Annotated in this window: 49 protein-coding genes (1 of these 49 only partly in view); 26 read left to right on the top strand and 23 right to left on the bottom strand. The window is 60.6% G+C overall.

All coding sequences use genetic code 11. The features are described from left to right. On the bottom strand, positions 1 to 991 hold the 5' portion of the coding sequence (locus tag ACVWXC_RS02060; protein WP_457390811.1) for an AAA family ATPase. It extends 359 nt beyond the left edge of the window; 991 of the gene's 1,350 nt are visible here — the first part of the coding sequence; its start codon is at positions 989 to 991; its stop codon lies beyond the left edge, outside the window. Positions 992 to 1,037: 46 nt separating this feature from the next. Next, positions 1,038 to 3,245, bottom strand: coding sequence for a phosphoketolase family protein (locus ACVWXC_RS02055; RefSeq protein WP_457390809.1), 2,208 nt, complete (start codon positions 3,243 to 3,245; stop codon positions 1,038 to 1,040). Between the two features lie 724 nt (positions 3,246 to 3,969). Between ACVWXC_RS02055 and ACVWXC_RS02050 the strand changes: the two genes are divergently transcribed. The 7 genes from ACVWXC_RS02050 to ACVWXC_RS02020 all read left to right on the top strand — a co-directional run bounded on the left by ACVWXC_RS02050 (position 3,970) and on the right by ACVWXC_RS02020 (position 10,077). After that, positions 3,970 to 4,395: a hypothetical protein gene (locus ACVWXC_RS02050; RefSeq protein ID WP_228375410.1), complete on the top strand. Its 426-nt coding sequence runs from the start codon at positions 3,970 to 3,972 to the stop codon at positions 4,393 to 4,395. Positions 4,396 to 4,929: 534 nt separating this feature from the next. After that, the gene (locus tag ACVWXC_RS02045) at positions 4,930 to 5,985 is read left to right on the top strand and encodes a leishmanolysin (protein ID WP_240527744.1); all 1,056 of its coding nucleotides are present in this window, start codon (positions 4,930 to 4,932) and stop codon (positions 5,983 to 5,985) included. Positions 5,986 to 6,080: 95 nt separating this feature from the next. Continuing rightward, positions 6,081 to 6,368 (top strand): hypothetical protein, encoded by a 288-nt coding sequence (locus tag ACVWXC_RS02040; protein ID WP_099834676.1) that lies wholly within the window; start codon positions 6,081 to 6,083, stop codon positions 6,366 to 6,368. Positions 6,369 to 6,432: 64 nt separating this feature from the next. Then, positions 6,433 to 6,771, top strand: coding sequence for a hypothetical protein (locus tag ACVWXC_RS02035; RefSeq protein WP_011429350.1), 339 nt, complete (start codon positions 6,433 to 6,435; stop codon positions 6,769 to 6,771). Then, positions 6,771 to 7,664, top strand: a complete 894-nt coding sequence (locus tag ACVWXC_RS02030) for a DMT family transporter (protein WP_011429349.1) — start codon at positions 6,771 to 6,773, stop codon at positions 7,662 to 7,664. The genes ACVWXC_RS02035 and ACVWXC_RS02030 overlap by 1 nt, the downstream gene beginning before the upstream one ends. Before the next feature lie 4 nt (positions 7,665 to 7,668). Then, positions 7,669 to 8,751 carry a glycosyl transferase gene (locus ACVWXC_RS02025; RefSeq protein WP_457390806.1) on the top strand — a complete coding sequence of 361 codons (1,083 nt, stop codon included), beginning with the start codon at positions 7,669 to 7,671 and terminating at the stop codon, positions 8,749 to 8,751. Positions 8,752 to 8,781: 30 nt separating this feature from the next. Beyond that, a complete protein-coding gene (locus ACVWXC_RS02020; RefSeq protein WP_457390804.1) occupies positions 8,782 to 10,077 on the top strand; it encodes a class I SAM-dependent methyltransferase in 1,296 nt (431 codons plus the stop codon). 48 nt (positions 10,078 to 10,125) lie between these two features. Here ACVWXC_RS02020 and ACVWXC_RS02015 read toward each other — a convergent pair whose 3' ends face one another. Together ACVWXC_RS02015 and tnpA are read right to left on the bottom strand one after the other, a co-directional pair. Then, positions 10,126 to 10,905: a hypothetical protein gene (locus ACVWXC_RS02015; RefSeq protein ID WP_041438081.1), complete on the bottom strand. Its 780-nt coding sequence runs from the start codon at positions 10,903 to 10,905 to the stop codon at positions 10,126 to 10,128. Positions 10,906 to 11,127: 222 nt separating this feature from the next. Then, complete coding sequence (gene tnpA / locus ACVWXC_RS02010; protein WP_011429345.1) at positions 11,128 to 11,532, bottom strand: IS200/IS605-like element ISSoc6 family transposase; 405 nt, start codon at positions 11,530 to 11,532, stop codon at positions 11,128 to 11,130. A gap of 50 nt (positions 11,533 to 11,582) precedes the next feature. Between tnpA and ACVWXC_RS02005 the strand changes: the two genes are divergently transcribed. From ACVWXC_RS02005 to ACVWXC_RS01995, 3 genes are all read left to right on the top strand, one after another. Further along, positions 11,583 to 12,833, top strand: coding sequence for an RNA-guided endonuclease InsQ/TnpB family protein (locus ACVWXC_RS02005; RefSeq protein ID WP_457390802.1), 1,251 nt, complete (start codon positions 11,583 to 11,585; stop codon positions 12,831 to 12,833). Between the two features lie 170 nt (positions 12,834 to 13,003). Then, a complete protein-coding gene (locus ACVWXC_RS02000; protein WP_099812481.1) occupies positions 13,004 to 14,311 on the top strand; it encodes an efflux RND transporter periplasmic adaptor subunit in 1,308 nt (435 codons plus the stop codon). Positions 14,312 to 14,378: 67 nt separating this feature from the next. Then, positions 14,379 to 17,579 (top strand): efflux RND transporter permease subunit, encoded by a 3,201-nt coding sequence (locus ACVWXC_RS01995; RefSeq protein WP_099812482.1) that lies wholly within the window; start codon positions 14,379 to 14,381, stop codon positions 17,577 to 17,579. A gap of 340 nt (positions 17,580 to 17,919) precedes the next feature. Here the strand turns inward: ACVWXC_RS01995 and ACVWXC_RS01990 are convergent, their stop codons facing one another. From ACVWXC_RS01990 to ACVWXC_RS01975, 4 genes are all read right to left on the bottom strand, one after another. After that, positions 17,920 to 18,174, bottom strand: coding sequence for a DUF2949 domain-containing protein (locus tag ACVWXC_RS01990; protein WP_041438079.1), 255 nt, complete (start codon positions 18,172 to 18,174; stop codon positions 17,920 to 17,922). Between the two features lie 152 nt (positions 18,175 to 18,326). Beyond that, the gene (locus tag ACVWXC_RS01985) at positions 18,327 to 19,127 is read right to left on the bottom strand and encodes a hypothetical protein (RefSeq protein ID WP_011429340.1); all 801 of its coding nucleotides are present in this window, start codon (positions 19,125 to 19,127) and stop codon (positions 18,327 to 18,329) included. A 121-nt stretch (positions 19,128 to 19,248) separates the two neighbouring features. Then, the gene (locus ACVWXC_RS01980; protein WP_011429339.1) at positions 19,249 to 19,983 is read right to left on the bottom strand and encodes a low-complexity tail membrane protein; all 735 of its coding nucleotides are present in this window, start codon (positions 19,981 to 19,983) and stop codon (positions 19,249 to 19,251) included. Positions 19,984 to 20,013: 30 nt separating this feature from the next. After that, positions 20,014 to 20,232 (bottom strand): NAD(P)H dehydrogenase subunit NdhS, encoded by a 219-nt coding sequence (locus ACVWXC_RS01975; protein WP_011429338.1) that lies wholly within the window; start codon positions 20,230 to 20,232, stop codon positions 20,014 to 20,016. A 105-nt stretch (positions 20,233 to 20,337) separates the two neighbouring features. On the opposite strand from ACVWXC_RS01975, the gene ACVWXC_RS01970 reads away from it, so the two are divergent. Next, entirely contained in the window at positions 20,338 to 20,928 is a 591-nt protein-coding gene (locus ACVWXC_RS01970) for an FHA domain-containing protein (protein ID WP_011429337.1), read from the top strand. A gap of 1 nt (position 20,929) precedes the next feature. On the opposite strand, the gene ACVWXC_RS01965 is transcribed toward ACVWXC_RS01970, so the two are convergent. Further along, positions 20,930 to 22,387, bottom strand: coding sequence for a cation:proton antiporter (locus ACVWXC_RS01965; RefSeq protein WP_457390901.1), 1,458 nt, complete (start codon positions 22,385 to 22,387; stop codon positions 20,930 to 20,932). Positions 22,388 to 22,720: 333 nt separating this feature from the next. Between ACVWXC_RS01965 and ACVWXC_RS01960 the strand changes: the two genes are divergently transcribed. The 3 genes from ACVWXC_RS01960 to ACVWXC_RS01950 all read left to right on the top strand — a co-directional run bounded on the left by ACVWXC_RS01960 (position 22,721) and on the right by ACVWXC_RS01950 (position 24,867). Then, positions 22,721 to 23,944, top strand: coding sequence for a ribulose bisphosphate carboxylase small subunit (locus ACVWXC_RS01960; protein WP_011429335.1), 1,224 nt, complete (start codon positions 22,721 to 22,723; stop codon positions 23,942 to 23,944). A gap of 126 nt (positions 23,945 to 24,070) precedes the next feature. Next, positions 24,071 to 24,586, top strand: coding sequence for a thylakoid membrane photosystem I accumulation factor (locus ACVWXC_RS01955; protein WP_228375408.1), 516 nt, complete (start codon positions 24,071 to 24,073; stop codon positions 24,584 to 24,586). Beyond that, positions 24,583 to 24,867: a hypothetical protein gene (locus ACVWXC_RS01950; protein WP_011429333.1), complete on the top strand. Its 285-nt coding sequence runs from the start codon at positions 24,583 to 24,585 to the stop codon at positions 24,865 to 24,867. The genes ACVWXC_RS01955 and ACVWXC_RS01950 overlap by 4 nt, the downstream gene beginning before the upstream one ends. Positions 24,868 to 25,149: 282 nt before the next feature. Here ACVWXC_RS01950 and cbiB read toward each other — a convergent pair whose 3' ends face one another. Next, complete coding sequence (gene cbiB, locus ACVWXC_RS01945) at positions 25,150 to 26,139, bottom strand: adenosylcobinamide-phosphate synthase CbiB (protein WP_099812485.1); 990 nt, start codon at positions 26,137 to 26,139, stop codon at positions 25,150 to 25,152. Positions 26,140 to 26,161: 22 nt separating this feature from the next. Then, positions 26,162 to 26,614 carry an Rrf2 family transcriptional regulator gene (locus tag ACVWXC_RS01940; RefSeq protein WP_011429331.1) on the bottom strand — a complete coding sequence of 151 codons (453 nt, stop codon included), beginning with the start codon at positions 26,612 to 26,614 and terminating at the stop codon, positions 26,162 to 26,164. A gap of 88 nt (positions 26,615 to 26,702) precedes the next feature. On the opposite strand from ACVWXC_RS01940, the gene rsmI reads away from it, so the two are divergent. Continuing rightward, the gene (gene rsmI, locus ACVWXC_RS01935) at positions 26,703 to 27,614 is read left to right on the top strand and encodes a 16S rRNA (cytidine(1402)-2'-O)-methyltransferase (protein WP_099812486.1); all 912 of its coding nucleotides are present in this window, start codon (positions 26,703 to 26,705) and stop codon (positions 27,612 to 27,614) included. A 3-nt stretch (positions 27,615 to 27,617) separates the two neighbouring features. Further along, positions 27,618 to 28,358, top strand: a complete 741-nt coding sequence (gene rppA, locus ACVWXC_RS01930) for a two-component system response regulator RppA (RefSeq protein WP_011429329.1) — start codon at positions 27,618 to 27,620, stop codon at positions 28,356 to 28,358. Positions 28,359 to 28,368: 10 nt separating this feature from the next. Here rppA and atpD read toward each other — a convergent pair whose 3' ends face one another. Further along, on the bottom strand, positions 28,369 to 29,802 hold the full coding sequence (gene atpD, locus ACVWXC_RS01925; protein WP_011429328.1) for a F0F1 ATP synthase subunit beta: 1,434 nt from the start codon (positions 29,800 to 29,802) through the stop codon (positions 28,369 to 28,371). A 374-nt stretch (positions 29,803 to 30,176) separates the two neighbouring features. Further along, positions 30,177 to 30,527, bottom strand: a complete 351-nt coding sequence (locus ACVWXC_RS01920) for a gas vesicle protein GvpV (RefSeq protein ID WP_228375407.1) — start codon at positions 30,525 to 30,527, stop codon at positions 30,177 to 30,179. Between the two features lie 152 nt (positions 30,528 to 30,679). On the opposite strand from ACVWXC_RS01920, the gene ACVWXC_RS01915 reads away from it, so the two are divergent. Then, positions 30,680 to 31,174 (top strand): pentapeptide repeat-containing protein, encoded by a 495-nt coding sequence (locus ACVWXC_RS01915; RefSeq protein ID WP_099812487.1) that lies wholly within the window; start codon positions 30,680 to 30,682, stop codon positions 31,172 to 31,174. 7 nt (positions 31,175 to 31,181) lie between these two features. Here ACVWXC_RS01915 and ACVWXC_RS01910 read toward each other — a convergent pair whose 3' ends face one another. Beyond that, on the bottom strand, positions 31,182 to 31,493 hold the full coding sequence (locus ACVWXC_RS01910; RefSeq protein ID WP_457390795.1) for a hypothetical protein: 312 nt from the start codon (positions 31,491 to 31,493) through the stop codon (positions 31,182 to 31,184). Between the two features lie 195 nt (positions 31,494 to 31,688). On the opposite strand from ACVWXC_RS01910, the gene ACVWXC_RS01905 reads away from it, so the two are divergent. From ACVWXC_RS01905 to tenA, 3 genes are all read left to right on the top strand, one after another. Further along, positions 31,689 to 32,420, top strand: coding sequence for an aldehyde oxygenase (deformylating) (locus tag ACVWXC_RS01905; protein WP_457390793.1), 732 nt, complete (start codon positions 31,689 to 31,691; stop codon positions 32,418 to 32,420). Between the two features lie 138 nt (positions 32,421 to 32,558). Beyond that, positions 32,559 to 33,584 carry a long-chain acyl-[acyl-carrier-protein] reductase gene (locus ACVWXC_RS01900; RefSeq protein WP_011429322.1) on the top strand — a complete coding sequence of 342 codons (1,026 nt, stop codon included), beginning with the start codon at positions 32,559 to 32,561 and terminating at the stop codon, positions 33,582 to 33,584. A gap of 207 nt (positions 33,585 to 33,791) precedes the next feature. Next, positions 33,792 to 34,451: a thiaminase II gene (gene tenA / locus ACVWXC_RS01895; protein WP_011429321.1), complete on the top strand. Its 660-nt coding sequence runs from the start codon at positions 33,792 to 33,794 to the stop codon at positions 34,449 to 34,451. A gap of 32 nt (positions 34,452 to 34,483) precedes the next feature. On the opposite strand, the gene ACVWXC_RS01890 is transcribed toward tenA, so the two are convergent. The 4 genes from ACVWXC_RS01890 to rpoB form a co-directional block, all read right to left on the bottom strand. Next, the gene (locus ACVWXC_RS01890) at positions 34,484 to 35,002 is read right to left on the bottom strand and encodes a uracil-DNA glycosylase (RefSeq protein WP_414388773.1); all 519 of its coding nucleotides are present in this window, start codon (positions 35,000 to 35,002) and stop codon (positions 34,484 to 34,486) included. Next, positions 34,983 to 38,891 carry a DNA-directed RNA polymerase subunit beta' gene (locus ACVWXC_RS01885; RefSeq protein ID WP_457390790.1) on the bottom strand — a complete coding sequence of 1,303 codons (3,909 nt, stop codon included), beginning with the start codon at positions 38,889 to 38,891 and terminating at the stop codon, positions 34,983 to 34,985. The genes ACVWXC_RS01890 and ACVWXC_RS01885 overlap by 20 nt, the downstream gene beginning before the upstream one ends. Before the next feature lie 89 nt (positions 38,892 to 38,980). Continuing rightward, positions 38,981 to 40,864, bottom strand: coding sequence for a DNA-directed RNA polymerase subunit gamma (locus tag ACVWXC_RS01880; RefSeq protein WP_011429318.1), 1,884 nt, complete (start codon positions 40,862 to 40,864; stop codon positions 38,981 to 38,983). 99 nt (positions 40,865 to 40,963) lie between these two features. After that, positions 40,964 to 44,365, bottom strand: coding sequence for a DNA-directed RNA polymerase subunit beta (gene rpoB, locus ACVWXC_RS01875; protein WP_099812488.1), 3,402 nt, complete (start codon positions 44,363 to 44,365; stop codon positions 40,964 to 40,966). Between the two features lie 488 nt (positions 44,366 to 44,853). On the opposite strand from rpoB, the gene ACVWXC_RS01870 reads away from it, so the two are divergent. After that, positions 44,854 to 45,606 (top strand): biliverdin-producing heme oxygenase, encoded by a 753-nt coding sequence (locus ACVWXC_RS01870; RefSeq protein ID WP_276307359.1) that lies wholly within the window; start codon positions 44,854 to 44,856, stop codon positions 45,604 to 45,606. Positions 45,607 to 45,691: 85 nt separating this feature from the next. Here ACVWXC_RS01870 and ACVWXC_RS01865 read toward each other — a convergent pair whose 3' ends face one another. Further along, entirely contained in the window at positions 45,692 to 46,222 is a 531-nt protein-coding gene (locus tag ACVWXC_RS01865; RefSeq protein ID WP_099812490.1) for a pentapeptide repeat-containing protein, read from the bottom strand. A gap of 140 nt (positions 46,223 to 46,362) precedes the next feature. On the opposite strand from ACVWXC_RS01865, the gene pyrR reads away from it, so the two are divergent. From pyrR to ACVWXC_RS01845, 4 genes are all read left to right on the top strand, one after another. Next, entirely contained in the window at positions 46,363 to 46,917 is a 555-nt protein-coding gene (gene pyrR, locus ACVWXC_RS01860) for a bifunctional pyr operon transcriptional regulator/uracil phosphoribosyltransferase PyrR (protein ID WP_011429314.1), read from the top strand. A 57-nt stretch (positions 46,918 to 46,974) separates the two neighbouring features. Continuing rightward, positions 46,975 to 47,934 carry a putative 2-dehydropantoate 2-reductase gene (locus ACVWXC_RS01855; RefSeq protein WP_011429313.1) on the top strand — a complete coding sequence of 320 codons (960 nt, stop codon included), beginning with the start codon at positions 46,975 to 46,977 and terminating at the stop codon, positions 47,932 to 47,934. A gap of 62 nt (positions 47,935 to 47,996) precedes the next feature. Continuing rightward, positions 47,997 to 48,551: a metal-binding protein gene (locus ACVWXC_RS01850; RefSeq protein ID WP_011429312.1), complete on the top strand. Its 555-nt coding sequence runs from the start codon at positions 47,997 to 47,999 to the stop codon at positions 48,549 to 48,551. Positions 48,552 to 48,655: 104 nt separating this feature from the next. Further along, the gene (locus tag ACVWXC_RS01845; RefSeq protein ID WP_011429311.1) at positions 48,656 to 50,380 is read left to right on the top strand and encodes an ABC transporter ATP-binding protein; all 1,725 of its coding nucleotides are present in this window, start codon (positions 48,656 to 48,658) and stop codon (positions 50,378 to 50,380) included. A gap of 3 nt (positions 50,381 to 50,383) precedes the next feature. Here ACVWXC_RS01845 and ACVWXC_RS01840 read toward each other — a convergent pair whose 3' ends face one another. From ACVWXC_RS01840 to ACVWXC_RS01830, 3 genes are all read right to left on the bottom strand, one after another. Next, positions 50,384 to 51,295: a PfkB family carbohydrate kinase gene (locus tag ACVWXC_RS01840; RefSeq protein WP_041438075.1), complete on the bottom strand. Its 912-nt coding sequence runs from the start codon at positions 51,293 to 51,295 to the stop codon at positions 50,384 to 50,386. Between the two features lie 9 nt (positions 51,296 to 51,304). Further along, on the bottom strand, positions 51,305 to 52,168 hold the full coding sequence (locus tag ACVWXC_RS01835) for a M48 family metallopeptidase (RefSeq protein ID WP_011429309.1): 864 nt from the start codon (positions 52,166 to 52,168) through the stop codon (positions 51,305 to 51,307). 198 nt (positions 52,169 to 52,366) lie between these two features. Continuing rightward, a complete protein-coding gene (locus ACVWXC_RS01830; protein WP_099812491.1) occupies positions 52,367 to 52,780 on the bottom strand; it encodes a hypothetical protein in 414 nt (137 codons plus the stop codon). Between the two features lie 150 nt (positions 52,781 to 52,930). On the opposite strand from ACVWXC_RS01830, the gene treY reads away from it, so the two are divergent. Beyond that, a complete protein-coding gene (gene treY / locus ACVWXC_RS01825; protein ID WP_099812492.1) occupies positions 52,931 to 55,732 on the top strand; it encodes a malto-oligosyltrehalose synthase in 2,802 nt (933 codons plus the stop codon). A gap of 5 nt (positions 55,733 to 55,737) precedes the next feature. Here the strand turns inward: treY and tpiA are convergent, their stop codons facing one another. Next, positions 55,738 to 56,505: a triose-phosphate isomerase gene (gene tpiA, locus ACVWXC_RS01820; protein ID WP_011429306.1), complete on the bottom strand. Its 768-nt coding sequence runs from the start codon at positions 56,503 to 56,505 to the stop codon at positions 55,738 to 55,740. Between the last annotated feature and the right edge of the window lie 216 nt (positions 56,506 to 56,721).

Below are 56,721 nucleotides of genomic sequence, written 5' to 3'. Positions count from 1 at the left end.
GGGAAGACAGATCGTCGGGGCGGGTAGGTATCAAAATAACGTCGGCAGCAAAAACACCACTCTGGCTAAAGTAAAGCCATTGAGTTGGGCAGTCAATTAGGATGTAGTCATACTCATTGCGAAGAGGAGCAATGAGATCGCGAAGGCGCCGAGTTCCCTTCTGGATATATGCTACCGCCTGGCTATCAGTTAACGTTTCCAGTTCAGGGTCTCTTGGGATGATGTCAAAGATGGAAACTATACTCTGTTTGCCTTGTCTAACTGTCTTGAGTCTGTATGTTTGGACAACGGAATGAACATCTATTTTGGGATCCTTTAAGCACTGCGTCAGTGTAATTTTTCCAGGAGTAACTCCCAAGTTTCTTGTCAGATCTCCTTGGGAATCAAAGTCAACAACTAAGACCTTTTTTCTCTTGGCTGCTAGTGTTGCCGCAAGGTTAATGACCGTCGTTGTTTTGCCTACGCCCCCTTTATTGTTATACACGCAGATAGTCAAAGCCCGCTCGTAGTTTTCTATCTTGTCTCGCAAGTTGCGAACTATGCCCTCAATGTTATTTGAGCTAATATCAAGGTTTGCTGTAGCAGGGTGAACAACTTTTCCGTGCCTCCTCCAGAGCTGGATGTTATTTGCATTGGTGATAATTCCCCATTTTGCAGATTTGCAGTTCTCGCCGAGCAGGTAGCTTTCTATTTGACAAACTGTATCCCTATAGCAAGATCCTTCTTTGAGGTTGACTACTCTGGATTTTGCCTCCAAAAGCAAGTAGGGGTTCCTTTGGGAGTTAAAGAAAGTATCTTCAGGATCTTCGTTCTTTCTTGCGGCGAGGTCGACCTGGCCACAACCTGTCTCGAATTCATATCTAATTTCCAAGTCGTGAAAGCCAAGCGCATGCAGGAGGGGAACAGCAAAGTGTTGGACAACAACTCGCTCTACACTCTCGGTGGGAGATATCCTCTCAAGCTTCTCTCGGAGATAGCTAGCCTCAGTCATAGGAAAAAATAAGGTGGACAATGCTAACCAAGCTAAAAGCTCGCCCTCAGCCTAGCAGTTGCTTTGCCCTCTCTGCCAGCGCCTGGGCTGTCAGGCTGTTGTAGTCCATGAGTTCCGTAGGGGTGGCGGTGGTTTCGCCACGTTTCCAGGCAAAGATGTCGCGCGGGCCAGTGTAGCGCAGCAACAGGGGCTCCAACATCAGGCTGGAGCCGCCGGTCACGCCGATAAGGGCTTCGCCGGCAAACCAGGCAGCAAACTCCTGGTCAGACATGAACTCCCCATCGGGTTGGGCACAGGTAGACCAGGCTATATCGCCGGGGCGATAGAGACGGCGGGGGTTGACCACGGAAACAATTTTGCTGCCGATCCCCTGGGCTTGGAGCTGCTCAGCCGCGGCAAACACCGGCAGGAGGATCATATCCCCCACCACGGCAAAGACCACTGTGCGGGATCCGGGCACTTCCTGCAGCACGGTGCAGCCCTGCTCTACTGCTTGGCGAGCCTGTTCCAGGGTGGTGCGGATGGGCAGGGGGGTTTTGCTGGCAAAGATCGGGATCCCTTTGTTGTAGGTAGACAAGGCCCACTCGTAGGCGGCTTGGGCGCAGTTGGCGTCGGGGGGAAAGAGGGGGAAGATGTTGCCGTTGCGCATCATGGCCGCCAGGTAGGCTTCAATTTCCGGGCGTTGGTGGGTCCAGCCGTTGCGGCCTTGTTCCAGGGCTCCGGCGGTGTAGAGAGCAATGGCGGAAGGGGTGGGGCGGCGCAGCTCGGCCATCGCCTGGGTCACCGTCTGCCAGATGGGCAGGCCGTTGACGGCAAAGGATTCGTAAGAACACCACAGGGAGCGCCCGCCAAAGAGCGCCAGGCCCCCTGTCAAGCCAGCGCAGGCATCTTCGCTCAGGGGTTCGTAGACCCGCCCTTGGGGCTGTTGGTTGTAGAGAGGATCCACTGTGGGGTGGATGACTTTCAGGCCCTGGTTGACATTGGCAAGACCAGAGGCTTCGTTGCCATCGGCATTGGCTACCAGAAAGTCAGGGTCTTTCTGCCCCACCTGCACCACCAAGGCGCCGATGGCAGTGGTGGAGACTTGCTTATCGCCGAGGGGGAACTCGGTTAAGTTCAGGGATCCCAAGGGCGGCAGAGGGCGGACGAATTCGGTTACCACCACCTTGGCTGCCGGCCCGCCAGCAGCCCGTTCACAATTTTGGCGCACCAGAGCCCAAGCGGCTGGGTGCAGGGCCCGTGCCTGCAGAGCGGCCACGATGTCGGGGTGATCCAAGGTGTGGTGGGCGTAGAGGTTGTGGGATTTGGATCCCTTGGCGTGCACGCCTGCCCCCTTCAGTTGCTTGAGGATGAAAACCGTCAGGTGGCCGCCTAGAGCGCACTGGATGGCCCGTTCCATCTCTACCAGCACTCTTTGGACAAAGGCCAAGCGGGCTTCCAGGGAAAATTGGGTGCTATCCACGTAGGGGCCAGGCTGTTGGGCATCGTCGAAGTCTTTGGCATCCACCAGCACCACTTCCTCAAAGCCGTTGCCCCGCCAGTACTCGGCCATCTGAGCGTTGGTGAAGGTAGAGATCATGCTGTGGTGCTCTTGGCTGTAGCCGTTCCAGACCAGCACCGGCAGGAAGTTGGTGCGCTGCGGGAAGGCGGTGTGAAAGTGGATCATGGAGCTCATCACGTAGGGCTCCCCCAAGCCCCCATCGCCGATGGTGACGGGGAAGAGACGGTCTGGGTAAAGCAGAGCGGCGGCCATAGCAAAGTGCTGCCCCTGCCCCAGCGGCCCTGCTGGCGCCAGCAGGCCGGGGATGTAGCCCGACAGGTGCCCCAGCAGCCCTTCTCGTTCCCGAAAGCGGGCCTGCAAGTCGGCGACGGTGTGGATGCCCATCTCCGCCAGCGATCCATCCAAGAACATGGCGGCATAGAAGCCGGGCGCGTGGTGGCCCACCTCGGTAGGGATGTTCTTTTGGCCCAGGTACACCAAAGCGGCGTAGGCTTCCGCTTGGCTGGCAAAGCCGCCCGGGTGGCCCGAGGCTTTGCTGGCGGTCATCTGCAGCGTGAGATAGCGCAGCGCATCGGCATAGAGCAGGGTTTGGTAGGCGGCCATACGGCTGCCGGGATCCCGCAGCTTGCCTGTGGCAGCATTCACTGCAGGTTCCTGGCCCAGGCGGTCGAATTCCGGCCAGGGATCGCCAAAGTAGCGGATCCCTTCGCAAAAGGCGGGGATTTGGGCGGTTGCCTCCTGAGCCAGCGTCATGGTCGAGCCTCACTCTTTGTCGGGTTACTCCTCACTTTAAACCTAATAGAGCCTCTTGGATGTTCTAAGCAGAACTCGTCTAACTGAGGCTACCCCTCTCGGCCCCCAAGTTGGTCAAGCGGTGGGTGGTGCGGCCCAACAGGCTGTTGGCAAGCTTTCGTCATCGATGACAGACGATCTGGACAAGTAAATCAAAAGGGTAGCCAAGATCCATCCTAGGGCAGAGGTTCGGTCGCGATGGCCCGTCCTCACCCTTACCTACGATATCTAGTGTCTCAAACCCTTTAATCACCTATTTTCCCACAATATACAGATGAAAATCTGCTGGCTATTGACCAGTTTCCCTTGTCCTTTACCTGGGAGGGATCGGTGCCCCTTTTTGGAAAGCTGTGGTACATTCGAGGGAGGCCAGAACTGAGCCTTTCCGAGAAGCAGGCTAGAGGCTTTTTGGAGCAAAGCAAAGGGCTGTACTGCAATGGCTTAAGTTTGTAGGACTGTTGACTTTTTCTCGTCTTGATTGCCTGAGGTTCTCTGGTTTTGTTTGCCCAAGTCTTAGACTTGTGGGGGGTTGCTATTTTCTAGAGGATTTGCGATGGTTGCTAGCTGTTGTTGAGCATTACTTCTAATTGCTTCTTGCCTGTTGTCGATCCGCTTGCTCCCCAAGACCGACTGCTCCATGACAGACACTCGTCCTTGTGCCCCCTGTATCGTAGATAGCGGAATTTTGGTTAATAAGCGGGATATTTACCGTCTTCTGGCGGATCTGGGGCGGGTTCGCTACTTCGATATTGTCGATGGTCGGGTACGAAAGCAGGGGGAGGGCTATGTGATGGAGGTGTTTCAGGATGCAACGGCGGCTACCTTGGTGGCCAATCGCAGCCTTTATCTCAACCTAAACAGCTTTGACTACGCCTGCTTGCGGGATCCCTCCCCCTCGGAGGTGGCAGGCCTGGAGGGGGAACGGCCCAGTGTGGTGATCGATCTGGTTCAGGAGAGCCGCATCTTGCGTTTGGTGCCTTTGTCGGATCCGCTATCGGATCCTGCGCAGTTGTGGGCGGACACTCAGGCGTTGCGGGCGGCAGCAGCGGACGCTTTGGGGGCGGGTTGGAGCCTAGAAGAGGAAGACGGTTCTTCCGACCTGCTGGATTGAAAGGGCTCAAAAAAACGTGCCGCCAGGCCCATCTTCGCTCACTCTTGAGGTGACTGTTATTATTCACACTCCCACTGCCTAAAGGCAGGGGATTCTTACGCAGTCCAGGAACGGACTCGCAAGGGGGCTGTCAAGACGCTTCTAGACAGTTCCTTGGGGCAAAGCCCCAAAGTTCTGCCTACTTAGCAAGTTAGCTGAGACACCTCCTGGGCGCTTGCCCCTACTCGGGTTTTTCACCGTTTTGGGTGCTTGCCTAGGAAGGGCACGCCTCATCAACAATCACACCATTGGCGAGCAACTTGCTTACGGGCTTTTCCTCGCCGCACTAAAATACGGGGCTACCAAGCTATCCTTGCTGTGTCATTCAGGCCCCAGTTTTTGTTCATGAGGATCCACAGAGGTTTCCCCAGCCTCCTAGACATCGCCCATTGAGAATGGGTATGGGTGGCAGAGCCCAGGGCCAATCCTGCTCGGCAAATGGAGGCAACCGGTATGATCTGTCTGGGCTGTGGGGCTTTTGGGTTGGGAGGCAGTGTGAAGGATTTTCGGAAGCTTGGCGGCAGAACGTGGAGCTTGCGCCCGATCGGATCCCTGGTGGCGATGCTCTTGCTGCTGGCGCTCAAGGCTTGCGGGGGAAGTGGTGGTTCCTCTTCGGTAAGTGTCATTCCTACTCCCATTCCAACCATCGTTCCCACCTCTACTCCAGCTGTCGTCCTCACCCCTACCCCGACTGTTCTGCCTTCGCTGACGCCTACCTCTGTTCCCCAGTTCACGATCGACCTTCGCTTTCCCGACAACAGCCTCACTCCCAGTCAGCAAGCCATTGTCCGCAGCGCGGCCTTGAGATGGCAGCAGATCATTGTCGGGGACCAGCCAGATTTGCCCCCCACCTCTATTCAGGCCGACGCATGCAATCGGGGATTTCCCAGCACGCCGCTCAATTTCCCCATTGACGATCTGTTGGTAGAGGTGAGGGCGAGAGACCTAGGCAACGAGCGGGTTTTGGGGGGGGCGGCTCCTTGCTTTGTGCGGGCCTCGAATGGCTTGCCGTTCTATTCAATTGTGCTCTTCAACAGCCAAAACCTCTCGGCTTTGGAAGAGCGGGGGGATCTGCCCATTACTGCCCTGCACGAGTTGGGCCATGCGCTTGGCTTTTTGCCCAGCGTCTGGGATCCCAAGGGGCTGACGGTAGGGTTGGTGAGGCGGGATCAGCCGACGCCGCCGGGCTATGACCCCCGCTTTATCGGCCCGCGGGCAGTTGACGCTTTTATCACATTGGGGGGGAACGCCCCTTCTGTTCCTTTAGAGAATCAGTTTGGGGAGGGATCCCGCGATGCCCATTGGCGGGAGAGCGTCTTGGGCCGCGAGCTGATGACCAGCCGCCTCGACCGGGGGGTGCCCAACCCCTTGAGCATCCTCACGGTGGGAGCCATGGCGGATATCGGCTACGCGGTGAATCCGGCGGCAGCGGATGGCTTTGAGCTGGGGCGCAGCCGGCGCTTCTCGGAGCCGCTGGAGCTGCAGGAGCTGGAGTTGGCCCTGCCGCTGCGGCGGTTTGATGCCACCGGCAGGCAGGTATGGGATCCCTGAGTCGAAAAAAGCATATCTACCTATAGCCAAGCTGCCCGTTCTTAACAATAATGAATGGCCAGTTGCAGAACTTTACGACATCGGCAAACTCTTATATGGGCATCCTCAAAAAGCTGTTCGGCGGTCTTTTTTCCTTCTTTGGCATTCTCTTCGGCGGCCTCGTGGATTTTGTTACCGGCCCTTTTCGTCCGGCGCCTGCCCAATCCGCTCCAACCCAGTCCTCTAGCCCTGCGGCAACGGCTACGCCTGCCAAGCCCAAGGTGGTGGTTGAGAAGCCGTTTGTGCCCAACGAGATCCCGGCTCCGCGTCCTAACCGTCGCCCTGGGCCGGCTCTGGATCTGTTCCGCGCCATGGCCCAAGAGATCCCGTCGGCGCGGGCCTAGCCTGCCGGGTTTGGGGAGCAGCCCGTAAGATGGAGATGGCGCTGGATTCTGGAGACTGCTCCCTATGTCGGATCTTTCTTTCTCAGAACAAGAACGGCTAAGACAGCTTGAGCTTGAACTGGAGCAGGCAACTGGGGCCTCTGGGGAGCTGAGCTCGTCTCAGGGGAGAAATGCCATTCGCGCTTGGGCTGAGACGTGGGGGCGTCCGCTGCTGACGGTTTTGGCCATTTTGGGCTGTATCCTGCTGGTGGGGCTGATCTTCCGGGTTTTCGGCACCGTTCTCAAGTGGACGGTGGTGGCGGGGCTGGGCTATCTGCTCTACGTTTGGGTGGTGGCGCCGCGGCTGGGCCTTTCCACCGGAGCTAGGCCAAAGGCGGACGACAGGGATCTGGACCGCTTTTGATGGGCAGGGATCCCTGGCGGGCTTATGCCTACCTGGCGGCAGCTATCTTGGGCTGGGCCACGGCGGCCAGCGCCTTTAAGTTTGGCCTGCAACACCTTGCGCCAACGCTTTTGCTAATTTTTTCCGCGTGCAGCTCCTGCCTGATCTTGGGGATGGTTCTGGTGGCTACAGGGCGGGCGCATCTTGTCCGCCAGCAGAAGCGATCCCAGATTGCCTTGTCGGCGCTGCAGGGGCTACTTAACCCGCTTGGCTACTACGGGGTGCTGTTCCAGGCCTATGATCGCCTCTCGGCCCAGGCGGCGCTGGCTTTGAATTACACCTGGCCGCTGCTGCTGGCTCTCTTGGCGGCGCCGCTGTTGGGGGAGCGCCTGCGCGGGCGGCTGCTGCTGGCTTTGGGCATGAGCCTAGTGGGGGCGGTGCTGGTGGCCACGGGGGGATCCTGGGACACCTGGCAGGTGGAGGATCCCTGGGGGGTGGGGCTGGCGGTGGGCAGCGCTGCCATTTGGGCCCTCTACTGGCTGCTCAATGTGCGGGATGGACGGGACGCGGTGCTGAAGCTGTTCATGGGGTTTGTCTTCGGCAGCTTCTACTGCCTGCTGCTCTTGCCGTTTCAGGAGCTGAGGTGGACAATGGCGGGGCTGGCCTGGGCAGCCTACATCGGCTTGGCGGAGATGGGGTTGACTTTTGTGTTTTGGCTGCGGGCCCTGGAGCTGGCCCACGAGCGCGGATCCCTGGCCAATTGGGTCTATGTAACGCCATTCTTGTCGCTGGGGCTGATTGGGGTGCTGTTGCGGGAGCCGATCGCGCCGGGATCGGTGCTGGGCCTGGGACTTATCTTGGCCGGCAACCTCTGGGGATCCCGGCGGGAAAAACCTCAGCCTGTTCTTTCTTAAGGCTATGGCGGTGAATCCCATTCCTCTCTATGTAGCGGCAACGGCCCACGGGTTTGGGCACGTCACCCGGCTGGCGGCGGTGGTGAACACTTTGCGGCGGCAGGATGCGCAGATCCTGCCCATTTGGGTGACGCCGGCCCCCGCCTGGCTGCTGCAGCGCTACGGGGAAGGGGAGTTTGTGCACCGGCCGCGGGGTTTGGATGTGGGGGTGGTGCAGCCGGATGGCTTGCAGGCGGATCTGCCGGCCACGCTGGCTGCTCTCAAGGCGTTTCAAGCGGGGGCTGCCGACCTCATCCGGGAGGAGGCCGAGTTCATTCGCAGCCAGGGGGTGCCGTTGATCCTGGCGGATGTGCCCCCCATCGCCACCGCCATTGCCGAGGCCGCCGGGATCCCCTGCTGGATGGCCAGCAACTTCGGCTGGGATTTTATCTACCAAGACTACGGCCCCCAGTTTCAGCCCTTGGTGGCCTGGATCCGCGAGCTGTACGGGCGCTGCCAGCGGCTGTTTCGCCTGCCCTTTGCCGAGCCTATGGCCGCCTTCCCTCACCAAGAGGCAGTGGGGCTGACGGGGTCGGATCCGCGCTACTCAGGAGAGGAGGTGGCCCGGCGCCTGGGGCTGGAGCGGGAGCGGCCCACGGTTTTGTTAACCTTTGGCGGGCTGGGGTTGCAGGGCTTGCCTTACGAGCGGCTGGCGGATTTTCCCGACTGGCAGTTTCTCACCTTCGACCCAAAGGCTCCTGCTCTGCCCAACTTGCAGATTCTAGACGGCCAGGTGTGGCGGCCGGTGGATGTCATGCCCCTCTGCCGTTGGGTGGTGTCCAAGCCGGGCTATGGCACCTTGGCAGAGGCGCTGCGCTGTGGCACGCCCATGGCCTGTGTCAACCGGTCGGGGTTTGCCGAGTCGCCCCTGTTGGTGGAGGGATTGCGGCGCTACGGATGGCACCGCATCCTCTCGCCGGAAGAGTTCTTTGCGGGATCCTGGGACTTCCTGCGGGATCCCCCCTACCCACCCCAGGCGTCGGAGAAGTTGGATCGGGGGGGCAATGAGGCCATTGCCGCTGCCATCGCGGCCTTCCTGAGGCAGTAGCATAGGGAGCAGCTTCTTGGAGCGGATCCCATGGCCGGCAGCACGACCGAGTCTTTGCGGCAACTCTACGAGGAACTGCCCTATCCCAACGTGCCCCTCGAGGCGTCGGGCCGCAACGCCATCGACAGCCTATACCGCTCAAGCTGGACGACGGCCCAATACGCCCGCACCCGCGCCATCCTGCCCAGCGAGGGGATCGCCATCCTCAATGTCGGCTGTGGCTCCGGCTGGGAGACCTTGATCTTGGCGGAGGCCAACCCGGGGGCACGGCTGGTGGCCTGCGACCTCTCGCCGGAGTCGGTGCGGGCGACGGAGCGACGCCTGCGCTACCACGGCTTCGGAGAGGTGGAGCTGTACGCCCTCGACCTGCTGGAAATTGAACAACTGGGGCAGCAGTTTGACTTCATCAGCCTCAACGACGTGCTCTATTTGCTCGAGGATCCGGTGGCGGGCTTGAAGGCGCTCAAGCGGGTGCTCAAGCCGGACGGCATCCTGCGGGCCAACCTGCACCACGCCTACCAGCGGCAGGTGATCTTGCGCATGCAGGAGGCGTTCCGGCTGCTGGGGTTGTTTGATCTGCCCACGCCCGAAGCCTGCCAGCGGGTGCGGGAGTTTATGGCCAGCCTGGCCTCTGACGAGCTGCGGGTCTCCCTGCACTGGGATCCCCAGATCTACAGCGACGACGGCAACATCCGGGCCAACTACCTCTTGCCCGGCGACAAGGGGTTTTTAATCCCAGACTTGATGCGTATGCTCCAGGAGGCGGAGCTGGGCTTGGTTTGCCTGGTGGACTACGCCGACTGGGATCCGGCGCTGCTGTTCAAAGACAGGGCGATGCCGGCCTGGCTGCAGGTGGAGCTGGACAAGCTCTCTCCCGCCGAGCAAAACCACTTCTACGAGCTGATCTACCCCGACCACCGCCTGATCGACTTTTGGGCCGAGCACCCCGGCTCTTCCCTGGTCTTGCCCTGGAGCGACGCCGACTGGCTGGAGGGCAGGGTGCAGCTCAACCCCATCCTGATGGACAATGCCGAATTTCGCCGCAACTTCGCCCAGGCCTACGAAAAGAAGCTGGAGTTTACTATGAACTGGCCGGGGGCCAGCCGCGGCCGCCTCGCCATTCCGGCTCCCCAGATGGCCTGGCTGGGATCCCTCTTGCAGGGGCCAGTGGCGGTGGCCAGCTTGATCGAGCAGGCGGCCCAAGCCCATCAGATAGAACCGGAAGCGGCCCAGGAGCAGGTGCTCACCTACCTGGCGGGGCTGGAGTCGTTTCTGTTTGTGATGTTGGATCCCAGCCCAGCTTCTCTTGGCGCAGAAGGGGCTTGAAATGGCGGCAATCTGGGCCCCGCCTTGGGCGCGCAGGGGAGCGGATCCCTAGCGATCCACCAGGCGCAGCTCAAAGGTGAGGATGTTGGCGGCCAAAATTTCCAAGGCTCCCCCCTCGATGAGCTCGCGGCTGAGGGCAGCCCCGGAGCCACTTTGTTGGATCAATTCTCGGCTGCGGCGCATCGTCTCCTGGCGCTGGGGATCGTCCACGACCACCTGCCGCTGGTTGGAGAGGCTGAGGCGGTAGTAGTGGGGCAGCTCGCCGCGGGTGGCGTCAATGGCCAAGTTGGTTTCCTCGGGGGCGACGCGGAAGGGGGCGCGGGCGGTGAGGAGAGCCACCTGGATATCCTGATCCCGCCCGTCGAGGCCCTCTAGCTCGGAGATGTCGATCTGCAAGCGGAGGGTGTCGCGGTCGCGGCTGAGGCGCTCCACCCGCACCTGGTTGAAGCCGACGGCAAACTCCCGCTCCGGCTCGCCAAACCGCTGGATGGTGGACTGCAAGACCGACTCTTCGTTGAGGGGGGTAACCCGGATCAGGTAGTCCCAGTTCTGGACAAAAGCATACTCATTGGGCCCGACGCGGACATTGGGATCCACCAGATTGGCGGTGGGGCCGGGGCTGCCGGCCCGGCTGAGGGCCACCAGGTACCAGTAGTTGGGGCTGATGGGCAAGCCCATGGTCATGCGCACTTCCAACACCGGCCGCGCCCAAGCGGCAGCCGCCGTGAGGGCTGTGATGGCTGCTGCCCCGAGGCAGCTCCACAGCCAGTGCTGAGGACGAAGCTGAAGCTGCGGTGGGCGAAACCAGGTTACGGCCACAGTTCTCATGTCAGCTTTTTTAACCCCGGCAACTCGCCTTCGCGCCAGGCAACAAAAGACCCGCTGCTTGCGCGACAACTTTGGAACAGTCTAGCCGAAGATGGCCGTTGTCCGGCCAGTTGGGGCTCTGGATCCCGAAGCTGGGCTTTTGGCTAAGCCTACACAGAGGGATAGCTTGGTAGCCTCGCACTTTAGCGCGGGGCGGAAAAACCCGAGAGCGACTTTAGTCGCTTACCAATGATGTGGGTCATTGATATAGTTTTGAATTACCTCAGCGCTAGCATTCCCCGCAGTACAGAAAAAATAACTTCTGCTCCAAAGGCTAGGTAGTTTTCGCAGGTTAGGAAACTTCTGCCTTAAATATTTGGAAGCTCTACCTTTGAATGCTTTTACCACAAGATGAATTGGGTCGGTAGGCTTAATCTCAAGAAACAGGTGGACATGGTCTGGAGCTATTTCAATCGCTCTCACATGCCAACCCTTCTCGCTAGACAGCTCCTGCCATAGCTCAAACAACCTGTTCCTGACTTCTCCTACCAAGACCTTTTTCCTTCTCTTTGGGCAAAAAACGAGGCGAACAACCGCTAGCCCCACAGCATGGTTGTAGTGATTGTACCGTTGGCTTCCCTCTCGCATTGTTGCTTACTTATGTTAGACTGCAGTTATCATGCCACTTACCAACAAGTATGGGGTACGGCTGTCAGCAGGTTCTCGTCAGGGACAGGGAGCTACTCCCCCTATTAGAGTACTTGTGTCAACAGTCTAATAAGGTGTACAACTGCGCTTTGTACTATGCGCGACAAGTCTATTTCAAAACAAAGCGATTGGCAAGCTATGGTGAGCTTTGCGCTGAAATGGTGAGAACCAAAAACAAGCACTTTATCGCAATGTATGTTTCCGCCGCACAACAGACGTGTAAGTCTGTAGCTGAGGCACTAAGTAGTTTTAAGACAAAGCTGAAACTTTTCTTGCAAGAAGAGATTAGCTTAAGACCAAACCTACCGCGCTACCGTAAGAAGGGAATGTTCACGGTAGCATACCCGAAGAAGTGGCTTAAGTTCCAAGAAGGAAGAGTCAGAGTGCCGCTCGGCAACCGGGTCAAAGCTTGGTTTGGGATAGACGCTTTCTGGATACGATTTCCTACCAACTTAGATTGGAAAAATATTAAGGAGCTAAGAATTCTGCCCAGGCATGGGGTGTTCTACTTGGAGTGGATCTATGCTAAGCCCGCTCAACCGCAATCGCTGGATCCAAAAAAGGTACTAGCAATTGACCACGGAGTAAACAACTGGCTTACGTGCGTTAGCAACTTAGGGCATAGCTTCATCATTGACGGACGCAAAGTCAAATCCTTTAACCAGTGGTACAACAAGGAGGTGGCTAGGCTTAAGACTGACAAGCCGCAGGGGTTTTGGTCGCAGAAACTTGAGCGAATTACGGAAAAAAGAAGCCGGAGGATGCGAGATGCAATTCACAAAGCTGCGCGCAAGGTCATTGACTTCTGTTTGCACCACTCGATTGGGAGAATCATCTTTGGTTGGAACAAAGAACAAAAGCAAGAATGCGGTTTAGGGAAGGTCAATAACCAAAACTTTGTTTTAATTCCAACAGGTTGGTTAAAGGAGCGTATTGCGGAATTATGTCAGCACTATGGCATTGAGTTTATCGAGGCGGAGGAGGCGTACAGTTCGCAGGCGAGCTTCCTAGATGGAGATGAGCTACCTAATTATGGTGAAAAACCCGACGGGTGGAGACCCTCTGGGAAGCGTGTCAAGCGGGGCCTGTACCAAACGGCAAAGGGGTGGTTGGTCAACGCTGATGCTAATGCTGCCGCCAACCTGCTTAAGAAAGTCAGCAGAACCTTGGGGCTTTGCCTTAAGGAACTGTCTAGAGGCGCTTTGACAACGCCGTTACGGGTCCTTCTGTGGACTGCGTAAGAATCCCCCGCCTTCAGGCGGCGGGAGTGTCAACTTAGTTCTGGATTGGGAAGGATGGCCAGCGCTTTTGCACAGGCACAGGAAGGCACAGGCTCATTACCTTGGTTGGTTGAGCCAATGCAGATGGGGGATCCCTCTGTTTGGGTGCTCGTTGGGGGAGCAGGTTGAGGATGCGATTGCGAACAGTTCTGCCGCTGTTGGGTTTTTCTTTGCTCCTGGCTGCCTGTCGGCCCGGCGGGCCCCCTCGCGGCATGGAGAGTGGAGAAGGCCAGCCGACACCGGTGGCCATCGGCGCCGTGGAAGAACGGCTCATTCAGGAGACGTCGGAGTTCATCGCCAGCCTCGGATCCCAGCAGGTGGCCAGTATTCGGCCCCAGGTGAGCGGCCAGGTGACCCAGGTGTTCGTGCGGCTGGGATCCCAGGTTTCTGCCGGGGCGCCTCTGTTTGCCATCGACAGCCGGCAACAACAGGCGGCGGTGGCCGGCCAAGCGGCCGGGATCGCGGCGGCTCAGGCCAACCTGGAGAGCAGCCGAGCCGTGCTCAGCCAATTGCGGGCGGATCGCCTGCGGCTGGAGGCAGCGGCGGAGTTCGCCCGGGATCAACACCAGCGCAACCTGCGCCTCTTGGCCGAGGGGGCCATCAGCCAGGCGCAAGTGGATCAGTCCAGCCGCGATCTGCGCCAGGCGGAGGCGGCCTTGGCGGCGCAACAGGAGCAGATCCGGGCCCAAGAGGCGGCCATTGTGCGGGCAGAGCGGGAGGTGGAGCGGGCCCGGGCCGAGGCGGAGCGGCAGCAGGTGCAATTGCAGTTTTTCCAGGTCACGGCTCCCTTTGCCGGTATTGTCGGGGAAGTGTTGGTGCGGCAGGGGGACTATGTGACGCCCCAGACGGTTTTGACCACCCTGACCCAAACCCAGGCGCTGGAGCTGAACCTGAATATCCCGCTGCAGCAGGCCCCCCGCCTGCGCATCGGCACACCGGTGCAGATCTTGGACAGCCGCGGCGAGGTGATCGGCACCAGCCAAATCTCTTTCATCGCGCCTGAAGCCGATGCCAGCACGCAATCGGTGCTGGCCAAGGCCCTGCTGGAGAACCCCGCCGGCCAGTTGCGCAAGGCCTACGGCCCGCTGGTGCGACCAGCCCAGTTTGTGCGAACCCGCATCCTCTGGGAGGAGCGGCCAGCTTTGCTGGTGCCGGCAACGGCGGTAGCCCGTCTGGGCGCCCAAACCTTTGTCTACACGGTGCAGACGACAGAGCCACCTGAGGAGGGCAAGCCCCCCGGGGCGGTGGCGGTGCAAAGGCCGGTGCGGCTGGGATCCCTCTACGGCAACAGCTACGAGGTGCTGGAGGGGCTGAAGGCCAACGAGCCGATTGTGCTGAGCGGCCTGCAAAAAATCCGCGATGGCGCCCCGATTGTCGATGAGGTGCTTTTGCAGCAGAGGATGCAAGGGGAGGGGAGACCGCCTGGATCCCCGCCCTAGATTTCTCCTCTTGAGCGGTTTCCCAACTTGGTCATCCCCTTCTACTCCTTACGCGGATCCCTGGCCTATGTTTGTCGACTTTTTCATTCGCCGTCCTGTTTTTGCCAGCGTCTGCTCCATCATCATTGTGCTGGTGGGAGCGGTGAGCATTCCCCTATTGCCGGTGGACTACTACCCGCAGGTGGCGCCGCCGGCGGTGAGGGTGACCGCCGTTTACCCTGGAGCCGATGCCGAGACGGTGGAGACGGCGGTAACCAATGTGCTGGAGCAGGAGATCAACGGCGTCGAGGGCATCCGCTACATCTCTTCGGTGAGCAGCAGCAACGGCACCAGCCAGATCACCGTCACTTTCAGCCCGGATCGGGATCTGGACACGGCGGCTGTGGATGTGCAAAACCGGGTGGCACGGGTGCAGGCGCGGCTGCCGGCAGAGGTGATCCAAAACGGCCTTAGTGTAGAAAAGGCCGGCGATAGCGCTTTTGTGCAGGTGGTGGCGCTGCGCTCAGAGGCAGGGGAATACGACGAGCTGTTTGTGAGCAACTACGCCGAGCTGTTCGTGCGCGATGCCCTGCGGCGCATTCGCGGCGTCAGCGATGTCATCGTCTTCGGGGAGCGCACCTATGCCATGCGCATCTGGCTGGATCCGACGCGGCTGGCCGGCTATGGGCTGACGGCGCTGGATGTGGTGAACGCCGTGCGCCAGCAAAACATCCAGGTGCCTGCCGGACAGATCGGCAGCCAGCCCAGCCCCCCGGATCAGGAGGTTCAGATCAGCGTCCAGGCCACGGGGCGGCTGTCGCAGCCGGAGGAGTTTGCCCAAATTGTGCTCAAAGCCAGCCCCGACGGCAGCTTGGTGCGCATTGCCGACGTGGGTCGGGTGGAGCTGGGGGCCCAAAGTTACGATACGTTCTTCCGCATCGGCGGCCAGGAGGCGGTGGGGATCGCCATCACCAAGCAGCCGGATGCCAACGCCTTGGAGGTGTCGCGGCAGGTGCGGCAGACGTTGGCGGAGCTCTCCCGTAGCTTCCCGCCCGGCTTGATCTACGAGATCGCCTTCGACGCCACGCTGTTTATTACGGAGTCGGTGCAGGAGGTGATCTTCACCCTGCTGCAGGCTATTGTCCTGGTGGTGCTGGTGCTGTTTATCTTTTTGCAGGATTGGCGCATCACTTTCATCCCCACTGTCACGATCCCGGTGGCGCTGCTGGGGACGTTTGCGTTTGTGCGCCTGTTCGGCTTTTCCATCAACACCCTGACCATGTTCGGCCTCACCTTGGCCACCGGCCTGGTGGTGGACGACACCATCGTGGTGGTGGAGAACATCTCCCGCTACATCCGCGACCGCGGCATGCGGCCTCTGCAGGGGGCCTCGGCGGGGATGAACGAGGTCCTGGGGGCGGTGATCGCCACGACGCTGGTGCTGTTGGGCCTGTTTGTGCCAATCGCGTTCTTTCCCGGCACCAGTGGCCGCATCTACCGGCAGTTTGCCGTCACCATTGCCGTATCGGTTTCGCTGTCTACCTTCAATGCCATTACCCTGGCTCCGGCGTTGTCGGCGCTGCTGATCCGCCCCCGTTCGGAGCAGATGTTTTGGCTGTTGCGCTGGTTTGACCGGGCCGTGGAAGGGATCCGCGCCGCCTATCGTCGGTTCCTGGAGCTGGTGGTGAAGCTGCGGCTGCTGGTGGTGGCGGGGTTTGTCGCCTGTCTGGGCCTCACCTACTGGCTGTTCCAGGTCGTGCCGACCGGGTTTGTGCCGGATGAGGATCAGGGCTTTTTCATCACCATCATCCAGGGGCCGCCGGGGGTTTCTCTCAATTACACCGACCGGGTCATCCGGCAGGCCAGCGCCATTTTGGACGGGATCCCGGAAATCGAAAACCAGGTGATCGTGGGGGGGTTCAGCTTTACCGGGCCCTCGCCGGGGAACGGGTTAATCTTCGCCACCCTCAAGCCCTGGGACGAGCGGCGGCGACCGGAACAATCGGCGCAGGCGATTGTCAACCGGCTGTTCGGGCCCTTTTTGGGCGGGATCAGCCGCTCGTTGGTGATCCCGATTTTGCCGCCAGCCATTCCCGATTTGGGGGTTACGGGCGGGTTCACCTTCCAGCTCCAGGATCGGGGGGTGAACGATTTCAACCTGCTGCAGCAGACGGCCAACACGCTTTTCTTCGTGGGCAACGCGCCGCCCCCGCCGGGCCAACCCCCCCTGGGCGTGCGGATTAACCCGCCCACCTTCAACGCCAACTCCCCCCGGTTGCAGGTCAAGGTGGATCGGGACATGGCCCAGGTGCTGGGGATCCCGCTGGCCGAGGTCTTCGGCACGCTGCAGACCCTGTTGGGGGGCACCTATGTCAACGATTTCGACCTGTTCAACCGCAACTACCGGGTCTATGTGCAGGCGGATCAGGCTTTCCGGGGCAGCCCCGAACGTATCGGCCAGTTCTACGTGCGCAGTGGGCAGGGGCAGCTTTTGCCCTTGAGCACCCTGGTTCAGGTGGAGGAGACCACCGGCCCTGCAATCATCAACCACTTCAACCTCTTCCGCTCGGCGGAGATCCAGGGCAGCCCGCTGCCGGGCTTCAGCTCAGGGCAAGCCATTCGGGCTATGGAAAGTCTGGCTGCCCGCTTGCTGCCGCAGGGGTTTGGCTTCGAGTGGTCGGGCCTGTCCTTGGAAGAGATCGAGTCGGGGGGACAGGCGCCGCTGATCTTCGCTTTGGGGTCGGTGTTCGTCTTCCTGGTGCTGGCGGCCCAATTTGAGAGCTATGTGGATCCCTTGATCATTCTGCTGGCGGTGCCGCTGGCGGTTCTGGGGGCGCTCTCGGCCCAACTGCTGCGGGGCCTGGCCAACGACATCTTTTGCCAGGTGGGGCTGGTGATGTTGATCGGTCTGGCCAGCAAGAACTCGATCTTGATCGTGGAGTTTGCCAACCAACTGGTTGCCCAGGGGATCCCGCTGGTCAAGGCCGCGATCCAGGCGGCGGAGACCCGTTTCCGCGCCATCCTCATGACGGCCCTGAGCACGATCCTGGGGATTTTCCCGCTGGCCGTGGCCAGTGGCGCCGGGGCTGCCAGCCGCCAGTCTCTGGGCACGGCTGTTATCGGCGGTATGTTCGTCTCGACCCTGCTCAGCCTGCTGGTGGTGCCGGTGCTCTATGTCGTGATCAAGAGAATCCAGGCGCGAGTTTTGGGGAGCGAATCCCGTGGGGATCTGGCCCATCTGCCGCCGCCGGAGGATCCCAAGGGTCTGTTGCCGGAAGAATCGACTTGATTGCAGGGCAAAACCTATGGCTGTGGATTCCAGCTTTTTCCAGCGACAGGGTTGGTAGGCCAACCACGCTGAAAGAGCGCCCAGCCACCCTCTTGCAGGAGCGGTGCAGAGTGCTGTCTTTCCCTCTTCTGCTTACGCAAGCGGCAGTCGGCCAAGTACAACAGGTCAGCTAACCAGAAGATTCACCCGATGGTGGCTGGGGGGCGGGCGGCGCTGCAGGAAGGGAGCCGCAGCTCACCGCTACAGGACTTTCAGGATGAGTGACGGTGGAGTCCGAAAAGGCCATACTGCAGTCTCGCTCCTCGGCCAGGAAAACAGACGGCAGCAGTCACCCTTTTTGTCAGCCGAAGGCCTTGTCTTGGAGCAGCTCCGGGTCAGCGTCGCCAGATACTCTCTCCCAAAACTGCGCCAAGTGCTGCAGGCCCACAAACCCCAACTGCCAGAGGATCAAGGCCAGGGGGCCGTGCTGCTGCCGCTGGATCTTCAGGGCCAAGGCCAGTTGTTTGGGCTTGAGGAGCTGTTGCTGCTCGGCAAAGCGGCAGAACTGCCGATCCCATTGGCTGAGGGCTTGCAAATCCGGCACAGTCAGTTCCATAGGTCTGGCTTGGGTGTAACTGGACGCTGGATCCCCTACTGTGGATCTCTTCTTTAGGGTACGCGTCTCCCTCAGCTCTCCCAAGGCGGCTCAGGGCAGAGGGCACTGAGCTTTGCCGCAGAGCTGACTTACAAGCGCTGTTGGGATAGCCCCTAGCTCCAGGGATCGTCATCGAAGGGGCTGTCCGACCAGTAGCCGCCCGACTGGGGTGGAGGAGGCTGTTGGGGTGGTGGGTAGCCGATGGGAGTAGAGGGCGGCGGCGTGGGGATGGGAGTTGGCTTTTCCATATCCTCAAGCCGCGGCAGGTCGGCGGGTTTGGGCTCAACACCGAGGCTCCTCAGCTTGGCCTGAGCTTCCTGTATCTGGGCGTTCAGCTCTTCCAAGTACGCCCGGTAGTGGTTGGCGGCTTCTAGGTATTGCTTGGCTTTGCGCTCGTTATCTTTGATGACGGCCTCTAGCTCTTTGTTGCGAACGGTGTAATCGGCCTCTTGGTTGGTGAGGTTTTCGATGGCCTGGTTGAGCACAGCCCGCCGGCGCTCCAGTTGGGCCACGATCTCCGACAGTTGCCGTTCCCGCTCGCTGAGGCTGCGCTCGCGGTTTTGCGTTTGCTCCAGTTGAAAGGCGGCCTGGCTCAGTTGTTCACGTAGGTACATCACTTGGGGTTCAGTCTCGTTGCGCTCCTGCTGCAACTCGAAGACCCGCGCTTCTAAGTTGTCTTTTTCCTGCTGCAGCACTTCCCGCTCGTTCAAAAGACGGGTGTAGAGCTGGTTGAGGAAGTCCACCTCCATCACCACCTGGCTGAGCTGGGTGGCGTATTCCCCAACCAATGCCAACTCCCGCGCGAGGTTTTGGGTTTCGCTGGTGGCTTGCTCGGTGAAAAACTGGGGAAGCTGGGTGGTTTCTCTGAGGCGTTGGGTGAACTGTTTAAAGCGGAAGGAAAAGTTGCTCGCCATTGCCGGTGCGGTAGCCTCGAAGATCAGGAGAACGCCGATGGTCAGACAACAGTCTGGATCCCGTCCACTCTAGCATCCAGCTGCAGTTTCTTTGGGGTAGAAATCCGTCCCAGCAACCTGTCTAAGTGAAGTCAGGGGTCGTTTCCGGTGTGGCAGCCTCCCGTCCTTCGGATTCGGCATCTGAGCCGGCAGCTTCGGCTACTTCTACTTTACAGTCGAGTCTCTGATTTCCATCTTTTTGTGCCTGCGATGGGACTGCGGCAATCCGGCGCAGCAGCCGTTGCAATAGCGGGGTGTGGCGATCGCCAACAACGGAGAAGCGGCTCTCGATCTCCTCAGCAGGGATGGGATCCAGTTGGGCCAGCTCCGGCTCGCTGAGGAGAAGTACCCGTATTGCAGCAAGGGGGATCTGCAAGAACAGGTTGGCCCCCCAAAACCCGAAGGCGGCTATGGCCAGGCCGGCCAGACGGGTGCCGTTGCCAGGGGTGAGGGGGGCAAAGAGGGGGGCGAAGTCGTAGAGGCGCTCAAAGACTTCCAGCAGCAGGAGTGCCGCCAATAGCGTCAAGATCTTGTGTTCGGGGCTGAGGAAGGCAGCCAAGATGCGGCGTTGGTCGGGGGTGAGTTCCTCGGGAGGAACGGCGGCCACCCACAGGCTGAAGACATCGAAGGGCTTGCGCCACTGCATGGCAAAGACTGGCCCAATGCCCGCCACGGCCACTGCGGCCTGCTCTACTCCCACCGACAGGAGAGGATCCCCGGTGGCCAACCCAATGACGGTTAGCCCAATCCACAAGGGGAAGAGGAGGATCCCGGCGGCATGGATCCAAAGGAAAGGTTCCTGCCAATGGCTGCGCATGGGGAAGTTCTAGAGGAAAGCGGAGCGGAGCTAGCGGCGGGACTTGTCCACCACTTCCAATTCCGAAAGGCGGAAGGTAACCAATTTATCCCAGTTGCCCCCCTCGAAGAGGACAGCGGCATGGTCGTCGGTAACCCGCTGTACTTGTCCTTCAAAGAGGTAGTAGGTATCGTTGGGATTGATGACCCGCACGGCCACGCCAGGGTAGATGGGGGGAAGTTCCTGAAGAAGGGAGGGAGTTGCAGTCATGGCGGCTGTTTACGATTCCTCGCGGGTGGCTAAGCCCTATCCTATCATTATGAAGGAAGGCCCTTCTTCTGCCGAACCTTTCTCTGGCAAAGCCAACCCCAAACGATGCCTGCTGACCCAGCGTCTTCCCCCTCCCAGACTTGGCATGTGCTGGTGATCGATGACGAGCAGGGACGGCGGGCTGTGGCCCTCAGTGCCGCCACCTATTCCATCGGCAGGGATCCCAGCAACGCCATTGTCGTCCATTCGGCGGCGGTTTCTCGGCAGCACGCGCTGCTCTTGCGGCTGCCGCAAAAGGGCGGTGGCTACACCTACCGGCTGTTGGACGGCAATATCGAAGGCAAGCGCAGCACCAATGGCATCTCAGTAAACGGGCAGAAATGTCTGAGCTGGGATCTCAAGGATGGGGATCAGATCCAGTTGGGGGATCAGGTGCGGATGCAGTATTGCATTCGCCAGTTGTCGAACGAAGAGTTTCAGCGGTATCTCCAGTCTGTCAGCTTTCGCAGCCTAAAGGCGGAGGTGGTGGATCGGCGCTCCACAACGATGCAGCGGTTTGACCCGCCCTCGATGCGGGTGATTTTGCCCCAACAGGAGAGGGCGGAGAAGGTTGAAGACGTGGGATCCCGCCGTCGCAACCCGCTGTGGCTGCTGTTCCAGACGCTCTGGGGACGTTTGGGGAGAAAGTCGAGGTGATTCAACTCTCAGGAATGCCCACCTGCTCTGAGTCTGAGCGAGCTGATGGGGTTTCGACGCGGTCTTGCTCTGATGCTTCTGCCTGCAGATCCAGGAGAGAAGGAGGAGAGTCTACTTCCCCGATCAATACTCCCCGCAGCCAGAGGGGGGCGATAAAGGTGGTGGCGATCACCATGACGATGATGCTGACGTCGAGAGCCTCGGAGAGAACCCCGCTGGCCGCTCCCACGCCGGCAAACACCAGGCCCACCTCGCCGCGCGGGATCATGCCCACGCCGATGGCATAGCGGTTGATGCCCGGCTTGCCGAACGCCCCCAGGCCGGCGGCCAGCTTGCCCACAATCGCAACGCTAACCAAGAAGACGGCAATGATCAGCCCCTCGCGGTTGGCGGGGAGGGTGGGGTTGAGCACGGCGAGGTTGGTTTTGGCCCCGACGCAGACGAAGAAGATGGGCACCAGCAGGTCGGAAACGGGCTTGATCTGTTCTTCTAGCTCCTGGCGCTTGTCGGTTTCCCCTAGAATTAGGCCGGCGGCAAAAGCGCCCAAAATCGCCTCCAGGTGGATCACCTGCCCTACGTAGGCCAACAAGAAAGCCAAGACCAGAGCGGGCAAAAGGGGGTTGCCGCGGGCTTTCAGGTTGTTGAGGAGAGCCACAAAGTAGGGGCTGAGGAGTCGCCCCAAGACGATAGAGCCGACGAGAAAGACGACAGCGCTGACGACGATGAGGCCAACATCGGCGACGTCAACCTCTCCGGTTTTGGCCAAGCTGGCCACCACCGCCAAGATGATGATGCCCAACACGTCGTCCAGGACGGCGGCGCCGATGATCACCTGCCCTTCGAGGGAGGTGAGTTTTTGCAGCTCGGCCAAGACGCGGGCGGTGATGCCAATGCTGGTTGCCGTCAGAGCCGCCCCGGCGAAGATGGCAGGGATGACAGGCACGTGAAAGAGGTAGAGCAGGCCCAGTGTTCCCGCCGCAAAGGGCACAGCAACCCCAATAACGGCCACGGCCGCCGCCTGCGGGCCAACCCGCAACAGTTCCCCCAGATCCGACTCAAGACCAATTTCAAAGAGAAGGATAACCACCCCCATCTCCGAGAGGATGTCGATGATCTGGCTTTGGGAGGAGAACACCTGCACCAGGGATCCCTTGTCAAGACCCGCGGTGGCCTGCAGAATCTGCATCAGAGCTGAGGACTGGGCCAAGGTAGGCAACGCCTCGGCAGAAAGCGGCCCTTCGGGAAAAACCAGTAACCCCAGGCCAGAACCGCCCACCAACACTCCTCCCAGCAACTCTCCCAGCACGGGGGGAAAACTCAGGCGAACGGCCATTTCTCCGCCAACGCGGCTGGCCAAGTAGATGACCACCAAGGCCAGCAGCACCGCCACCAAGATCAAGGGAGAGAGGTTGTCTCCCCCTGGCGCCTCGACGGGAGCGGCGGCTTCGACAGCCAGCAACACAGAGCTTAGGCAATTCAACAGCAAGATCTCACCCTTAGATGGACAGCTTTTCGTCTAAGCCGGCCTGACCAGAGCGCCAGAAAAGCTTGTGTTGCCATCTCTGGGGTCGCCCTGCCGGAAGACTGTTACAAAAACTAACCTCCCGCGTAATCCCATGGCAACGCCCATGTGGGCACTCTTTCCCCTTGCCGATAGTCCAGATAATTAGCACTTATCTGGAGTATTGTCCCTGCTGCCCGCCGAGAATTGGGCCGAGGAGGGGCAGGGGCCAACTTCCCAGAACGACAATGGAGGAAATAGAAACTCTCGCAACCAAGCTAAGGCCCACCGATGAGCTACTACATCCCCCCCACCTTTCTTAAAGTTGTCGCCCTGCACCTGACCAAAAATCATCTTCCTCTGCCCGACGTGCCCGTTCCGCTCATCTTGGGCATCCACGGGCGCAAGGGGGAGGGCAAGACCTTCCAATGCAACCTCATCTTTGAGCGCATGAAGGTCTATGCCGTCCACATCTCGGGGGGCGAGCTGGAAAGTCCCGACGCCGGGGATCCCGCCCGTATGATTCGCCTGCGCTACCGTGAAGCTGCCGAGCACATCCGCAAATTTGGCCAGATGGCCGTGCTGATGATCAACGACCTGGATGCCGGCGCCGGTCGCCTGAACAGCATGACCCAGTACACCGTCAACACCCAACTGGTGAGCGCCACCCTGATGAACATCGCCGACAACCCCACCAACGTGCAGCTTCCCGGCAGCTACGATCCCAAGCCCCTGCCGCGGGTGCCCATCATCGCCACCGGCAACGACTTTTCCACCCTCTATGCCCCCCTCATCCGCGATGGGCGCATGCGCAAGTTCTACTGGGAGCCCAGCCGCACCGACCGCATCCACATCGTTCACGGCATTTTTCAAGCCGACGGGCTGTCTCTTGAGGAGATTGAGCGCCTGGTGGACGCCTTTCCCGAGCAGGCCATCGACTTTTTCGGCGCCCTGCGCGCCCAGCTCTACGACGAGCAGGTATGGCAATTTATCCAAGAAGTCGGCCTGGAAGGGATTGCCTTTCGCCTGCTCAAAAGCAAAGAGGGCGCCCCCCAGTTTCCGCCACCGCGATTTTCTCTGGAGCAGTTGATCCAGGCCGGCCACCAGCTCAAAGCCGAGCAACACCAAGTAGAAGCCCGTCGCCTCTCCGAGGAATACCTTGGCCTCCGGCGCTCCGCTCCTCAAGAGCCGCCCCCCGCTTCCCCGCCATCCCCTCCTCCTGTGGCTGCCAACTCGGCCGATCCTGCCCCAGTTTCCCTCAACCCAGACGTGCAGGCCCAGCTTCGCCAGATCCTGGCCCAAGGCTATGAGATCCTGGTGGAGCATGCGGATCCGCGCCGCTACCGCGTTCATTCCTGGCAGGAGTGTGGAGTTGCCCACCTGAGAGAATGGGCCGCTGCCTGTCAGGCTGTCGAGCAGTGCCTCAGCCGTTTTCCCAAGGACTACATCCGGCTGGTGGGCGTAGATCCGGTGAAAAAACAACGGCGGGTCGAGGCCATCATCCACCGCCCCTGAGACTGAACCGGGGCAAAATGGCACAATGAGAGAGCCTCCCCTCTGCCCGACAATCCTCCCTGGATCATGCTGTTTTGAATCATGCTGTGGCTGCGTCTTCTCCTGGTAGCTTTGTGCGTCGTGTTAATGGGCTGGTTGTCTCCGCCTGCCCATGCTCTCCTCAACGACGACCGCTACGACGGCAACATCTTTGCCCTCTATGGCTCCAACGGCGGCATGATCCCCCCTCGTGTCTCCCTGAAACAGGCCAAAGAACAAGGGATCCCGGCCCTGCTGGTGTACTACATCGACGACAGCAGCGACTGCAAAAAATACGCAGCCACCCTGGCCAACCTGCAAGTTCGCTATGGCTGGGGAGTCTATTTCATTCCTTATTCTGTCGATTCCCTCCTGCCTGGGGATGAGCGTGGCCAATACTACAGCGGCCAAGTCCCCCAGACCCTGCTTTTTGACTCCCAGGGCAACCTCGTCTACCAATCCATTGGCAACCGCCCCATCACCGAAGTGGAAAACGCCATTCGCGCCCTCTTCCAGTTGGATCCCGTCCCCCCAGGGGTGATCCAAGCCAAACCCTTCAACGAGATCCAAACCGGGTTTGCCGGATCCCGTTCCCCCGCCCCCCCAGCCGAGGCGCAGCCGTGACCGCTCCTCCCGATTCCCCCGATTCCCTTGAGGCTCTGCAAGCCAAGCTCGAGATCTTGCAAGCGCGGCTGGCCGACCTGCGCGAGCTGGAGCGCCTATCCCAGCTCTCCCCCGAACACTGGGCTGAAATCCAGGCGGAAGTCAGCCAATTGGAACAACGTCTGCAAGCCTACCTGTTGGAAGTGTTTAACCCCGTTCCTGCCACCTTTTGGCAGGTGCTGCGTTTTGGCGGCCTGGGCCTGCTCCTCGGCATTGCCCTGCAGCGCTGGGCGCTGAGCTAGCACCCGTTAAGATTAAAAGCCCTTGGATCCCGGAGCTCCTTCCCATGCGCATGCGACGCTCCAGACCGTTCAGTTTTGACTGCAAGACCTCGCCTTTTCTGCCTCTGTTCGGCTTAGGCAGCTTTAGCTGCTTCTGAATTATCCTAGTGTTGCGGGCACCAGAAACGGCTTTTAAGGCACTGGGAACGGTCGATTGGGGCTGCTGTAAACCAGCCCAGAGGTCCGCGGTCGGTTTGCCGACTGCAGGGCTACTAAAAGCTCCTGACTTTAGTCTGGAGTAGTTTACAACCCCTCTCCTAGAGGGAGAGGAGAGTTGAGAACTAGAGTTACTCCCACCATCCAACTTCCCCACACCCCCAGAACCTGCCTCAGCAGCCCCAGACTCTCCCGCACCACCTGGGGGCTCAAGGGACGAGCCGGGATCCCCACCTTGGGCTTCTCTTTGGGGATGCCGCGATAGAAATTGGTGCCTCCCAACTGGATCTGCAGCCGCCAGGCAAAGGCCGCCTCGCTCCACCCCGAATTGGGGCTGGGATCCGCCCGCCCGTCGCGGCGACAGCGCTGCCAAAATCCCCAGGGATCCCCGCTGAGCAGGGCCAGGGTCAGCACCGTCAGGCGACAGGGCAGCCAGGTCAGCCCATCCTCACAGCGGGCCGGCACCGTGCCCAGGTAGGTGAAGGGGGCATGGCGGTAGCCCACCATCGAATCAAGCGTGCTGCTGGCCTTGTAGGCCAAAGCCAAGGGCGCCCCTCCCAAAAAGGCATAGAACAAAGGGGCCGTCGCCCCGTCGGGGGTATTCTCGGCTACCGTCTCGACCACCGCTCGCAAGATCTCCGCCTCCGTCAGGTGCTCCGTATCCCGGCCCACGTAGCGGCTTAGGCGCTGGCGGGCCTGCGGCAGATCCCCCTTTTCCAAGGGATCCAACACCTCCAAGGCGGCAAAGCGCAGGCTGCGCCCCCCTAGGCAACTGGCCATCAGGATGATCTGCATCAGGATCCCTGCCCAGGGATGGAGAGCCTGGGCAACGGCGATCAGCCCCCAGCCTGCCGCGTAGGATCCCGCCAGCAGCGCCAGGGTGAGAGCTGCCCCGCCCCAGCGCTGGGCCGCCGGCGTTGGGCAGCGCCTGAGAATGCAACTCTGGCCCCAGGCGATGACCGCCCCCATCACCCGCACCGGATGGGGCCACCCCCAGGGATCTGCCAACCAGTAATCCAGACCCAAAGCCGCCGCCAGCACCAGGGGAGCGGCTGGCTGACTCGGAAAAAACAGCAAGGTCTCCCTCCCGCAGGCGCGATCAGACCACAAACCCTCCCCCCTGACTTTGGGCTGCCTGCCAACTGCGGGCGTCGAAGTAGAGATCTTCCAGAGTTGTTTCCTCCAACACCTGCTCCACCCGCTGGGCGATCCGCCGCCAGAGGGCCTCCGTTACCCAGTCCAGCCCATCCGCAGAGCCTTCCTGCTGAGCCCCTGCCCTCTCAGCCGGGAGAGGATCCAGAGATTCTCCCACCGCCGCCAAAATGGCGCTAATTGGGATCCGCCGCGGTGCCCGTGCCAGCCGGTAGCCCCCCTGCGCCCCGCGCTGCGAACAGACCAAGCCAGCCTGGCGCAGCTCGATCAACAGCTTTTCCAGATAGGGGGCCGGGATCTGCTGTCGCTCGGCAATGGCCCGCACCGAGGCCACCTGGCCAAGCATCGCCAGATCCAGCAAAGCCCGGATGCTATAGGTAGCTCGCGTGGTCAGGCGCACCTGCTTTCTCCCGCCAATCTTCCCCGATCCTGCCACAGGGATCCCTTAACCTGGAAAGCAGTACCCGCTTAGCTCTGGCCTTGTCGAGATGGAGCGCCCCACCGCCAGCCTCTACTTGGTGGCCACCCCTATCGGCAACCGCGAAGACATTACCCTGCGGGCGCTGCGAGTCCTACGGGAAGTGGACTGGGTGGCGGCAGAAGACACCCGCCACTCCGGCCAGCTTCTTAAACACTTTCAGATCTCCGCCCGCCTCATCAGCTACCACGAGCACAACGCCGCCCAGCGCATCCCGCAAATCCTCAAGTATCTGGCGGCAGGGCAGTCGGTGGCCCTAATCAGCGATGCCGGCACACCCGCCATCTCCGATCCAGGAGAGGAACTGGTGCGCGCCTGTATCCAAGCTGGGATCCCGGTGATCCCGGTGCCTGGCCCGGTAGCGGCAGTGGCCGCTTTGGCTGCTTCTGGGCTGGCCACAGGGCGGTTTGTCTTCGAGGGGTTTTTGCCGCTCAAAGCCAGCCAACGACAAGCCCGTCTGCAACAACTGGCCCAAGAAGAGCGCACCGTCGTTCTCTACGAAGCCCCCCATCGCCTGCAGCAAACCCTGCAAGATCTCCTGGCTCACTGCGGCCCCCGGCGGCAGATCGTGCTGGCCCGCGAGCTGACCAAGCTGCACGAGTCCTTCTGGCGGGGATCCCTGGCCGCCGCTCTGGAGCACTGCGCCGCCCAGCCGCCGCGGGGGGAGTTCACCCTTGTTCTAGAGGGGCGGCCTGCCTCCGAAAAGGGCGAAGAAACCTCCCCCTCGGAAGCGGAAGTTCGCCAGGAGCTGGCCCGCCTGCTGGCCGAGGGCCTTCCCCGCTCCGCTGCCAGCCGCCAACTGGCCCGGCGCTTCCAGGGATCCCCCCTGTGGACGCGGCGCCGCCTTTACGATCTCTGCTTACAACTGGAGCCCCCTCCCTCCCTGGCCCCTCCGGCAAGCGACGACGAGACAGAATCCTAGAGCATGGCGCGCATCTTGTTGGTGGACGACGAAGTGGAGCTGGCCGATTCCCTGGCCCAGCACCTGCGGCGAGAGGGCCACAGCGTGGACGTGGCCTACGAGGGAAACAGCGCCTGGGAGCTGCTGCAGAAGCCCCCAGCCCCACCCTACGACTTGCTAGTACTGGACTGGATGTTGCCGGGCCTGTCCGGCCTCTCCCTCTGCCAACAGGTGCGACAGGTAGATCGCGCCACCCCCATCCTCTTCCTGACCGCCAAAGATACTCTCGACGACCGGGTGGAAGGGCTGGACGCCGGCGCCGACGACTACCTGGTCAAGCCCTTCGAGCTGCGGGAGCTGCTGGCGCGGGTGCGAGCCCTCTTGCGGCGGGCTGCCGGCCCCGGCGAAGGGATCCCTCGCCTGCAAATTGGAGACCTAGAGCTGGATCGGGAGAACCAAGTGGCCTACCGCCAAGGACGGATGATCCACCTCTCCCAAAAAGAGTTCCGCCTGCTGGAGTACTTCATGGCCCACCCCGGCCAGTTGCTCACCCACGAGCAGATCTACGAGCGGGTGTGGGCCGGCGAGGATCCCCCCAGCAGCAACGTCCTGGCTGCTCAGGTGCGCCTGCTGCGGCGCCGCCTCCGTCTGCCCGGCTCCCCCGAGTTGATCCACGCCGTCTATGGCAAAGGCTACCGCTTCGGGCCTGTGGCCGAGGATCCTCAGCAGCCGCCAACCCCCCTCTCCCCCTGGGAGAGGGGCTGAGGGTGAGGGATTACTTGGACTTGAGCTTCTCCGCCTTCTCGATGGCCTCCTCGATGGTGCCCACCAGATAGAAAGCCTGCTCCGGCAGATGATCCAGTTCTCCGGAGAGAATGCGCTGGAAGCCTTTGATGGTGTCCTCCAACTTCACGTACTTGCCAGGCGAGCCAGTGAAGACCTCGGCCACAAAGAACGGCTGCGACAGGAAGCGCTCGATGCGGCGGGCGCGGGCCACCACCAGCTTGTCCTCTTCCGACAGCTCGTCCAACCCCAGAATGGCGATAATATCCTGCAACTCTTTGTAGCGCTGCAGCGTTTGCTTCACCGCCTGAGCGGTGTTGTAGTGCTCCTCGCCCACAATGTCTGCCTGCAAGATGGTGGACGAAGAATCCAGGGGATCCACCGCCGGGTAGATGCCCTTGGCCGCCAGGCTGCGCGACAGCACCACCGTCGAATCCAGGTGGGCAAACGTCGTCGCCGGCGCCGGGTCCGTCAGGTCGTCGGCGGGCACGTACACCGCTTGCACCGACGTGATGGATCCCTGCTTGGTGGAGGTGATCCGCTCCTGCAGGTTGCCCATTTCCGTGGCCAAGGTGGGCTGGTAGCCTACCGCCGAGGGCATGCGGCCCAACAGCGCCGACACTTCCGAGCCAGCTTGCACAAAGCGAAAGATGTTATCGATAAACAGCAGCACATCCTGCTTGTTGACGTCGCGGAAGTACTCCGCCATCGTCAAGGCGGTCAGGCCCACCCGCATACGAGCGCCCGGCGGCTCGTTCATCTGGCCGTACACCAGCGCTACTTTGTCCAGCACCCCCGATTCTTTCATCTCGTTGTAGAGGTCGTTCCCCTCGCGGGTGCGCTCTCCCACGCCGGCAAACACCGATAGGCCGGAGTGCTCCTCGGCAATGTTGTGGATCAGCTCCTGGATGAGCACCGTCTTGCCGACGCCGGCGCCGCCAAACAGGCCCACCTTGCCACCTCTCTTGAAGGGGGCCAGCAGGTCGATCACCTTAATGCCGGTTTCAAAGGGCTCCGGTTTGACGGTCAGCTCCACAAAGGGCGGCGCGCTGCGGTGGATGGGGGCAAACTCCTTGGCTTGCACCGGCTCTCCTTGATCCACTGGCTCCCCCAGCACGTTGAAAATGCGACCCAGGGTAGCCTCGCCCACCGGCACGGTAATCGGGGCACCTGTATCCACCACTGGCATGCCCCGCACCAAGCCATCGGTAGAAGACATGGCCACGGCCCGCACGCGGTTATCCCCCAAAAGCTGCTGCACCTCAAAGGTGACTTTGACCTTCAATCCGCTTTCGGTCGTCGCCTCCACCTTGAGAGCGTTGTAGATTTCAGGCAGCTTGCCGCTGGGAAACTCGGCGTCGATCACAGGTCCAATGACCTGAGTGATGTAGCCAACGTTGGTCGCAGTAGCGGTGGCAGTAACCATGGTCGAGGCTCAGCTCCTTGTGTACTCAGTTGCAGTTATGGACTCAGCGATGCCGGATGGGAGTTTCAGAATGGGCCATGAGAAGATCTCGGACTGGGCGGCTGGATCCCGGTAGCAAAAGCCAACAGGTCTACCCCTGGACTTCGGTCTCGCGGCTCGGTTCTCTTCTGCCCAAGGGTACCGCTTCAAGGCCAATACAAAACCCTAGCTAATGTCTTAGGGGTTAGACTACTGGGTTTTTGAAGCGGTTGACTACCCATGCCGCCATACAAAAGGTACCACAAGGCCGTCCCAAAGGACAGAACGGGGCTCTAAACCCAGTTTTTTGCTCCTTTGGCAATGGCTTTGGCTTCCCCACTCGGCAGGGAACTGGCTCAGTACTCAAAGGTCATCGGCGGGAAACGGGAGGAGGAGAAGCGGCCAGTGCCCGGTTCTCGAGCAGCGGCGGGATCCCGAAAGCTCTCTGCCTCCTGCTGAAAACGCTGTAGCGCTTGTTCGATTTCCCGGAGCCTTGCTTGAATTTGCCCTTGCCGTTCCTGAATGAACTCCAATTCCTGGTTGAGCCGCTGCTTTTCCACAGTGAGCTGCTGCATCTCGGCATAGAGAGCCGATTCGGTTTTGCGGCGAGGGATCGAGCGTAACTTTGGGCGGGGCCGGGAGCGGGGCACGCGGGGCAAGCTCATAACAGAACAAATGGGATCCAGAGAAAAGGGCGTTGCGCCCATCCTAGCGCGCTCTCGCAGGCAAGAGGGCTGATGGCCTTGGCAGATGTTCGGATCTGGAGGCATGGCTGATAGGCGCCGCCTGGAGGATGTGCGCCCTTGGCGGCAACCCTGTTCCTCGGTAGGATCCGACTTGTCTAGGATGGGGAAAAGCAATGGTCGAAACCGCAGCGGAACTGTTGCAGCGCTATGGCAGCGGCGAGCGGGACTTCAGCAACAGCCAATTGGCCGAAGCTGACCTGGCCGGTGCCGACTTGGCCGGGATCGACCTGGGCGGAGCAACCCTCCAGCAGGCCAAACTGGCCGCTGCCAACCTGGAGCGGGCCTACTTGAGCGGCGCCGACCTCAGCCAAGCCGATCTGCAGGGATCCAACCTGCGCCTGGCCAATCTAGAAAAGGCCAAATTGCAGGGATCTCGATTGCAAGGGGCCAACCTGCGCGGCGCCAACCTGACCGCAGCCGACCTGAGTGGTGCCGATCTCAGCCAGGCAGACCTGGCGGGGGCCAACCTCAGCGGCGCCAACCTGAAAGGGGCCAACCTCAGCGGCTGTAAACTCAAGCTTGCCAACCTGCGGGGAGCCTGTTACGACACGGCCACTCACCTAGAAGCAGATGTCGCTCCCGCCGAGTTGGGCATGGTTTCCGCCTAGCCTGCGGCTAGTTGTCCTGAGGCTCCAGATCCAAGATCTCCTGGATCTCGGCATCGGTATAGCCCACCGCCCGCAGCTTCTCTGCCACCGCCTCGATCTCCTGCGCCGACAGATCGTGCTGGCGTACCCGATCCCAGAGATTGGCCACAATCTGCAGCAGCAAACGGCTGCTTTCCGCCTCGAACAGCTCAAAAGACGTCGCCATCTCGATTGCCTGCAACACCTCCTCGGCGCTGCCAATCGGCTGATCGAGGGATTGTTCCTCCAGATCCACCAGCAACTGGCGCAGCTGATTCAGGCCCTCCCCAAGAGCAGACATACCCCCGGCTCCTCAACGGCACCTGAGCACTCACCCTAACAGGCTTGCCTCCCTGGGCAAAAGGGATCCGATGAATTCCGCACCACCTGAGGCTATTCTGAGTAGAGGAACAATTTAGTGGCAAGCGCCAGGATTGTTGAAGGGCCGGCGAAGCGGTTCACAACAATCTACAACTACAAAAGGAGATGCACGAGTATGGCCCCAGCGAACGTCCTGCCCAACACCCCCCCGTCCCCCACTGATGGGGGCGGCACTGCCCTAGACTACAGCAGGCCAAGGTATCGGCAGGCCTACTCCCGCATCAACGGTATTGTTATCGAAGGCGAACAAGAAGCCCACGACAACTACCTCAAGCTGGCCGAAATGCTGCCGGAAGCTGCAGAGGAGCTGCGCAAGCTGGCCAAGATGGAATTGCGCCACATGAAAGGCTTCCAGGCCTGCGGCAAAAACCTGCAGGTGGAACCCGATGTGGAGTTTGCCCGCGCCTTTTTCGCGCCCTTGCGGGACAATTTCCAAAGCGCCGCAGCGGCAGGGGATCTGGTCTCCTGTTTTGTCATTCAGTCTTTGATCATCGAGTGCTTTGCCATTGCCGCCTACAACATCTACATCCCGGTTGCCGATGACTTTGCCCGCAAGATCACCGAGGGGGTAGTTAAGGACGAGTATCTGCACCTCAATTTTGGGGAGCGCTGGCTGGGCGAGCACTTTGCCGAGGTTAAAGCCCAGATCGAAGCAGCCAACGCCCAAAATCTGCCTCTAGTTCGGCAGATGCTGCAGCAGGTAGAGGCGGATGTGGAAGCCATTTACATGGATCGCGAGGCCATTGTAGAAGACTTCATGATCGCCTACGGCGAGGCCCTGGCCAGCATCGGCTTCAACACCCGCGAGGTAATGCGCCTCTCGGCCCAGGGTCTGCGGGCCGCCTGACGCAACTCAACTCTGCCTGCCGATTGGTTTTCCGGCCTGGCTGGAACGCTCCCTACCCTCTCTGGGTGCGGACATGTTTTGATGGGATCCGGATGGAGCTCATAAAGTTAAGTTAAGTATCGAAGTGAGTGAGCATCTATGTTCGGCCTGATCGGGCACCTGACCAGCCTGGCCCACGCAAAACGGGTGGCAGATAAGCTGGGGTATTCCGAATATGCGGAGAGCGACCTGGAATTTTGGTGCATGGCTCCGCCTCAGGTGGTGGACGAGATCGTGGTGACCAGCATCACGGGCCAAAAAATCTATGGCCAGTACGTCGAATCCTGTTTCCTGCCGGAAATGCTGGCGGGGGGACGGGTGAAGGCGGCCTGTCGCAAGATTTTGAATGCGATGGCCTTGGCGCAGCGGCGCGGCTTGAACATCACCACCCTGGGAGGATTTAGCAGCATTATTTTCGAGAATTTTCGCCTCGACACCCTCAGGCGGGTGCGCAACATCGACCTGGAAATTCGGCGTTTTACCACCGGCAACACCCACACGGCCTATATCATCTGTCAGCAATTGCAGGCGGCGGCCCAGCGCTACGCCATGGATTTGGCAGCTGCCACAGTTGCCGTGGTGGGGGCCACCGGCGATATCGGTAGTGCCATCTGCCAGTGGTTGGTAGCCCACACTTCCCCGGCCAAATTGCTGTTGATAGCCCGCGAGCGGCGACGCCTGGAAGAGCTGCAGGCCAAACTTAAAAAAGGGGAGGTCTGTTCCTTGGAAGAGGCCTTGCCCCGCGCCGATTTCATCGTCTGGGTGGCCAGCATGAGCCAAGGAGTGACCCTCGATCCTCAGGTGCTTCCGGATCCCTGCGTGATCATCGACGGTGGCTACCCGAAAAACATCGCCTCCAAGTTGCAGCGCAAGGGGCTGTACGTGATCGACGGCGGCATGGTGGAACACTCTCTCGATATCGAGTGGAATATTATGCAATTTTTGAATGTGGCCAACCCGGCCCGCCAGCTCTTCGCCTGCTTTGCCGAGGCGATGCTCCTGGAGTTCGAGGGCCTGTACACCAATTTTAGTTGGGGCCGCAACTTGATCACCCTAGAAAAGCTGGATTTAATCGGGCAACTGTCCCGCAAGCACGGCTTCCGTCCCCTTATGCCCGAAGCCTAGGTTTAGCTGGGCTGACCCCCTGAAAAGCGGTAACTGAGAGGAGGGGCAATCTGAGACAAGGAGATCCCCGCCCTAGCGGGGGTAGGGATCTGGAATCGAGATACTCACGTCCAACTTTCCGGCCACAGGGCACCCAAAGAGTTTCCCCCACACCCAGAGATCTCAATCAGTTGAAAAGAACCCCAGAAACGCCGCGAGAGAGCCACCATGTCTCAATCTTTTACCGCCCACCTCTGGCAGACGATCGAGCCCATCTACCAACAGATCTTGGATCACCCCTTTAACCAAGAGCTGGCCGCAGGCAGCCTCTCGCGGCAGCGCTTTCAGTTCTATCTGCAGCAGGATGCTCTTTATCTCACCGATTTTGCCCGCGCCCTTGCCTTGATCGGGGCCCGTTCCGAGGGGGCTGAGCGGGTGGTGAGTTTCTTGAACTTTGCCCTGGGGGCCATTGTGGCCGAGCGCAGCCTGCACGAGAGTTACTTTCGCCTCTACGACATCCAGCCGGAGACAACCTACGCTCCTGCCTGCTTCGCCTACACCCGTTTTCTATTGGCTGCGGCTGCCTTGGATCCCTACGAGGTGGCCATGGCCGCTGTGCTGCCCTGCTTCTGGATTTACCGTGAGGTGGGATCCGCCATTTACCGCACCGCCAAGCCCAACAATCCTTATCAACAATGGATCGACACCTATGCCGGGGAAGAATTTGCCCAGGTGGTGCAACAGGCCCTGGACATCACCGACTCCTTGGCTACGCAGACCACAGCGGCGACGCGGGAGAAGATGACGGCTGCTTTTGTCACCGCCTCTCGCCTGGAATGGCTGTTCTGGGACAGCGCCTACCGCCTGGAAACCTGGCAGCCCGCCTGATCCCCGCCGGGCCTGGCGGCTCAGCAAGGTCGTCATGGCCATGGCATGTGGTTATGGTCCAACGCCAAGATGACCCGCACCTGGGTCAACAGCTCCAGCTCTTGTCTCAGATAGCCCAGGCAGGTCTTGGCTTCTGCGGCGGTGGGGCGGTTCTGCGGCGGCGCGCAGCGCATCACGGCTGAGATGGAGCAATCCCGCAATTGCAGGCCATCTTCCCGGTGCAGAGAGATGGGTTGATTGGCAAACCTGGCCCGGCGCAGAGCGCGAAATAGCCAATCCCCGCTGGGATCCCCCGTAAACACCCGCCCGGTGCGGTTGCCCCCATGGGCTGCCGGCGCCAAGCCGATCACCCACAGCCGCGCCTGCACATCCCCAAACCCCGGCACCGGTCGGCCCCAGTAGAGCTGGTCACAAAAACGGGCCACCTTTTGCTGGGCAACCGCCTCTCGCCAAGCCACCAGGCGGGGACAGCGGCGGCAAGCGACGATCTCAGCCTGTAGCGCCGCCCAGGGCTGGTGATCCGCCAACGCCTCACTCTTCTTCTCCCTCATCCTCCGTCGGCTCGTCAACGGGGGTGGAGTCGTCGATGAGCTGGTCGTCATCCAAGATCAGGCGAGGCGGCAGCTCTGGCAGCACAACAGGCTCCTCCTCTTCCTCCGGCTCCGGTTCTGGCGCCATCTCCTCGTAGGTGCTGAAGCCCGTGCCCGCCGGGATCAAGCGCCCGATGATCACGTTCTCCTTCAGGCCCCGCAGCCAGTCGGACTTGCCTTCGATAGCCGCCTCCGTCAGCACCCGCGTGGTCTCCTGGAAGCTGGCCGCCGAGATGAAGCTGTCGGTGTTCAAGCTGGCCTTGGTGATCCCCAGCAGAACGGGCGTGTACTTAGCCGGCGCCCCGCCGGTGATGGCCATGGTAGCGTTGGTCTGCTGGATTTCCCGCAGCTCCACCAGCTCGCCGGGCAACAGGACGGTGTCGCCGCTGTCGTCCACCCGCACCTTGGAGGTCATCTGGCGCACCACAATCTCGATGTGCTTGTCGGCAATCTCCACCCCTTGCGAGCGATAGACGTTCTGCACCTCGTTGACCAGGAAGCGCTGCACCTCCCGCAAGGCTAGCCGTGCCGCTTGGTCGTCGCCCAAGGTTTGGCGATGGTACTCAAAGTAGATCTCCAAGAGGTCGTGGGGGTTGGCCGGGCCGTCGGTCAGCGGATCCCCCACCTGTACCGGCTGGCCATCGACCACGATCAGGTTTTGCCCCGGCATCACCGAATACTCGGTAACCGTACCATCGGCTTCGATGACCCGCAGATCCGGCTCTTCTCCTCGCCAGCTCAGTTGCACCGTGCCGGGCCGCTTGGCCAGAACACACATTTCCTTGGGCTTGCGGGCCTCCAACAGCTCCTCGATCCGCGGCAGACCCTGGATGATGTCCCCCGTCTTGGCCCGCTCAAACACCAGGAGGGCCAAAGAATCCCCCCGCTGCACCAGATCCCCATCCCGCACCTGCAGAATGGCACCCGCCGACACCAAATAAGGCCGCGCCAACCGCAACACCACTTGGCCATCGGCGATCTGCATCACTTGCCCCGACTCGGGGGCAGGGATCCCCGGCGCCAGCTCGTCGCCGGCCCGCACCAGCGCTCCCACCTCGACGCTGGCTTGGCCCGTCAGAGGCACCGTCAGCAGGTCGTCGTCGGTAACCACCAGAACCCGTCGCACCACCTCCGCGCCCTGGCGGATCCCCTGCACGATCCCGGCTTTTTTGGCCTGAATCTCGGTGCGGGCGATAACACCCCCCCTGCCGATACTGTCTCCTTCGCTCACCAACAGCCGCGTGTGGGTACTCCCCTGGGTTAGATCCGCCTCCACGTCTCGGCGCAGGAGCAGGGTTTCCAAGATCACCAGTTGCAGGCGACGGATACTGGGATCCTTCTCATCTTGGATCAGTTCAATATCGGCCTTCAGTTGCGGGGCGTCGGTATCGATCTCCAGCACCAGTTGTGTGCGCAGCAGTTCTACCGGCCCCACCGACTTCACCCGCTCCCCATCCTTGAAGGGAACGCGCTGCACCGCCCGCAGGCGAATGGAGCGGCCAGACTCGCTGGTAGACTCTTGGCTGGGCACCACCGGCCGGTCGGGGATCTCGTACTCGTACACCGGGCGCAGCAGCAGGCCTGGCCCTTCAGGCGTCTCCACCTGCTCCAGATAGACCAATCGGTCAGGGACGATGCTGCTGAGCAGCTTCTGGCCCGGCTGGATTAGCGTGCCGGTGGGTATTTCCAGGTCGGCGGGGTCGTCCACCAGATGCAGGGATCCGGGCTTGATGACGATCTCCCGCAGGATGTCGTTTTTCTGGATAACCTCGACGACGCCAGCATTTTGGCAGAAGATGTCCTTCACCACCTCGGTGCCGGCTTCTACGTACTGGCCATCCTCCACGTTCAACAGGGAGATGTCCTTGTTCACCTCGTGGGTCTCCTCCGGGATCCACAGCAAGGTGCCGCCCCGGATGACCTCATAGCCCTGCTTCGCCTTGCCCCGCCGGGCCACCTCGACACCGGCAAACTTCACCAGGCCGCCCGTCTGGGTGCGGAAATTGTTCTCGATCAGCTCCGCCACTACCTCGTCGTTGCCCACTTTGGTGCCCGGCGTGGCCTTGAGGACAAAGGTCTGGCCGCTGGCCGTATCCAGCAAAAATTGCTCCCGGCCCTGGTGGGATTCCACCCGCACCCGCGCCTCGTGCAACACCACCGCGGCGTTGATGATCTCCACTTCGCGCCCACTTTTGGTGTCGCTGCGCTCCGGCAGCCGCACGATGCCGCCGTGCTCGGTTACCAGCGAGGTCTCAGCGATCACATCCCCCGCCTGCACCCGATCCCCGTTTTTCACCGCCGGCTCGGCCCCCGGCGGCAGGTTGTATACCTGGCCGGACATCACCCAGATCAACCCTTGCCGCTGCGCGGTGCAGGTGGTGTTGCCCTGGCGGTCGGTTTTCTCCTCTATGGGCAGATCGGCAAAGCGGATTTCCCCCGCCAAGTCGGCCACCACCTCCTTCTGGGCTTTCTCGGTGCTCTTGCGCACGGCCTTGGCTACAGTCACTTCCGCAATCAACTGATCCCGCTGCACCTGGACCCCGTCCCGCACCAGCAGAGTGGATCCCTGCGTCATGTCGAAGACTTCCCGTTGTCCGTCTGGCCCTTCCAGGACAATTTGGTTGTTCGCTTCTAGCTGCAGGGCATCGTCGCCGTGGCGGGTGCGGAAGGGGCGGGTGCGCAGATTTTTCGGGAACCGCACCACGCCAGCAAAGGGGGCGCGAATTTGGCGGGCCACCTCCCCGGTAAACACACCTCCCGTGTGGAAGGTGCGCATGGTTAACTGGGTGCCCGGCTCCCCAATCGATTGAGCGGCGATGATCCCGACCGCCTCCCCCAGATCCACCAGCCGGGAGTGGGCCAGGCTCCAGCCATAGCACATCCGGCACACCGATCGGTTGGCCTCGCAGGTGAGGGGAGAACGCACCATCACCTGCCGGATGCCGGCCTCCACAATGGCCTTGGCCAAGTCGTGATCCACCTCTTGGTTGCGGCGGGCAAGGATCTCCTGGGTTTGCGGGTGCACCACATCCCGCGCCAGCACCCGGCCCACCAGGCGCTCCTCCAGCGACACCACCACCTTGTCCGCATCCATCAGGGGTTCCAGCAGGATCCCTTGGTCGGTGCCGCAGTCGGATTCCCGCACGATCACATCCTGAGACACGTCCACCAAACGGCGGGTCAGGTAGCCAGAGTCGGCAGTGCGCAAAGCCGTGTCCACCAAGCCCTTGCGCGCCCCGTAGGAAGAGATGATGTATTCGGTAACCGTCAGGCCCTCGCGGAAATTGGTTTTAATCGGCAAGTCGATGATCTCCCCCTGCGGGTTGGCCATCAGGCCGCGCATGCCCACCAACTGCCGCACCTGCGAGACGTTCCCCCTCGCCCCCGAGTTGGCCATCATGTACACGGAGTTGAGGGGATCGTTCTGGCGGAAGTTGCTGAGCATCTCCTCCTTAATCTGGTCGTTGGTCTGGTTCCAGGTATCGATCACCTTTTGATAGCGCTCCACCTCGGTGATCTCGCCGCGGGTGTAGCGCTCCGTGGCCGCCTCGATCTCCGCTTCTGCCTGGGCCAACAACTGCCGCTTGCTGGGTGGAATGCGCAGATCCTCGATGCTGATGGAAACGGCAGCCTGGGTGGCGTATTTGAAGCCCAGGGCCTTCAGAGCATCCGCCATCTGAGCGGTGCGGGCGGTGCCGTAGCGAGCAAACGACCAGGCAATCAGATTGCGCAGCTCTTTTTTGCCGATTTGATAGTTGCGAAAGGGTACAGGGGGCGGCGGGGTCTTGGCCTTGGCGCCATCGGCGGCCTGCCGGACTAGACCGGCGGAAAAGCGTCCTTTTTCGCTCATAATGCCTCGGTGATAACTCTGACAGTTCTGGACAAGGGGGCAGGGATCCCAGCTACCCATCGACAAGGGCAACGTCCACAGGGGCAGCCTCAAGCAGACAAAATATCTTGCACCGTTTTGTTGAAGATGATCCGGCCCGCCGTGGTGCGAATGTATTGGCTGATCACGTTGCCGTCCCGATCCTCGCGGATGCGGCGGTAGTTGGTGATCTTGAGGCGGGTGCCGCCCGGCTCCTCGATAATCTGAGGCTCCGACTCTTTTTCCTCTTTGCCCAACTCCATCGGGCCGCTGTAGCGCACCCAGATTTTGCTGTGCAGGCCGATGACGCCGCGGTCGTAGGCGATGAGGGCGTCCTCCAGGCTGGCAAAATAACGATCGCCAAGGTCGGGGGCGTGGGGATTGTCCGCCGTCAGATAGTAGCACCCCAACACCATGTCTTGGCTGGGAGTAATAATCGGAGCGCCTGTGGCCGGGGAGAGGATGTTGTTGGTGGCCAACATCAGCAAGCGTGCCTCCGCCTGGGCTTCCAAGGAGAGAGGCACATGCACCGCCATCTGGTCGCCGTCGAAGTCGGCGTTGAAAGCCGGGCAGACCAAGGGGTGGAGCTGAATCGCCCTCCCCTCCACCAGGATCGGCTCAAAAGCCTGGATCCCGAGGCGGTGCAACGTTGGGGCACGGTTGAGCAAAACTGGGTGGCCGTCGATTACGTCCTCCAGCACGTCCCAAACCTGCGGGTCATTGCTCTGGATCAGCTTTTTGGCGGCTTTGATGTTGTTGACGATGCCCCGCTTGATCAACTTGTGGATCACAAAGGGCTGGAACAGCTCGATGGCCATCTCTTTGGGCAAGCCACACTGGTGCATGCGCAGGTTGGGCCCCACCACGATCACCGAACGCCCAGAGTAGTCCACCCGCTTGCCGAGCAGGTTTTGCCGGAAACGCCCCTGCTTGCCCTCAATGATATCGGAGAGGGACTTGAGGGGACGGTTGTTGGCCCCCACCACCATGCGCCCCCGCCGACCGTTGTCGATCAGGGCGTCCACCGCCTCCTGCAGCATACGCTTCTCGTTGCGCACGATGATCTCCGGCGCCATGATCTCCTGCAGCCGCGCCAGGCGGTTGTTGCGGTTGATCACCCGACGGTAGAGATCGTTGAGGTCGCTGGTGGCAAAGCGCCCCCCATCCAACTGCACCATCGGGCGCAGATCGGGCGGGATCACCGGCAGCACCCGCAGCACCATCCACTCTGGCCGGGCTCCCGTGGCGATGAAGTTGTCGATCACGCGCAGCCGCTTGATTAGGCGCGCCCGCTTCTGGCCGCGGGCGCTGGCGATCTCCTCCCGCAACTGCTCCGCCTCTTTTTCCAGGTCGATATCCTTGAGCAGGCGTTCGATGGCCTCCGCCCCGATCATGGCCCAGTTCTCCGGCAGTTGCAGCTCGGATCCCTCCTCGTACATCTGATCCTCGATCTCCAGGTATTGATCCTCGGTCAGCAACTGCTTGTAGGAGAGGTTGGGAGCGTTGCCCGGATCCACCACCACGTAGGCGTTGAAGTACACCACCTGCTCCACGTCCCGCAGCGGCATGTCCAACAGCGTGGCGATGTGGCTGGGGATCCCTTTCAGGTACCAAACGTGGGTGACCGGGGCGGCCAGTTTGATGTAGCCCATACGATGGCGGCGCACCCGCGACTCGGTCACCTCCACCCCACAGCGCTCGCAGACAATGCCGCGATGCCGCACTCGCTTGTACTTGCCGCAGTGACACTCCCAGTCCTTAACCGGCCCGAAGATGCGCTCACAGAAGAGACCATCCATCTCCGGCTTGAGGGTTCGGTAGTTGATGGTCTCCGGCTTGGTGACTTCTCCCACCACTTGGCCGTTGGGCAGGGTGCGCTGGCCCCACTCTATAATCCGCTCCGGAGAAGCCAGCCCAATCTTGACATAGTCAAAGCGTTGCTCCGTTTTGGCCATTGCCGTTGTTCTCCTGACTTGCTGCCCTAGCAACTACAAAGGAAGGGGAGAGGAACCCCACCCCTCCTCTCCTGAGCCGAATGGGATCCCTGGCATCAATCAAAAATCGTCCTCTTCCTCCCTGTCTTCGTCTTCCTCGCGGCTGCGCCTGGCTAAGGTAAAGGTTCCTCCTGCCGCTGGAGAAAGATCCTCGGATGTAACGGATTCATAAGTGGGCCGCGAGGGGGTGTGGCGGCTGGAGACATCGGCCATCAGATCCACCTCCACATCGCGGGTCTGGCCGTCGCTGTCCACCTCCACCTTATGGACAGACACGTCCAGGCAGAGGGACTGCAGCTCCCGCACCAACACCTTGAAAGATTCCGGCGTGCCGGGTCGAGGGATGGGCTTGCCCTTGACGATGGCGTTGAGGGCCTCGTTGCGCCCCACCATATCGTCCGACTTGACGGTGAGCAGCTCCTGCAAGATGTAGGCCGCTCCAAACGCCTCCAAAGCCCACACCTCCATCTCGCCAAAGCGCTGGCCACCCTGCTGCGCCTTACCCCCCAGGGGCTGCTGGGTTACCAGCGAGTAGGGACCGGTAGAGCGGGCGTGGATCTTGTCGTCCACCAAATGCACCAGCTTCAGCATGTAGGCACGGCCCACCGTAACCGGCTGGTCGAAAGGCTCGCCAGTGCGACCATCGAACACCTGGATCTTGCCGCAGTACTTGCCTTCTGGGTTGAAGATCCAGTCTTTGCCGGTTTTTTCACGGGCCTCCCGCAACTTGGCCTCCACCGTCAACCGCGAGGCTTCCAGGCCGTGCATCTCGTCGAAGGGCATCAGCTTAAAGCGCACCCCCAAGTGTTCTGCCGCCCAGCCCAGGAGGCACTCATACACCTGGCCCACATTCATGCGGGAGGGAACCCCCAAGGGGTTGAGCACCACATCCACCGGCGTGCCATCCGCCAGGTAGGGCATGTCCTCGATCGGCAAGATGCGGGAGATGATGCCCTTGTTGCCGTGACGGCCCGCGATCTTGTCCCCCACTTGAATTTTGCGCTTGAGGGCGATGTAAACCCGCACCACCATGTTGGCGCCCGGAGGCAGCTCGTCCCCCTGCTCGCGGGTAAAGATGCGTACATCCACCACCCGTCCGCGCTCGCCGTTGGGCACCCGCAGCGAGTTGTCGCGCACGTCGCGAGCTTTCTCGCCGAAAATGGCCCGCAACAGCCGCTCCTCTGGCGGTTGATCCGACTCCCCTTTGGGAGTGACCTTGCCCACCAAAATATCGCCGGCTTCCACCCAAGCCCCAATGCGCACAATGCCGTTTTCGTCCAGGTTGCGCAGGGCATCTTCCCCCACGTTGGGAATCTCGCGGGTGATCTCTTCCGGCCCTAGCTTGGTCTGCCGGGCTTCGATCTCGTACTTCTCGATGTGTACCGAGGTGAAGACATCATCGTAGACCAGCCGCTCGCTGATCAAGATGGCATCTTCGTAGTTGTAGCCCTCCCAGGGCATGTAGGCCACCAAGACGTTTTGGCCCAAGGCCAGCTCGCCTCCCTCGGTCGCCGGGCCGTCCGCCAGCACCTGCCCGGGCACCACCCGATCCCCCGCGTAGACAAGAGGGCGCTGGTTGAGACAGGTATCTTGGTTGGAGCGCTGGTACTTCTGCAAGCGGTAAACAATCGGATCCCCGCCGTCGTCTGGCCGCACCACGATTTCGTCGGCGGAAACATAGGTCACCACGCCACTGGTGCGCGACACCACCACCATGCCAGAGTCCCGCGCCGCCTGGGCTTCCAAACCCGTGCCCACATAAGGCCGATCCGGCTTGAGCAGGGGCACCGCCTGCCGCTGCATGTTCGCCCCCATCAGGGCGCGGTTGGCGTCGTCGTGCTCCAAAAAGGGGATCAAGGAGGTGGCCACCGAGATCACTTGCACCGGCGACACCTGCACGTAGTGCACCTCGCTGGGGTGGGCGGTGGTAAATTCCTGGCGGTAGCGCACCGGCACCAAGTCGGCGGTGATGCGGCCTTCGGCATCCACCGGCACATCCCCCGGCGCCACGCGATACTCGTCCTCCTCGTCGGCGGTGAGGTAGACCATCCCCAGATCCTTGCGCACCACGCCGTTTTCGACCCGGTAGTAAGGGCTTTCGATGAAGCCGTACTGGTTGACGCGGGCGTGGGTGGCCAGGGATCCGATCAGCCCGGCGTTGGGGCCTTCCGGAGTTTCGATGGGGCAGATGCGCCCGTAGTGGCTGGGGTGGATATCCCGCACGGCAAAGCCGGCCCGCTCCCGGCTCAGGCCACCGGGGCCCAAGGCCGACAGCCGCCGCTTGTGGGTCAGCTCCGCCAGCGGGTTGGTCTGATCCATGAACTGGGAGAGCTGGCTGGAGCCGAAGAACTCCTTGATGGCCGCCACCAAGGGCTTGGGGTTAACCAGCGAGGCCGGGGTGAGGTTCTCTGACTCGGAGACCGTCATGCGCTCGCGGATGATCCGCTCCAGGCGGTTGAGGCCCACCCGTACTTGGTTTTGCAAGAGCTCGCCCACCGAGCGCACGCGGCGGTTGCCCAGGTGATCGATGTCGTCCACATGGCCGATGTCGTACTCCAAGTTAATCAGGTAGTCGATGACGGCCAAGATGTCCGTGACGGTGAGCACCCGCACATTTTCCGCCACGTTGAGATTGAGCTTTTTGTTGAGCTTGTAGCGCCCTACTCGGCCCAGGTCGTAGCGCTTGGGATCGAAGAAGCGGGATTCCAACAACTGCTGGCCGCCGGAGACGGTGGGAGGCTCGCCAGGCCGCAGCTTGCGGTACAGCTCCATCAGGGCCTCTTCTTCGCTGTAGTGCCCCTCTTTTTCCATGGTTTTTTGGAAAAATTCGGGGTGGCGCAGGCTGTCGTAGATCTCCGAGTCGCTCAGGCCCAAGGCCTTCAGCAGCACCGCCGCCGAGAGCTTGCGGGTTTTGTCGATGCGCACCCACACCAGGCCGTTTTTGTCGGTCTCAAACTTCAGCCAGGCGCCCCGGTTGGGGATGAGGCTGGCGCTGTAGGTGCGCCGACCGTTTTTGTCCAGCTCCGACTTGTAGTAGACGCCGGGGCTGCGCACGATTTGGTTGACGATCACCCGCTCGGCGCCGTTGATGATGAAGGTACCCCGATCCGTCATCAAAGGCAGCTCGCCGATGAAGACGTCCATGTCCTTGATCTCGCCCGTCTCTTTGTTAATCAGGCGAGTGGGCACCCGGATTTGCGCTTGGTAGGTAGCATCCCGTCGCTTAGCTTCCTCAGGGTCGTAGCGCGGCTTGTTGATCTTGTACCCTTTGGAGGGATCCCCAGGGCGGTACTCCGGCAGAAAGTGCAGCTCCAGCTTGCCTGTGTAATCGACGATAGGGGAAAAGCTGAGGAGCTCCTCTTCAAACCCTTCTCGCAAAAACCACAAAAAACTCTCCCGCTGAATCTCTACCAGGTCAGGCAAGGTAGGAGCGGCAGGGGATGGCACTGCTAATTGTGTCATGCGTTGCTCGGCAGGGGTTGCGCTGCAGTCAGGTCTCTAATTATAGAAACCCTGCCAACGATCGTCAACGAACGTTACAAGGGCCGCCGGGTTATCCGGGAAGTTTTGGCAACGGCCCCTGGGATCCCAGCCAAGCTGCCAAGCCAGGGGCGATCCCCAACCTGCCTTAAGGATTGTTCACATCCATTCACACTTAAGCAGATTATTCTAATCATTGACCGTTGGGAAGTCAGCCGCTGCTCCGACTCCGCTTGCCGGTCGTCAAAGGGCTTGGAAAAGTGGGGTGGGCCTGGAGGCTAGGTCAAGTCGTTGGAGGGCGCGCTCAGCCTGGTGGAGGTCTGGTCTGCGTCGTTCCCCGGCAGGATCCACATCCATTCAGATGAGAAGGGGTTGAAGTGGGGTTACACAGCCTCTGGGGCCAGGGCGACCTTTATTGATGTTTTTGAAAACAGCTCACACAAGCAGCCGTTTTTGGCGAGGAGGATTTTGTGAGTCAAAGTCTGCAACAAAAACACCAGCATGCCAGCCTCTCGGTTCAGTTGCGGGAGGGCACCAAGCAGTCCCACACCATGGCCGAGAATATGGCCTTCATCAAGTGCTTCCTCAAGGGAGTGGTGGATAAAAAAGCCTACAGCCGCTATGTGGGCAACTTTTACTTTGTCTACAGCGCTCTGGAAGAGGGCTTTGCCCAATTGCGAGAGCACCCGCTGGTGGGCCGGCTTTACTATCCCGAATTGTGGCGCAGGGCCAGCCTGGAGAAGGACTTGAATTATTTTGTCGGCCCCAATTGGCGTGCCGTGGTCAAGCCCTCTCCCGCTTGCCAGGTCTATGTCAACCGCATTCGAGAAGTGGTGGAAAAAGACCCGGTTCTGCTGATTGCCCACGCCTACACCCGCTACATCGGCGACCTCTCGGGCGGCCAGATCCTGAAAAACATCGCCCGCCGGGCCATGGGCCTGCCGCCGGGGGAAGGAACGGCCTTTTACGATTTCGAGCAGATCCCCCACGAGGGCAAGTTTAAGCAGCGCTACCGCGCCCAGTTGGACGCGCTGGAGCTGGATCAGGCCACCATCGAGCGCATTGTGGCGGAAGCCAACTACGCCTTCAAGCTCAACATGGACTTGTTCAAGGAATTGGAGGGCAATTGGCTGCTATCCATGGCCCGCTTGGCCTGGAACTCGCTTCTCAGCCAGTTTCGGCGCCCGTCCGCCCGCTCTGAGGCGGCTGCCCCCACCTCCTGAGCCACACCTCTTTGCGGCGAAACAGGGCGTTCCTGGCCTCCCCATCCCCCCTCTCCCTCAGGGGAGAGGGTCCGAGGGTGAGGGATTAGTCGCATCCGAGGGTGTCGCGGGTGGCCCGCCCGGTGACGGGGTTAACGCCGCTGGCCCGTTCGCAGAGGATGGCAAGGGCATCTTTGCGGATCAGGGCGTTGGTGAAATCCGCCCCCTCGATCTCGATCCCTTCCACCCGCGCCAGCCACATCATGCTGTCCTGCAGTTGGGCTTCCCGCAGGTCGGCACCTTGCAAATTGGCCATGTCCAAGGTGGCGCCGCGCAGATCGGCCCCCCGCAGGTTGGCTCTGCTGAGGTTGGCTCCAAACAGATTCGCCCCTGCCGCTTTGACATGGCTGAGATCGCTTTGTCGCAGGTTGGCCTTGAGAAATTTCCAGCCGCTCAGGTCTTGTCCGGCAAAGTTCGCCCCCTGCAGATCCCGCTTGCTGTAGTCTTCTGCCCAGGACGGGGATCCCAAGAGGGCGACACCCAGGCACAGGATCAGCCCGCAAAACACCGCACCCCGCAGGAAAGGGGTCAGCCAGGACAGTCTCACCAAACCAGAAGCCGGCCAAGCAACAGACATCGCAGATCCCTCCAGGAAACCTCCACGGCTTTGGGATTGCTCTTACTTTTATCCTACCGGATGGGGATCCCGCCGGCAGATTGGGCTAATTTGGGCTTTTATAAGCTGAGTCCCAACTGGCGAGGGGGGGACAGGGATCCATGTCCACAGTCGAGGTCTTCAATGCGCAGCAGATAGCGGAGCTGATCGACGCTCTGGCTACAGCAATTGCCAGGGATCACCCCCACCTGGACAGGCTGGTGTTGATCGGCATTCGCACTCGCGGCGTCCCCTTGGCCTACCGCCTGCGGGATCGCATCGCCACCGGCTTCGGGAGCCCACCGCAGGTAGGAGAGCTGGACATCACCTTCTTCCGAGACGACCTGGGCTCCGGCGGCCTGCGCACTCCCAATCGCAGCGAGCTGCCGCGGGATCTGACCGGCCAAGAAGTGGTGTTGGTGGACGATGTGCTCTTCCGGGGTCGCACCGTCCGTGCGGCTCTGGAGGCTCTCAACCACTTTGGGCGACCGGAGCAAGTGCGCCTGGCCGTGTTGATCGACCGCGGCCACCGCCAGTTTCCCATTCAACCAGACTACTGCGGTCACAAGCTAACCACGGCCCCTGAGCAGATCGTCAAAGTGCACCTGCGGGAAACCGACGGCGAGGAGCGGGTGTTGTTGATCGACGCCAAACTTGAGGAAAACAGCAGAGAGTGAGCCTGAGACGCCCCTGGGGTGCGGTATGGTGGGGATAATCTGCCGACTTTTGCCGCTATGGCTGTCTTGCCGGAAACCCGTCGCTACGCTGTCTTGGGCACAGGCGCCCTGGGAGGGTTTTACGGGGCAAAACTGCAACAGGCTGGCTTCACGGTGCATTTTCTCTTGCACAGCGACTACGACCACGTGCGCCAGAAAGGGCTGTGGGTAGAGTCCTGCTGGGGCGACTTTCACTTACCCCAGGTAAATGCCTACGCCGCCGTGGAGGAGATGCCCGTCTGCGAAGGGGTGATCGTGGCCCTGAAAGCTACCCAAAATCACCTCCTGCCACGGTTGCTGCCGCCTGTGCTGGCGGACAACGGCGTGGTGATCCTGCTGCAAAACGGCCTGGGGGCGGAGCCGGAGATTGCCAACTGGGTTGGCCCTGAGCGGGTGATCGGCGGGCTGTGCTTTATCAGCTCCAACAAAGTCGGCCCCGGCCACATCTGTCATCTGGATTATGGCTCGGTGCTGCTGGCGGAATACGGCCCCGGCTATGCGCCCCAGGGGATCACGCCTCGCCTTCAACAAGTTCAAGCAGATTTTCAGCGGGCCGGGATCCCGACCTCTCTTTCTCCGGATCTGATGTTGGCCCGCTGGCAGAAGTTGGTCTGGAACATTCCCTTCAACGGCCTCTCGGTGATCTTCAACGCCGATACCCAGCAAATGATCCGCGACCCTGAGGCCCGCGCTTTGGCGGAAACGCTGATGCACGAGGTGATCCAGGGGGCTGCCGCCTGTGGCCGCCACCTCCCGCAGACCCTGATCTCCGAGATGCTGGCCAGCACCGAGAAGATGGCCCCCTACCGAACCAGCATGAAGATCGACTACGAGCGCAAGCGTCCCCTGGAACTGGAGGCTATTTTTGCCAACCCGCTCCGCTATGCCCAGCAAGGCGGGATTCAGATGCCGCGGGTGGAGATGCTCTACCGGCAGTTGCAGGTGTTGGATCGCCTCAATCGAGGGATCCCGGCCTGAGGGCAAGCTTTTTCCTTCTCCTGCGGCTAGACTCAGCCGCAGCGGAGCGCTGCGCTGGCTTCATGCCTCTAGGATCCACCCACGATCGCATCACCCTCTGGACAGCTCCCGGCGTCACTTTGGCAGCCGGCCTGTTGGGCAACAGCGCTGCCGTAGCTCTGGCCGTGGGATCCGCCTATCTCTTCAGCGGCCTGATGTTTTCCGGGGATCTGGACACTGACTCTCGCCAGTATCGCCGCTGGCTGTTCCTGCGCTGGATTTGGCTCCCCTACCGCCGCTGCCTGCAACACCGCTCCTTCTGGTCCCACGGGCCGATCGTCGGCACTGCCCTGCGCGTGCTCTACCTGGGCCTGTGGGTGGCGGGGGTGGGCCTGCCGGGGGCTTGGCTGGGATCCCGCCTGGGCTGGTGGCAGTGGCGGCCCTGGGCCTGGCGCAACCACCTCTGGCAAGGGTTGCATGCGCACGCAGAGACGCTGCTTTGGGTGGGCATGGGGCTGGAGCTGGGTTCGCTGAACCACAGCCTCAGCGATTGCCTGGTCTCCCGCTGGCGACGTTGGCGCAGACGCCGTCGAAGAAGGGGATCCCCCCTTGCCAGGTATGGGCAAAAGTTAGGCTAGCCAGAGCCGTCTAAGAGACAACCCCGCTGGCCAGGGATCCCGGCAGCAGCTTGTGGCCCGATCCGGTAAGCTGAGTGGGGCAGAAGCCCTTTCTTCTGAGATCTGTGCATCCGGGTCGTAGCTATCGCCGCCTTTTTCCCTTCATTCGGCCCCACCTGTGGATGTTGCTGCTGGGGCTGGCCTGTACCCTTGGCTTTGTCCTCACTATGCCTGCCCTCGCCTACTTGATCGAGTGGGTGGCCCGCTCCATCGGCGCGGGGGATCTGGGGCAACTGCGGATCTTGGCCTTGATCGGGGTGGTGTTTTTTCTGGTGCGCGGCGCCTTCCAGTACGGCCAGGACACCCTTATGGCCAAGGCCTCTTTGCAAATGGTATTGGAATTGCGGCAACGGCTCTACGCCCATTTGCAGGGGTTGGATGTGGACTACTTTTCCGGCAGCCGCACCGGCGACCTGGTCTACCGCCTCACCGGCGATCTGGATCGGGTGGGCGAAGTGGTGCAGCGCTTTTTCCACCGCTTCATCCCCAGCGTGCTCACCATCTTGGCGGTAGTGGCCTACCTGTTCTACCTCAACGGCATCCTCACCTTGACCACCCTGGTGATTGCCCCCCTGATGGGCGCCTTGATCAGTTGGTTTGGGGAGCGGCTGCTGCTGCGCTCCCGCCTTAACCAGGAGAGCATGGCCGACCTGTCCTCCCTTCTGACGGAAGCCTTTGCCGGCATCAGCCTCACCCGCGCCTTTGCTGCCGAGGACTACGAGATCCGCCGCTTCAGCGCCATGGCCGAGAACAACCGCCTGGCCCGCTTCCAAACCGAACAGGTTAAAGCTATCCAAGACCCGGTGGTGGGCTTTCTGTACGCCATGAGCGTGTTGGGGGTGTTTTGGGTGGGGGGCTGGCAGATTAGCAAGGGCAACCTGACCGGCAGCCAGTTTCTTGGCTTTATTGCCGGGGTCGCCATGCTGATCGACCCCATTGTCCACATCACCAACAACTACAGCGAGCTGAAACAGGGGGAAGCCTCGGTGGAGCGGATCTTCGAGCTCTTGGATACCCGCTCCCGCGTGCGGGAGCTGCCCGGCGCCCGCCCCATGCCGCCCATTGAAGGCTGGGTGGAGTTCGAGCAGGTTTCCTTTGCCTACAAACCAGATCAGCCGGTGCTCAAACAGATCAGCTTCCAGGTGGCCCCCGGCGAGATTGTCGCCCTGGTGGGATCCTCCGGCGCCGGCAAATCCACCCTGGTCAACCTGATCCCGCGCTTCTACGATCCCCAGGAAGGCTGCATCCGCATCGACGGCATCGACATCCGCACCGTCACCCTCAAGAGCTTGCGCCGCCAGATCGGCATCGTGCCCCAGGAGATTACCCTGTTTTCCGGCACCATCGCCAGCAACATCGCCTACGGCCAAGAGGACTTTGACCTGGAAGCAGTGCGGCAGGCGGCCCGCGTGGCCAACATCGACAGTTTCATCGAGAGCCTGCCCGATGGCTACGCCACCCGTGTTGGAGAACGCGGAGTTACCCTCTCCGGCGGCCAGCGGCAGCGGTTGGCCATTGCCCGCGCCGTGTTGCTCAACCCCAAGATCTTGATCCTGGACGAGGCCACCTCTGCTTTGGATAACGAGTCTGAGGCCTTGGTGCAGGAAGCTCTGCAGCGGTTGATGCAGCGCTGCACGGTTTTTGTGATCGCCCACCGCCTTTCTACGGTGCGCAGCGCCCATCGCATTTTCGTCCTCGAGCAGGGGCAACTGTTGGAGGAGGGCAATCATCGCGAGTTGCTGAGCAAGGGGGGGCGCTACGCCCAGTTCCACTGGCGCCAGTTCCAGTAGCTTCTACAGCCCCCACGCTTGCCGGAAGGGGCGATAGAACGCCGGATCTGGGGGGGCGCCCCCCGCAACTCCACAGATGGCCGCCGCAAACTCCACCGCCCGTTGCAGCAACACCGCCTCCGGCCATCCTTGCAGCAGGCCCAGGATGGCCACCGCGCTAAACCCATCCCCTGCCCCCACCGTATCCACCAGCCGCGGCACCGGCACCGGCTCCCCCCGATACACCCCCCTACCGGTGAACAGGAATGCACCTGCCGCCCCCAGCGTTAGGAACAAGCCCCTCAGGTTCAACCGCGCCCGCAAGGCCTGCCCCTGTTCCTCCACCTTGCCGGCGGGGATGCTTTCTAACTGCACCACCTGCTCCAGCTCCTCTTGGTTCAGCTTCAGCCAAGCGCAGGTGCGCAGCATTTCCCGGACGGGGCCTGGGCGCCACCAGGGATCCCGCAGATTGAGGTCCAAAAACACCGGACAGCCCAAAGTGGGAAGGGTCTCCTGAAAATGGCGATGGGCTGCTTCTCGACGCGCCGCCAAGCTGCCCCGGTAGATCAGGCTGGGGCGGAGGGCTTGCAGAGCTGCCCTGTCCAACTGGATGTAGTCGTAGGCTTGGTCGGGCAAGATGGCGAAGGTCGGAATCCCCTCCCCATCCAGCGTGACCCGGACTTGGCCGGTGGGGTGAAGCGGATCCCGCTGCAGCCCTTCCAGACGCAGCCCCTGCCGCCGCAGCGCCGCCAACAACTGTTCTGCCGCCTCATCTTGGCCGACGCGGCTGAGCAAGACGGGATCGGATCCTAGCCCTTTGAGGTTCCAAGCCACATTCAAAGCCGCACCGCCCAGCACCACCTTGTCTGGGAAACAATCGAAAAGGGTCTCCCCCACAATCAGGGGGAGGCCAGAGGTCACTCCGAGGGAAGCCATCCTGGCCTCTCAGGCAGCAGTCGAGCCGTGCTGCTCCAAAATTTGCCGGTAAGTGTTGCTGCGGAACCAGCGCTCAATTTCCCGAGCTCGCAGCACCGGCAGCGGGTGGGTGCGCCCAATGGTCTGCATCTGCTTCAGCTCAAGCTGCCAGAGATCGTCGTCCAGCTCCTCGTAGGTGCGGGCCTGCTCCAGAAAAGCATCCACATTGAGCTTGGCGGCCAACTGCGGCGAGCCGCCGCACAGCTTCATTAGCACCGAGATCACCGTTCTTGCGTCCTGGGTAACCAGCAGCGCCGCCCGGTCGCAGGTAAACTCGGCACAGCGCAGCCAGTGCAGCAGTTGATCTTGCAGCGCTTGATAGAAGAGCCCACCGAAGGGGAGCAAACTGGTCGAGAGCATGAGAAGGTTGGCCATCGTCAAGTAGACGCCGTGGTTGCACTTGAGGTGGCCCAGCTCGTGGGCGATCACGGCTTGAATTTCCGGCGGCTCCAGCAAGTCCAGCAGGGAGCTGTGCAGGACGATAAAGGGCTTTTTCCCCTGCATGGCAAAAGTGTAAGCGTTGGGCACGGGATTTTGGCGCACGTAGAGCTGGGGCACTTCCAGATCTAGAATGCGACAGGCCTGCACCAGAAGCTGGTGAATTTCCGGCAACTGGTGCTCGTTGATTTGAATGCTCGAGGCGATGTTATCCAGATAAAAGATCTCCCCTGCCGTCGAGCCGAGCAAATTCTGAATCAGCAGGCCCAGCCCCGGCACCTGCTGCAGAGAGCGGGTTGCCTGCAGATCCACAGGATGGCGAAAATGGTCAGCCCGCAGGCCCAACAGGATGCGGGGCTGGCGGGGAAGGGTTGGCGTGGATGGTGTAGAGGACATAGGAGGCCGTAGAAAAACGCTTAGGGTCGCAACTCGTAGGGCACAAACTGAGGCAGGCGGTTTAACAAAAATAGCCGCTCCGGCGGGGGATCCGGCAGCACCGGCTGATAGGAAAACCCCAGGGGATCCTCCCCAAAAGGGATCTGCCAATAAACGACATGATTCCCGATGCACGGTCCACCGGTAACCAGCCGCCCATTATCGGCGATAGAGCCGCTGCTGGCTCTCCGCCGAGTCTAGGGTCTTCTGTAGCCGTCGCGCCAAATCCGCCGGTTGAGAAGTGGCGTAGGCCTCTGCATCCACCGGCGTCACTGTCGACGGCAGTTGCCCATTGAGAAGAGTATGGGCTGGCAGAGGAGCCACCAAGGGATCCGGAGTGGGAGGAGCAGGGATCTCCAAACCGACCTGGGGCTGGGAGCTGCTGGCCTGCAGCAAAATCTCCTCCAGACGTTGCTGCACCAGACGCAGATGGGCAGAGGCAGCGGGAGTGGGCAGGGTGAAAACCGGTTCGTCCCCCACCCGCAACTCCCCTTGGGCAAAGCTCAGGTCGCTCCCAGAAGTGCCGCTCAAGAGAAAAATCGTTGCCCATCTCGCCGCCGCCTGGTTTAGCATCGTTGCTTGCCCTTTGGCGCTCTTGTGCCCCTGAACACCTATCTAGGGTTTTGCCGATCTTTATGCGGGACCTCCCGATCTTAGCCGCTACCCTGGAAACATCCCTTCTGGTCATGGGCTGAGCCACCTTGTCGTCGTTTTGAGGTCGTCATGCGGATCCCGACTTCCACCTATCGCATTCAGTTTCACGCTGGATTTGACTTCGAGGCAGCGCGGCAAATTGTCCCCTACCTGAAGTTGCTGGGCATCAGCGATCTATATGCTTCCCCCATCTTTCAGGCCCGCAAGGGCAGCACCCATGGCTACGACGTCGTGGATCCCAGGCAGATCAACGTGGAGTTAGGGGGGAGTGAAAAGTTTGAACTCTTGTGGGAAACCCTCAACCAGCAGGGAATCGGCTGGATCCAAGACATCGTGCCCAACCACATGGCCTACGACGGCCAAAACCAAATGCTGATGGATGTTTTGGAAAGCGGGCCTAACTCAGACTTTATCGACTACTTTGACGTGAATTGGGATCACTCCTATCTGGGGATCAAGGGCAGAATCCTTGCTCCCTTCCTGGGCGACTTCTACAACAAGTGCCTGGAGTCAGGCCAGATTCAGCTACGCTATGATGCCGACGGCCTGAGCATTAACTACTACAACTTAAGATTTCCTCTCAATATTGACACCTATGCCGATGTTTTTACCTATAACCTGGGCAAGTTGCGGCGGAAACTAGGGCGCAGCCACCCCGACTATGTCAAACTACTCGGGATCCTCTTCAGCCTCAAGTTTATTCCTAGCAAAGAGGATCTCCTAGAGCGCACGGATCAAATTAGCTTTGCCAAGCACTCCCTCTGGGAGCTCTACACCTCTAGCCCGCATATTCAAAGCTTCTTTGACGAGAACATCGCCATCTTCAACGGCAAGCCCGGGGATCCCTCCAGCTTTGACTTGTTGGACAGCCTTTTGGCACGGCAAAACTTTCGCCTCTCCTTTTGGAAGGTGGGTGCTGAGGAGATTAATTATCGTCGTTTTTTTACCATCAACGATCTGATCTCGCTGCGGATGGAAGATCGCGAAGTATTTCGCAAAACGCATCAGCTCATTCTCAAGCTCGCAGAACAGGGGCGCTTCACAGGTTTACGCATCGACCACATCGATGGCCTATTTAACCCAGAGGAGTATCTCCACCGTCTGCGAGAACGCTGTCCAGATCTCTACATTGTGGTAGAAAAAATACTAGAAGCTAATGAGAAGCTACCTCAGCAATGGCCAGTTCAAGGCACAACGGGTTACGACTTTTTAGCTAAGCTTAATGGCATCTTTTGCCAATCGGAGAATGCAGAAGCCTTCAGTGCTCTTTATCAAGATTTCACCAACCTGCAACAGTCACCAGAACAGGTTATCGAAGATAAAAAACGGCTGATTATCGAGCGCAACCTGGCAGGGGACATGGACAACCTTGCTTTTTTGCTCAAGCAGATTACCAGCCATCACCGCTATGCCAATGACTTCACCCTCTACAGCTTGCGCCGAGCCTTGGCAGAGGTTTTGGTGTGTTTCCCAGTTTACCGAGTCTACATCCACGAAGGGATCCTCAGCTCAGAAGGTCAACAGGCCGTCCGCCAAGCTGTAGAGAAAGCTAAGGAGAACCTGCCCATTTTGGTTAACGAGCTGAATTTCCTGCAGCGCTTTCTCTGCCTTGAGTTCCCCGAAAACGTCTCAGAGGAAGAGAAAAACGAGCAAATCTACTTTGCCATGCGGCTGCAACAGTTGGCTGGCCCTCTCATGGCCAAAGGGGTAGAGGATACGGCCTTCTACGTTTACAACAGGCTGCTATCCCTGAACGAAGTAGGTGGGGATCTATATCGTTTTGGCATTTCTGTCCAAGAGTTCCATCGCTTTAACCAAGAACGAGCAGCCCAGTGGCCCTTCTCAATGAATGCTTCCTCCACCCATGACACCAAACGCGGCGAGGATGTGCGGGCCCGCCTGAATGTGCTCTCGGAACTCCCCGCTGAATGGGAGAAGCACATTAAACTCTGGCATGAGTTGAATCTTGGCTACAAAGTTCGCAGCAAGCAAGCGAAGCGTTCGGAGCTGCCCGATCGCAACGACGAGTATTTTCTTTATCAGACTTTGATCGGCTCCTATCCTTTTCAACCAGAGGAAGTTCCTACCTTTATCCAGCGAGTTAAAGACTACGCCATTAAAGCAGTTCGGGAAGCTAAGGTTCATACTGCTTGGCTTCGCCCCGATACCGAATACGAAGAAGCTACCCTTGCTTTCATCGATCAGATCCTGCGGCCCTCAAGCCCCTTCTTGGAGTCTTTCCTGCCCTTTCAGCGCAAAATTGCCCACTTTGGCATCTTTAACTCTCTCTCTCAAACCCTGCTGAAGCTCACCAGCCCTGGGATCCCGGATATCTACCAGGGCACGGAGCTGTGGGATCTCAGCATGGTCGATCCCGACAATCGTCGGCCTGTGGACTTTTCCCGCCGCCTGGCTTACCTCGAAGAAATTCAACGGCGAATCAAGCAGGATCCCCTGCAACTTATCCAAGATCTTCTGCTTCACCGCCACGACGGCCGCATTAAGCTGTTTCTCATCCATCAGGTGCTAAAGGCCCGTCAGGAACAGCCGCAGCTATTTCTGGAAGGCAGTTATATTCCCCTGCAGGTGAGCGGCTCCTATGCCAACCATGTCATTGCTTTTGCCCGTCAGCACGACAAACAAGTCGTCCTGGTGGTGGCGCCCCGCTTCCTAACCTCCCTAATTTACCAGACGCAGGATCCCTTGGGGGACGCTGTTTGGAAAGACACAGAAATTCAGCTGCCGCGCTGGAAGCGGCTGGAGTGGGTCAATGGCCTCACCCAAGAAGGGATCCCTGCCGGCGACACCTTGTCGGTGGGCGCCGTCCTCAAGTCTTTTCCCGTGGCTCTACTGTGGGGGCAATCTCGCTGAGGAACCTAGGGAGCCGCTGCTGCGGCAGGAGTCAGGGCCTGGAAGTTGACAATGCGGGCAAACTCTTGGGGATCGAGGCTGGCCCCTCCCACCAGTACACCGTCAATCTGCGGCTGGGCCATCAGCTCGTCGATGTTGCTGGCTTTGACCGAGCCACCGTAGAGGATGGGCAGGTGGTCGGCGCCCAGATGCTGGCGGATAAGGCCGATGACGCGGTTGGCCTCGGCGGCTGCACAGGTTTTCCCCGTGCCAATGGCCCAGATTGGCTCGTAGGCAATCACGAGGTTGCGCAGATCGATCCCCGGCAAGGCGCGATCCAACTGTCCCACAATCCAAGACTCGGTCAGGCCTTGCTCCCGCTGTTGCAAGCTTTCCCCCACACAGAGGATGGGGGTGAGCCCGTGCCGCTGGGCCGCGGCCAAGCGCCGGTTGACGGTTTCATCGGTTTCGCCAAAGTACTGCCGCCGTTCGCTGTGGCCGACGATAACGTAGCGCACCCCCAGCTCTGCCAGCATGGGGCCGGAGATCTCTCCCGTAAACGCCCCTTGATCCTCCCAGTGCAGGTTCTGGGCTCCCACAGCCATGCCGGATCCCCGCGTTTCTTCTACCACCACGGCCAGGTCTGTGAAGGGCACGCAGAGAATGATCTGCCGCTGCGGCCTCACCCCTGCAGACGAGGCTTGCAGGGCTGGACGAAACTCGCGCAGAAACTGGCGAGCCTCAGCCTGAGTCTTGTGCATTTTCCAGTTGCCGGCAATGAGGATGGGGCGCAAGATGGATCCTCCCTAAGCGACACAACGATGTAGTCAACCGCTGGGATCCCGAGCCTGGGGGATCCCGAGCTTTTTTCGTATGTCACAGTGTATCAGCAAGAGGTTTCAGAAGAGGGCGAGGGAGCATGACTCTAGTCAATGATATGCTGGACTATACTGAAAATAATGCCCAGTATGTTCAGTATGGCTGCTTGGTATGGCTAGGTATGTAAAACC

The sequence above is a fragment of the Thermostichus sp. OS-CIW-20 genome (assembly GCF_054061455.1).
The sequence above is the reverse complement of the archived record's forward strand: the minus strand, read 5'-3'. Positions and strand labels throughout refer to the sequence as shown.

What these genes read in the sequence shown, in the direction of transcription:
- rpoB (WP_099812488.1), bottom strand. Translation starts at nt 44,365, where the DNA reads ATGACACAATTAGCAGTGCCATCCCCTGCCGCTCCTACCTTGCCTGAC.
- ACVWXC_RS01880 (WP_011429318.1), bottom strand. Translation starts at nt 40,864, where the DNA reads ATGGCCAAAACGGAGCAACGCTTTGACTATGTCAAGATTGGGCTGGCT.
- ACVWXC_RS01830 (WP_099812491.1), bottom strand. Translation starts at nt 52,780, where the DNA reads ATGCTAAACCAGGCGGCGGCGAGATGGGCAACGATTTTTCTCTTGAGC.
- ACVWXC_RS01890 (WP_414388773.1), bottom strand. Translation starts at nt 35,002, where the DNA reads ATGAGGGAGAAGAAGAGTGAGGCGTTGGCGGATCACCAGCCCTGGGCG.
- treY (WP_099812492.1), top strand. Translation starts at nt 52,931, where the DNA reads ATGCGGATCCCGACTTCCACCTATCGCATTCAGTTTCACGCTGGATTT.
- ACVWXC_RS01955 (WP_228375408.1), top strand. Translation starts at nt 24,071, where the DNA reads ATGGGCTGGTTGTCTCCGCCTGCCCATGCTCTCCTCAACGACGACCGC.
- ACVWXC_RS01985 (WP_011429340.1), bottom strand. Translation starts at nt 19,127, where the DNA reads ATGGCGAGCAACTTTTCCTTCCGCTTTAAACAGTTCACCCAACGCCTC.
- ACVWXC_RS02035 (WP_011429350.1), top strand. Translation starts at nt 6,433, where the DNA reads ATGTCGGATCTTTCTTTCTCAGAACAAGAACGGCTAAGACAGCTTGAG.
- ACVWXC_RS01910 (WP_457390795.1), bottom strand. Translation starts at nt 31,493, where the DNA reads ATGTCTGCTCTTGGGGAGGGCCTGAATCAGCTGCGCCAGTTGCTGGTG.
- ACVWXC_RS01850 (WP_011429312.1), top strand. Translation starts at nt 47,997, where the DNA reads ATGCCTCTAGGATCCACCCACGATCGCATCACCCTCTGGACAGCTCCC.
- ACVWXC_RS01840 (WP_041438075.1), bottom strand. Translation starts at nt 51,295, where the DNA reads ATGGCTTCCCTCGGAGTGACCTCTGGCCTCCCCCTGATTGTGGGGGAG.
- ACVWXC_RS01835 (WP_011429309.1), bottom strand. Translation starts at nt 52,168, where the DNA reads ATGTCCTCTACACCATCCACGCCAACCCTTCCCCGCCAGCCCCGCATC.
- pyrR (WP_011429314.1), top strand. Translation starts at nt 46,363, where the DNA reads ATGTCCACAGTCGAGGTCTTCAATGCGCAGCAGATAGCGGAGCTGATC.
- ACVWXC_RS01995 (WP_099812482.1), top strand. Translation starts at nt 14,379, where the DNA reads ATGTTTGTCGACTTTTTCATTCGCCGTCCTGTTTTTGCCAGCGTCTGC.
- rppA (WP_011429329.1), top strand. Translation starts at nt 27,618, where the DNA reads ATGGCGCGCATCTTGTTGGTGGACGACGAAGTGGAGCTGGCCGATTCC.
- ACVWXC_RS01970 (WP_011429337.1), top strand. Translation starts at nt 20,338, where the DNA reads ATGCCTGCTGACCCAGCGTCTTCCCCCTCCCAGACTTGGCATGTGCTG.
- ACVWXC_RS02015 (WP_041438081.1), bottom strand. Translation starts at nt 10,905, where the DNA reads ATGAGAACTGTGGCCGTAACCTGGTTTCGCCCACCGCAGCTTCAGCTT.
- ACVWXC_RS01905 (WP_457390793.1), top strand. Translation starts at nt 31,689, where the DNA reads ATGGCCCCAGCGAACGTCCTGCCCAACACCCCCCCGTCCCCCACTGAT.
- ACVWXC_RS01990 (WP_041438079.1), bottom strand. Translation starts at nt 18,174, where the DNA reads ATGGAACTGACTGTGCCGGATTTGCAAGCCCTCAGCCAATGGGATCGG.
- atpD (WP_011429328.1), bottom strand. Translation starts at nt 29,802, where the DNA reads ATGGTTACTGCCACCGCTACTGCGACCAACGTTGGCTACATCACTCAG.
- ACVWXC_RS01920 (WP_228375407.1), bottom strand. Translation starts at nt 30,527, where the DNA reads ATGGGCGCAACGCCCTTTTCTCTGGATCCCATTTGTTCTGTTATGAGC.
- ACVWXC_RS01975 (WP_011429338.1), bottom strand. Translation starts at nt 20,232, where the DNA reads ATGACTGCAACTCCCTCCCTTCTTCAGGAACTTCCCCCCATCTACCCT.
- ACVWXC_RS01980 (WP_011429339.1), bottom strand. Translation starts at nt 19,983, where the DNA reads ATGCGCAGCCATTGGCAGGAACCTTTCCTTTGGATCCATGCCGCCGGG.
- ACVWXC_RS01915 (WP_099812487.1), top strand. Translation starts at nt 30,680, where the DNA reads ATGGTCGAAACCGCAGCGGAACTGTTGCAGCGCTATGGCAGCGGCGAG.
- ACVWXC_RS02020 (WP_457390804.1), top strand. Translation starts at nt 8,782, where the DNA reads ATGGCCGGCAGCACGACCGAGTCTTTGCGGCAACTCTACGAGGAACTG.
- ACVWXC_RS02040 (WP_099834676.1), top strand. Translation starts at nt 6,081, where the DNA reads ATGGGCATCCTCAAAAAGCTGTTCGGCGGTCTTTTTTCCTTCTTTGGC.
- ACVWXC_RS01865 (WP_099812490.1), bottom strand. Translation starts at nt 46,222, where the DNA reads ATGTCTGTTGCTTGGCCGGCTTCTGGTTTGGTGAGACTGTCCTGGCTG.
- ACVWXC_RS02025 (WP_457390806.1), top strand. Translation starts at nt 7,669, where the DNA reads ATGGCGGTGAATCCCATTCCTCTCTATGTAGCGGCAACGGCCCACGGG.
- ACVWXC_RS01900 (WP_011429322.1), top strand. Translation starts at nt 32,559, where the DNA reads ATGTTCGGCCTGATCGGGCACCTGACCAGCCTGGCCCACGCAAAACGG.
- ACVWXC_RS02055 (WP_457390809.1), bottom strand. Translation starts at nt 3,245, where the DNA reads ATGACGCTGGCTCAGGAGGCAACCGCCCAAATCCCCGCCTTTTGCGAA.
- ACVWXC_RS02030 (WP_011429349.1), top strand. Translation starts at nt 6,771, where the DNA reads ATGGGCAGGGATCCCTGGCGGGCTTATGCCTACCTGGCGGCAGCTATC.
- ACVWXC_RS01885 (WP_457390790.1), bottom strand. Translation starts at nt 38,891, where the DNA reads ATGAGCGAAAAAGGACGCTTTTCCGCCGGTCTAGTCCGGCAGGCCGCC.
- ACVWXC_RS01960 (WP_011429335.1), top strand. Translation starts at nt 22,721, where the DNA reads ATGAGCTACTACATCCCCCCCACCTTTCTTAAAGTTGTCGCCCTGCAC.
- rsmI (WP_099812486.1), top strand. Translation starts at nt 26,703, where the DNA reads ATGGAGCGCCCCACCGCCAGCCTCTACTTGGTGGCCACCCCTATCGGC.
- tnpA (WP_011429345.1), bottom strand. Translation starts at nt 11,532, where the DNA reads ATGCGAGAGGGAAGCCAACGGTACAATCACTACAACCATGCTGTGGGG.
- tenA (WP_011429321.1), top strand. Translation starts at nt 33,792, where the DNA reads ATGTCTCAATCTTTTACCGCCCACCTCTGGCAGACGATCGAGCCCATC.
- ACVWXC_RS02005 (WP_457390802.1), top strand. Translation starts at nt 11,583, where the DNA reads ATGGGGTACGGCTGTCAGCAGGTTCTCGTCAGGGACAGGGAGCTACTC.
- ACVWXC_RS02000 (WP_099812481.1), top strand. Translation starts at nt 13,004, where the DNA reads ATGCGATTGCGAACAGTTCTGCCGCTGTTGGGTTTTTCTTTGCTCCTG.
- ACVWXC_RS01855 (WP_011429313.1), top strand. Translation starts at nt 46,975, where the DNA reads ATGGCTGTCTTGCCGGAAACCCGTCGCTACGCTGTCTTGGGCACAGGC.